Source organism: Devosia sp. P3_B2 (assembly GCF_056402875.1).
Genome location: NZ_JBFUGO010000001.1, coordinates 1 through 55,053, shown reverse-complemented (window position 1 = coordinate 55,053; position 55,053 = coordinate 1). Strand labels below are relative to the sequence as shown.

Here is a 55,053-nt window from a genome sequence, read left to right as displayed (position 1 = left end):
CCGGCACCGATGCCAATGGCGCCATGTGCTACATCTCGGCCTCGCCCGATGACTGGACCCCCAAGGAAGTGAACGGCAGCCCGGTGCGGCGCAGCCCGATCCATTTCCTGGTGATCAACCGCAAGGGCCTTGGCACCAAGAACGAAGTGCAGACCCAGGTCGGCTACCCGTTCCACCCCACCAATGCCACCGTCACTGCGACGGTCGACGGCAAGACCTTCCCCATGGTCACCGAAGGCGAAGCCGCCTGGCTCGCCGTCGAGGCGGACGAAGCGACCTTCGTCGAAGCGCTGAAGGCGGGCACCAAGCTCACCGTCAACGGCACCTCGCAGAAGGGCAACAAGATGTCCGACAGCTACAGCCTGTCAGGCGTCACCGCCGCCCTGGGTGAAATCAACAAGGCCTGCAGCTGAGCGGCGTGAAACCCCGCGCCCTTCTGGAACGTTCGGCGATTGAACCCATCAGGCTTTGCCTGCTACCAACCGCCGAACTGTTGAGGCCCTGCTCATGAAACTCCGCGCTCTCGCTGCCCTCGCCACGCTGACCGTGCCCTTGCTGGCCAGCTCAGCCATGGCGCAGTCGGTGAAGCTGCTCGGCGAGTATCGCGACTGGACCGCTTACACCGCCACCGAGTCGACCGGCCCGGTGTGCTTCGCACTGTCGCGGCCCACCGAAGTCACTCCCAGCCCCGACGATTTCACCGAGGCCTGGCTCTACCTTACCAATCGCCCCTCGGAGAGCGTCAGCAACGAGCTCAACCTGGTTGCCGGCTTCATGTTCGCCCCCGACACCACGGCCACTGCCACGGTCAGCGGCCAGAGCTTCGAGCTGTTCACCGAAAAAGACGCCGCCTGGCTGCAGAACCCGAGCGAGAACGAGAACCTCGCTGGTGCGCTCCGCGCCGGCTCCTCGGTCGTCATCGAAGGCACCAGCGACAAGGGCATCCGGATCACCGAAACCTTCTCGCTGAGCGGCGCCACCTCCGCCAGCCGCGCCATCGAAGACTGCACCGGCTAATCCCTTGATCCTCCCCCGCGTGGCGGGGGGGACCAGCGAAGCTGGTGGAGGGGGCCACCACCCACTCGGTGCAAGCCAGCCTCCCACCGCCGTGTTTTGCGCGATCCGTGCTACTATGTTATGTGCCGCGCCCTGAAACGCTCGGAAGCCGCCGCCCGCACATGTCCATCGCCCTCGACCTTGACCATCATGCCCACGTCGACCGCCCGAAATCCGGGCGGACGTCGCTCGTCGGCCTGATGAAGCCCGAGCTGCGCGAGACGCTGATGGGCATCGGCCTCGACGAGCGCGAGGCCAAGATGCGTGCCTCTCAGCTGTGGAACTGGATCTACCACAACGGCGTCACCGACTTCGACCGGATGACCAACATCCAGAAGGGCTTCCGCCAGAAGCTCGCCGACACGTTCTTGCTCGATCGCCCCGAGATCGTCACCGAGCAGGTCTCGATCGACGGCACCCGCAAGTGGCTGTTCCGCTTCCGCGATCCCAAGAATCCTCTGCTGCCGCCTGTCGAAGTCGAGACCGTCTACATCCCCGAGGAAGACCGCGGCACGCTCTGCGTCTCCTCGCAGGTCGGCTGCACCCTCACCTGTTCGTTCTGCCACACCGGCACGCAGAAGCTGGTTCGCAACCTCACCGCGGGCGAGATCCTCGGCCAAATCCTGATGGCGCGCGAACGCCTCGGCGATTTCCCCGGCGGCGTCCGCCCTGACGACGGCGGCCTCGTCCCCGCCCCGCGTGGTTCGGGCGGCTCCGAAGGCGACAGCCGCGCCATCACCAATGTGGTGATGATGGGCATGGGCGAGCCGCTCTACAATTACGACAACGTCAAGCAGGCCCTGCTGATCGCTTCGGACGAGGCCGGTATCTCGCTGTCGAAGCGCCGCATCACCCTCTCCACTTCCGGCGTCGTGCCGTTCATCGAGCCCACCGGCCGCGAGATCGGCGTCATGCTGGCGATTTCGCTCCACGCGGTGCGTGATGAACTCCGCGACATGCTGGTGCCGATCAACAAGAAGTATCCGCTGAAAGAGCTGATCCAGGCCTGCCGCGACTATCCCGGCCTGTCGAACGCCCGCCGCATCACCTTCGAGTACGTGATGCTCAAGGACATCAACGATTCCGACGCCGACGCCCGCGAGCTGGTGCGCCTGCTCGCCGGCATCCCGGCCAAGATCAACCTGATCCCGTTCAATCCCTGGCCCGGCACCAACTACGACTGCTCGTCGTCCTCGCGCATCGAGCGCTTCGCCGACATCGTCAACAATGCCGGCTACGCCAGCCCGGTCCGCACCCCGCGGGGCCGCGACATCTTCGCCGCCTGCGGGCAGCTGAAGAGTGAGACCGAGCGGCTGACCAAGAAAGAGCGCGACGCGCTCACCGCCTGACATCTTGGCGAGCCGCTAAACCCCGTCTAGGATCGTCTAGCCGCGTTCAGAGCGCGGCACCCACGGCGCGGTGCCCGTCGGCACGTCTGATCCGATCCCCAATCGGTGACGCCTCCCAGCAAGGAGTCCAGCCGATGCCCATCGACATCAAACGCATGCACCCCGGCGACGAACTCGATTTCACCGAGATCGCCCCCGACGTCTTCGACGAGCCCATCCATCCCGAGCGCCTCGAAGCCTACCTGCTCGAGCCCGGCCACCTGATGCTCCTCGCCTTCGAAAACGGCGTCGTCGTCGGCCAGTGCGCCGCCGTCATCCACCATCATCCCGACAAGGCGACCGAGCTCTACATTGACGAGGTCGGCACCGCCTCGACCCACCGGCGCCAGGGCATCGCCACGCGCCTGGTGTCGGCCATGTTCAGCTGGGGCAGCGAACTGGGCTGTCGCGAAGCCTGGCTCGGCACCGAGCTCGACAACCTCGAAGCCAACGGCCTCTACCGCAAGATCGGCGGCACCGGCGATGCGATGATCTACTACGAGTTCGAGCTCTAGCCGCGCCATTGCGCTACGACTGAGGGTGATAACAGGGAGAACGAAATGTATGTGTTGCACATCGAGCATTCGGTTCCCGACTACGACACCTGGCGCCGCCAGGGCTTCGACAGCGATCCGCTAGGGCGCCGCCAGATGGGCGTACTGCGCCATCGTGTCGGCCGACATGCCGACAATCCCAACCACGTCATGATTGAGCTGGAGTTCGCAACGCGCGAAGCCGCCGAACGAATGACGGCAGCGCTCCGGCAGATGTGGGTAGGGGCCGAAGCGCGCGGCCTGATCCATACGCCGCAGCTGACGAGCTTCGTTCTGGTCGACACCGTCGACTATTAGCCCGTCACTCCTCGCCGCGGATCCACTCGAGCTTGTGACGCCCGGCACCCGGATCGCCCAGCAACTGCGCCAGCGCCGGCAGCAGGATCCGCAGTTCCGCTTCCATCGTGAACGGCGGGTTGACCAGGATCATGCCCGAACCGTGCAGCCGCGGCGGGTTCGATGCCGGCCGGATGCTGACCTCGGCGCGCAGCATCTTCGGAATGCCCGTATCGCGCAGCGCCGAGATGAAATCGTGCACCGCCCGCGTGTCCTTCAGCGGATACCACAGCGCGTAGACCCCGGTGGCGAACTTGCCATGCGCCTTCACCAGCCCGTCGACGATGCGCTCGAACTCGCCGCGCTCCTCGAACGGCGGATCGACCAGCACCAGCCCGCGCTTCTCCTTGGGCGGCACATGCGCGTTGAGCGACAGCCACCCATCGAGATGGATCACCCGCACCTGCACGTCACCCTCGAAGAGCTTGCCCAGCCGCTCCGCATATTCGGGGTGCAGTTCCAGCGCCGACAGCCGGTCCTGCGGCCGGAACAGTTTGCGCACCAGCAGCGGCGAACCCGGATAGGTCTCGAGCTTGTCACCCGGGTTCAGCTCGGCCAGCACCTTGAGATACGGCTCCGCCAGCGCCTGCGCCTTCTGCGGCAGGCCGCCCTTCAGCACCTTGCCGATGCCGTCGATCCATTCCGGCGAGCGCTTGGCAATCGCCCCGGTCAGGTCGTACTGCCCGATCCCCGCATGCGTATCGATCACCCGAAACGCCGCGTCCTTCTTCTTCAGGTACTCGACCAGCCGCGTGACGATGATGTGCTTCATCACATCAGCGAAGTTCCCGGCGTGGAAGGCGTGGGAATAGTTCATCAGTGGCGCGCCTGCGCCGTGAGGATGGTCGCGGCGAACGCCGTGAAGATGCCCGCAAAACTCCAGTTCAGTGCCTTCTCGACCCACTTGGTGCGCTTGAACGCCGCCGCGATCCATTCGGCCGCATAGACGGTCAGCACCGCGAGCGGGATCGAGATGACGATGAACTCGGCACCGAGGAAGAACAGCTTGCCGCTCGCAGCCGGGTCATGCGCATCGACGAACTGCGGCAGGAACGTCACGAAGAACAGCACCACCTTGGGGTTGAGCAGATTGATCCCCACGCCGGTCATGTAGCTCTGGCGCAGCGTCGGTGCCTTCTTGGCCGCCGCGGCAAGCCGCAGGCCGCCGCCATGGACGATCGCCTGCCAGGCGAGCCAGATGAGGTACACGGCCCCGACGATCTTCAGCGCCAGGAACAGCGCCGGCGCCGCAACGATCAGCACCGAGATGCCGAGCGCCGCGAGTGTCGTATGCACCAGCACCCCGGTCATCGCGCCAGCAGCGCAAGCCAGCCCATGCGCCCGGCCGTAGTTGATGGCCCGGCTCAGCTGCAGCGCCATATCCGGGCCGGGAGTGATCGCAAGGATCACGCCCGCAAGCGCGAAGGCGAGGATTACGGCAAGGTCGGGAATGAAGGCGGGCATGGGGACTTTCCAGAATGGCCAGTTGCTGCCTATCATCTCCCGGCATCGTGGCCAATGGGCGGGGACCAGGCATGGCGTTCTGGGAATCGCACTCCAACGCGCTGACGGTTCGCCGCATCCTCAAGGTCAATCACGCCGGCGAGTTCGGGGCCATCCGCATCTACAATGCCCAGTTGGCGTTCGCCCGCCGCTTCTACCCCGACATCGTTCCGACGCTTACGGAGATGCGCGACGACGAGATCGAACACTGCCGCCTGTTCTTAGGGGCGATGCCGGATAGAAACGCGAGGCCGTGTCGAGTGATGGCGTTCTGGAGCCTCGGCGGCTACGTCCTCGGTTTCGCGACGGCGCTCATGGGCCGCAACATGATCTGGGTCTGCACTGAGGCGGTCGAGGCAACCGTGCATCGACACCTCGAGCATCAAAAGGCCTTCCTCAGGCAGCGGGATCTTGAGTTGCACGATCTGATCGGCTCGATTCAGGAACAGGAACTCGCCCACCTGCAGCACGCCGTGGGACAGCAACCGCGGCAGGGTTTGGTCCGTGCCGTGACCCTGCCCGTGATCGGGTTGGTGACAGAGAGCCTGATCTGGCTCTCCACCTGGGGAGACTCGAGCGCCATGCGCGGCGAGATCGCCTGCTGAGCCTCACCCCAGCGGCAGTTCGTGGCTGCGCTTGATCGTTTCCATTGGCACGTCGGTCTTGACGCTCTGCACGCTCGGGATGCGCGCCAGATGGTCGGACTGAAAGCGCCAGTAGGCGTGGAGGTCCGCCGTCACCACCCGCATGATCGCATCGCACTCGCCGGTGGTGAGATAGCACTCGACCACCTCGGGGAACTGCCGCACCGTCTCGGCGAATTTCTCGGTCACGGTCGAATCTTGGGTCTTGAACCAGACCCGCACGAACACCGTCAGCCCCAAGCCCACTTTCGGTCCATTGAGAACCGCGACATACTTGTCGATAACCCCGGATTCCTCGAGCAGCTTCACCCGGCGCAGGCAGGGCGAAGGCGACAGCCCCACCTCGTTGGCGAGCTCGACATTCGAGATCCGGCCGTTGCGCTGCAGGGCATTCAGGATCCGGCGGTCAATGGCATCAAGCACTTCTGGCACTTTGCGCTGCTCCTGCACCAGCTATTGGCATTATCTGCCACAAACTGCGCCAGTAGTGACGTTTTCGCAAGGACGTTGCGCTCGCGCCGGTGTAGCGTCGCCGCCAAATCATGCCGAGAGATAAAATGAGCAAAGACATCAAGAAGATCGTCCTGTCCTATTCGGGCGGCCTCGACACGTCGATCATGCTGAAGTGGCTGCAGGAGCACTATCAGGCCGAGATCGTCACCTTCACCGCCGACCTGGGCCAGGGCGAGGAACTGGAACCGGCCCGCAAGAAGGCCGAGATGTTCGGCATCAAGGACATCCGCATCGTCGACGTGCGCGAGGAATTCGTCCGCGATTTCGTCTTCCCGATGTTCCGCGCCAATGCCCTCTATGAAGGCCAGTACCTGCTCGGCACCTCGATCGCCCGTCCGGTGATCGCCCGTCATCTCGTCGAGATCGCCGAGGAAACCGGTGCCGATGCCATCGCCCACGGCGCGACCGGCAAGGGCAACGACCAGGTCCGCTTCGAGCTCACCGCAAATGCGCTGAAGCCGGACCTCAAGGTCATCGCCCCCTGGCGCGAGTGGGACCTGCGCTCGCGCACCGCACTCCTCAACTACGCCGAAAAGCACCAGATCCCGATCGCCAAGGACAAGCGCGGCGAAGCGCCGTTCTCGGTCGACGCCAACCTCCTCCACACCTCGTCCGAGGGCATGGTGCTGGAAGATCCTGCAGTGCCGGCGCCCGACTATGTCGCCCAGCGCACCGTCGACCCCGAGAAGGCCCCGAACGAAGCCGAGATCATCACTATCGGCTACGAGAAGGGCGACCCGGTCTCGGTCAATGGCATCAAGCTCAGCCCGGCCGAGTTGCTCACCAAGCTCAATGAACTCGGTGGCAAGCACGGCATCGGCCGGCTCGACCTGGTCGAGAACCGCTTCGTCGGCATGAAGTCGCGCGGCCTCTACGAGACCCCGGGCGGCACCATCATGCTGGTGGCGCACCGCGGCATCGAGTCGATCACCCTCGACCGCGGCGAGGCCCATCTCAAGGATGAGCTGATGCCGAAATATGCCGAGCTCATCTACAACGGCTTCTGGTACTCGCCCGAGCGCGAGATGCTGCAGGCGCTGATCGACAAGTCCCAGCAGTTCGTCACCGGCGACGTCACCGTGAAACTCTACAAGGGCTCGGCCAGCGTCATCGCGCGGTCCTCGCCCTACTCGCTCTACAACATGGACCTCGTGACCTTCGAGGAAGGCGCCGTGGCCTACGACCACCACGACGCCGAGGGCTTCATCCGCCTCAACGGCCTGCGCCTCAAGACCTACGCCGCACGCCGGCTCAACCTCGGCAAGAAGTAGCCCGGCGGCCGCGGCGCGACCGCGGCTACCGCTGCCTTCAACGTACACATGTGCGTGTTACTGCGTGGCCGACCGGTAGGCATTTCTTGCCGGTCGGCGCGTTGGTGCGTTGTTGATTTGCGCACTAACGCCTAGTGCGATCAATATTTAGCACTCATTAACCATGAAATACTGACACTCCGGGCGAGTTTCATCGCGTACCCGGAGTAAAGTGATGCGTTTACTTGCTGCAACCACCCTCGCCCTGCTGGCCGGCGCCATGCCCGCGGCAGCGGCCAACGTCGATTTCACCGGCACCGTAACAGCTGGCTGCACAATCGTCGCCAGCACCAACGGTACGCTGGGGCTGAACCTCACCACAGGCACCACACTTGGTTCGGAGGAGGCCGGCGGCACGCCCGGTTCCGTTACCGTCCTGTCGATCGGCGGCTCGACGCTCACCATCGGCGCACCGACCCGTACCTCCAGCGCACCAGGCGGCTATTCCGTCGGCACCGAGATCGTCGAAGTCTCCTACACAGGCGCCTCCGGCCTCTCGGGCATCACCCAGGCTTACACGGCCAGCCAGACTACCCAGTCGCTCGGCACCATCGCCGCCTCGGTGCTGACGGTGAACAATCGGATCCGCAACTCCGCCGGCTTCCCCGCGGCCACCTACACGACGCGGACCGTGGTCACATGCGCGCAGCCCTGAGCTACACGGCCGCTGGTGCGCTCATCGGCGCGGTACTACTGGCGCCGCTGCCCGCTTTGGCCTGCACGCTTAACGTGCAGTCGCCCGGTACCCTGCGCGCATCGAACGACAACACCATGCTCGGCTCGGAGGTCAACGGAACCACCCCGGGGACCATGACCAGCGTCCTGACGTTGCTCGACGGCACGGCGACCATCGACGTCGCGCCCCCGACGCGTATCCAGACGGCGTCGGGCTACAATGCCAGTGCGGAGACGCTGCAGGTAGCCTACAGCGCCGCCTCCGTACTTGGTCTGTTTCCCGGCGCCAGCCAATCCTACACGAGCGCAACGACCAGCTTCCAGGCAACGGGCATTCTCTCCGGCCTGTCGATCACGATCACGATCAACAACCGCATCTTGAACCCCAACGGCTTTGCGCCCGGCACCTATGGAACGAGGACCGTCGTCACATGCCATCCCTGAAGCTTGCCATCCTGCCGATGGCGATTGCCGCCACACTCGCCCTCGCCGCCCCGGTCGCCGCGCAATCGCTGTCGCCGCTCGAGAAATCAGGCGTCACGCCCTCGGACAAGAAGGCTTTCAAGCTGACCGTCGGCAATCCCTACAACCGCCGGATGACATTCGTCCTCGTGCCCCTCGCCTCCGACTACCAGACGCCCATCGGCGGCGTCGTCATCAGGCCCGCCGAACTCACCATGGCGCCCGGCTTCGCCCGCCAGGTCATCGTGACCTTCGATATCGATCCCACCAAGAAGGAGCGGACAATTGCGCTCTGTGTCATGCCTAAAGCACTCGATGGTCCGATTCTGCCGCGCGTCTGTGGTCGCTACACTGGCCGCATGGCCGGCGTCGGCGGCTGACGGCTTGCTCCTCCCGCCACCTCCGGTAGGACCGGGCGGCGAAGACTCGATCACGACCTCCGAGGGGGTGCGCTGCAGCCAGTCGATCAACTCCTCCGGCGGCTATCTCGATCTCGGCGTCGCGGGCGGCGACCTGTCGAGTGCGTATTCCAGCGACGACTACGGCATCGACGATAGCGCGCCGCAGAGCGCCGTCGCCTACGCCCGCGTCATCATTCCGCTCGGCGAAGCTCCCACCCGGCTCAATTGCGCCCGGCTCTACGAGCTCGAAATCCAGAAGCTGAAAGCCGAAATCGAGATGCTGAAGGTCGGTCTCGAGTAACGGGCGAAGGGCTTTTGCTTAAAGCGTTCTTAACCACCCATCGCTAGCGTTCCCAGGCCCGAATAACGGGAATTGGGAGCCTGACCAGAAGTGAAGGCGCTGTCCGTCGATTCCGACCACAAGGCCGCAGATGCATTGCTGCTCGATGCGGCGCTGCAGTCGGTTCCCTACGGCTTCTGCGTCTGGTCGCCCAATTTCAAGCTGGTGATGTTCAACCAGCACTATCTCGACATCTACGGCTTTCCCACCCGCCGCGTCCGCAAGGGCATGACGCTGGAGGCAGTGGTCAAGCTTTCCTCCGAGATGGGCAACCACCCCGACCAATCCCCCGAAGAGTTCCTTGCCGCCTACAAGAAGGAACTGCTCGGCAACCGCGGCGGCGCCCGTTCCAAGGTGCGCGAGCGGGTTGCCGGCGATCGCTGGCTCGAAACCGCCCACGCCTTCTCCCCCGGCCTCGGCTGGGTGGTGACGCACGAGGATGTCACCGAGGAGATCGCGTCCTCCGAGATCATCCAGAAGCGCAAGCGCGAGCTCGAACGCCAGAACATCCGGCTCGATGCGGCGGTCAACAACATCTCCCAGGGCCTCTGCATGTACGACCCCAAGGGTCGCCTGGTGATCTGCAACCAGCCCTACCAGCGCATCTACAACCTGCCCGAGCACCTGCTGAAGCCCGGCACCCAGCTCGACGACATCCTCGGCCACCTGTTCGACGAGGGCATGCAGGCCGGCGCCAACCGCGAAGACTACATCCGCTGGCGCCGCGAGGTGATTTCGCGCGGCGAGTACGGCAAGAACATCCACGAGCTCAACGGCCGCACCATCATGATGCAGCACCATCCGATGAAGGATGGCGGCTGGGTCACCACCCACGAAGACATCACCGAGCAGCGCCAGCACGAAGAGCGCATCCGCCACCTCGCGCGCCACGACGCGCTGACCCAGCTGCCCAACCGCGTGCAGTTCCTCGAGGAGATGGCGGCGGCCGAGCCCGGCCTCGCCCGTGGCGAGCACATCGCAGTACTCTGCATCGATCTCGATCACTTCAAGTCGGTCAACGACACGCTCGGCCATTCGCTTGGCGACAAGCTGCTGCAGCAGGTCTCGGCGCGCCTGTGGGGCGCCACCCGGGAAAACGACCTGCTGGCCCGCCTCGGCGGCGACGAGTTCGCGCTCATGTTGCGTGGCGTCGACAACCCGGCGGAAGCCGCCACCATCGCCGAGCGCATCGTCACGGCGATGGCCAACCCCTTCACCATCGACGGCCACCAGCTGGTCATCGGCACCTCGGTCGGCATCGCCATGGCCCCACAGGACGGCGAGACCTCCGAGACCCTGATGAAGAACGCCGACCTGGCGCTCTACAAGGCCAAGAACGAGGGGCGCTCGACCTTCCATTTCTTCGAGTCCGGCATGGATGCCGCCATCCAGAAGCGCCGCACCATCGAGGCCGGCCTCCGCCTCGCCCTCGCCAAGGGCGAATTGCGCCTGGTGTTCCAGCCGCTGGTCGGCTTGAAGGAAAACCGCATCACCTGCCTCGAAGCGCTGCTGCGCTGGGATACCGCTGATCGCGGCACCATCTCGCCGACCGAGTTCATACCGATCGCCGAGGAAACCGGCCTCATCGTCCAGATCGGCGAATGGGTCCTGCGCGAAGCCTGCCGCACTGCCGCCAACTGGCCGCCCGGTGTGCGCGTCGCGGTCAACCTCTCGCCGGTGCAGTTCAAGAACAAGCGCCTGTTCGAGACCGTCGAAGCCGCGCTCCGCGATACCGGTCTCTCCCCCACCCGGCTCGAACTCGAGATCACCGAGTCGCTGCTGCTCTCCGACAACGAGCCGACGCTGAAGACCCTGCACAAGCTGCGGGCACTCGGCGTTCGCATCTCGATGGACGATTTCGGCACCGGTTACTCGTCGCTGAGCTACCTGCGCTCGTTCCCCTTCGACAAGATCAAGATCGACCGCACCTTCATGCGCGATCTCAAGTCGAAAGGCGACAGCCTCGCCATCATCAAGGCGGTGATCGGCCTCGGCCAGTCGCTCGGCATGTCCACCACCGCCGAAGGCATCGAGACCGAGGAACAGCTCGCCGCCGTCCGCGATCAGGGCTGCAACGAAGTCCAGGGTTTCCTGTTCTCGCCCCCAATCAGCGCCCAGGCGGTCACCGAGATGCTGGCCGAAGAAGCCGCCACCCGCCCCAAGCTGCGCCGGGTCTCCTGACATCTGATACCTGAGATCGAGGACCGGGGGGTCGCATGGACGTCCACGCCATCTTCGATGGGCTAGCGTGGTTGGCTGCGGCGCTGGTCGCCTTCGCCCTCCGCCGCTTCATGCCCGACGCCTTCCCTTCCGCTGGAAAAGTCGGCGCGGGCTATCTCGCCGCCCTGGTCATTGGCGCCGCCTTGGGAGCCTACACCCTCGGCAGCCTGAACCTCTGGCTTGCCGGTCTCCCCGGTTTCGCCCGCTCGATCGAGGGTGCCTTGGCCGGCGCCATTCTCGCGGTGGAGCTCTACAAGCTCCGCGTCGGCATGCGCGGCCGCACTGCTGCGCTCTACGCCGTGCCGGTCGCCATCGGCATCGCCGTCGGCCGGATCGGCTGCTACTTCGCGGGCCTCGACGATTTCACTTACGGCACCCCCACAACCCTGCCTTGGGCTCACGACTTCGGCGACGGCATCCCGCGCCACCCGGTCCAGCTCTACGAGTCCGCGGCGCTCGCCCTGTTTGCGCTGGCCTACGGTATCGCCCTGATCCGCCGCGACGCTTGGGTGCTCCGCAACGGCTTTGCCCTGTTGGTCCTGCTCTACGGCCTGCAGCGGTTCGCGCTGGAGTTCCTCAAACCCTATCCAGCACTATTCGCCGGGCTCACGATATTTCAGATTGTGTGTGTCGGTCTCGTGTTCTACGCCTTGACAATATTATTGAGGGATAATCAGGCCAGTGCTCGACGCGTTTGAAGAACCGGCCCCGGTTCGAAAGATTAAACCCTACATCTTTTACGGCGAAACCACCTCGCTCTGTGCCGAGTGCCTGGCGCTCGTGCCGGCCAAGATCCAGTTCAGCGATGGCGCCGTCTGGTACGAGAAGCGCTGCCGCACCCATGGCGTGCAGAAGGTGCTGGTCTCGACCGATATCGAGTTCTTCAAGTGGCAGAAGGACTTCCTCAAGCCCGGCGACCGTCCGCTCGAGGTGCAGACCCACACCGATTACGGTTGCCCCTATGATTGCGGCCTCTGCCCAGATCACGAGCAGCATTCCTGCCTCGCCATCATCGAGATCAACCAGCACTGCAACCTCACCTGCCCCGTCTGCTTTGCCGGCTCCTCGCCCCAACATACCGAGCACCTGCCCCTCGCCACCATCGAGCGCATGATGGACGCCCTGGTCCGCAGCGAGGGCGAGCCGGATCTGCTCCAGATCTCGGGCGGCGAGCCCACCATCCACCCCGACATCCTCGCCGTGATCGACGCCGCCCAGGCCCGCCCGATCCGCCACCTGATGATCAACACCAACGGCATCCGCATCGCCCAGGACCCGGCCTTCGTCGCGGCGCTGGCCGAACGCAAGACCGGGCTCGAGATCTACCTGCAGTTCGACAGTCTCGAGCGCGACGCCCTGATGGACCTGCGCGGCGCCGACCTCCGCCGCATCCGCCAGCAGGCGCTGGAAGCGCTCGAGCGCCATAACATCTCGACTACGCTGGTCGCGACGCTGAAGAAGGGCGTCAACGACCACGAAGTGCCAGGCATCATCGATCACGCGCTGGGCTGGCAATGCGTCCGCGGCGTCACCTTCCAGCCGATCCAGGATGCCGGCCGCAACGAGGGCTTCAGCCTCCGCGACAATCGCCTCACCCTCTCCGAGGTGCGCCGCCGCATCGTCGACGAGCACGGCCTGTTCGGCGAAGCCGACATGATCCCGCTGCCCTGCAATCCAGACGCCATCACCATCGGCTATGGCCTGCGCAACGGCCGCACCGTCGCCCCCGTCACCTCGATGATCCCGCGCGACATGCTGCTCGACTCCGTGCCCAACTCGGTCACCTTCGAGCGCTACCCCGAATTGAAGCGCCGCATCTTCGATCTCTTCTCGCTCTCGGTCGGCGAGGGCACCATTACCGAAAAGATGACGGCGCTGCTCTGCTGCCTGCCCGAAGTGCCAGTGCCACAGGGGCTCGACTACAGCTCCGTATTCCGCGTGGCCGTCATCAACTTCATGGATCGCCACAACTTCTCGGTGCCCGCTGCCAAGCGCAGCTGCATCCACTTCGTCACCCCGAACGGCCAGATCATCCCGTTCGAGACCTACAACCTGTTCTATCGCAACGGCGAAATCGGCCCGATCCGTGAGCGGCTGGATCGGCAACGGGCCATCGCATGATCGGGCGCATTCTCGCCGTCATCGCTGGATTGCTCCTGCTACTGCCGGGGCTGTGCACGCTCGGGTTCGGCCTGATGTTTGCTTCTAACGGCTTTTCCGCAATCGCCATGTGGATCTGGTGGTTCATCATAGGCGGGGCCTTCACCTGGGGCGGCATCGCAATACTGATGGCGACCTTCAGGCGCTAGTTGCGGCCCGCCGCTGAGCACCTGCCAGATATTTCGCGTCCGATGTCGATCGGCCCCTCGTCCATCCGTCATGTCGGTGCGGGGGCACGCTCGATGCGTCGCCGCTGCGTTGGGTGGGGCGTCCCCGCAGTTTTCGCGCTGGGGTAACGGGGGCGTCTCACCCCTCCCGCGAGATGCCGCAACCCTCCCATTCCGCGAATTGTCTTGAGAATGTGACCCTTGTCCGATATGGGGCGCGGCTAATCTCCGGAAAATCTGATCGGCCGCCCCTCATGTCTTTGCGTAACATCGCAATCATTGCTCACGTTGACCATGGCAAGACCACCATGATCGACGTTCTCCTCAAGCAGTCCGGCTCGTTCCGCGACAACCAGCGCGTCGAAGAGCGCGCCATGGATAGCAATGATCTCGAGCGCGAGCGCGGCATCACCATTCTGGCCAAGGTCACCTCGCTGGTCTGGAAAGACACACGCATCAACATCGTCGACACCCCCGGCCACGCCGACTTCGGTGGCGAGGTGGAGCGCATCCTGTCGATGGTGGATGGCGTGGTGATCCTCGTCGACGCCGCCGAAGGCCCGATGCCGCAGACCAAGTTCGTGCTCGGCAAGGCGCTGGCCCAGGGCCTCCGCCCCATCGTTGCGATCAACAAGATCGACCGCCCCGACGAGCGCCATCTCGAAGTGCTCGAAGAGATCTTCGACCTCTTCATCGCGCTCGACGCCACCCCCGAGCAGCTCGATTTCCCGGTCCTCTACGGCGCCGCCAAGCTCGGCTGGATGTCTGACAAGCCGGAAGGCCCCAAGGACTCGCTCGCCCCGCTGCTCGACAAGGTGCTCGAGTATGTACCCGAGCCCAAGGTCGAAACCGGTCCGTTCCGCATGCTGGTCACCACCATCGAGCGCAACCCGTTCCTCGGCCGCATCCTCACCGGCCGCATCACCTCCGGTACGGTCAAGGCCGGCGACGCCATCCACTCGCTCGGCCGTGACGGCAAGGAAGTGGAAAAGGGCCGCGTCAGTAAGGTTCTCGCTTTCCGCGGCCTCGAGCGCACCCCGATTGATCTCGCCGAAGCCGGCGATATCGTCGCCATTGCCGGCCTCGAGACCTCGACCGTCGCCGACACCCTGGCGGTCCCCTCTGTCAATGAGCCGCTACCGTCGAAGCCCATCGATCCGCCGACCCTGTCGGTCACCTTCCGCATCAATGACGGCCCGCTGGCCGGCCGCGAGGGCGACAAGGTACAGTCCCGCGTCATCCGCGAGCGCCTGATGCGCGAAGCCGAGGGCAACGTCGCCATCCGCGTCACCGAGGGCGAGGACAACGACTCGTTCGACGTCGCCGGCCGCGGCGAATTGCAGCTCGCCGTGCTGATCGAAAACATGCGCCGCGAGGGCTTCGAGCTCACCATCGGCCGCCCGCGCGTCGTTATCCGCGAGGAGAACGGCCAGAAGCTCGAGCCGATCGAGGAAGTCATCATCGACGTGGATGACGAGCACACCGGCGTCGTTGTGCAAAAGCTCACCGAGCGCAAGGGCGACCTCGTCGACATGCGTCCCTCGGGCGTCGGCCGCACGCGCCTCCGCTTCTACGTTCCGACCCGCTCGCTCATCGGCTACCAGCCCGAGCTGCTGTCGGATACCCGCGGCACCGCCATCTTCAACCGCCTGTTCCACGAGTACCAGCCGTTCAAGGGCGCCCTCCCGGGCCGCCGCACCGGCGTGCTGATCTCGAATGGCACCGGCCAGGCCGTGACCTATGCGCTGTGGAACCTCGAAGAGCGCGGCCCGATCATGATCGATGCCGGCGTCGACATCTACGAGGGCATGATCATCGGCGAGCACGCCCGTGAGAACGACCTCGAAGTCAACGCGCTCAAGGGCAAGCAGCTGACCAATATCCGTACCACGTCGAAGGACGAGGCGGTCCGCCTGACCCCGCCCAAGAAGCTCACCCTCGAGCAGTCGCTCGGCTACATCGCCGACGATGAGTACGTGGAAGTGACGCCCAAATCCATTCGCCTGCGCAAGATCTGGCTCGACCCGAACGACCGCAAGCGCATGATGCGCGCCGCCAAGGCGAGCTAATCACCGGCGTCGGTCTCCGGCACCAGACAGAACTGAAGATCCCCGCGACGAGCGGGGATTTTCGTTTTTGAGCCTCGAAACAGCGTTTCCGCTTTCGCGGCACTGACCCTGTGGGCTACTGAACGCCGGAAACGACGGAGCAGCGAACACGCATGGCCACCTGGATCACCCAGATCATCACCGACCTCGGCTATGTCGGGATCGCCTTGCTGATGCTGCTCGAGGCAGTGTTCCCGCCGATCCCCTCCGAGCTGATCGTGCCGTTCGCCGGTTTCGCCGCCGGTCAGGGCACACTCAACTTCTTCGGCGTGATCCTCGCCGCCACCATCGGTTCGCTGATCGGCATGCTGCCCTGGTACTTCGTCGGCCGCCTGTTCGGCCTCGAGCGCGTGAAATGGCTCGCCGACCACATCGGCCGCTGGTTCGCCTTCAATGCCGACGAGATCGACTACGCCGCCCGCATCTTCGACCGCTGGGGCCGACCCATCGTTCTCGTCGGGCGGCTGTTCCCGATCCTCCGTACTCTGATCTCGGTCCCCGCCGGCCTTGCGAAGATGAACTTCCCCACCTTCGCGTTGTTCTCGGCCATCGGCATGCTGATCTGGAACACCGTGCTGGTCAGCGCCGGCTACCTCCTCCACGAGCACTATCACCTGGTCGAAAGCTGGCTCGACCCGCTGACCTGGCTGGTCCTCATCGCCGTCGTCGGCCTCTACATTTTCCGCCTCTTTACCTGGCGTCCGAGCCGCGCCGGCGAAAAAAACTGAGCCCCATGTCACATCGGTAGGGCCCCCGGTCGTCTTGTTGTCGTGATCATCGAAATGACATGGAGACAATGATGACTAAGCGCACCAACCCCTATGCCCGGATGGACCTCATCCAGCCGCTGATCGACTACAGCCACGGCGTTCCCGATATCGGGCTCGAGCCGGCGATCGCCCATCTCGTCAAGATCCGCGCGAGCCAGATCAACGGCTGCGCCGTGTGCCTCGTGATGCACAGCCAGGAGGCCCGCCAGGACGGCGAGACCGAGATGCGCATCTACCTGCTCGACGCCTGGAGGGAAGCCCCCCACTTCACGCCCCGCGAGCGGGCCGCCCTCGCCTGGACCGAAGCGCTGACCAGGCTCGATCATACGTCCGAGGCGGCCTACGAGCTGCTGTCGGCCGAGTTCAGCGAGGCCGAACAGATCGTCCTCACCCTGATGATCGGCAACATCAATACCTGGAACCGCATCAATGCCGGTTTCCAGGTGAACCCGCCGCGTTCGGCGGTCATCAAGGTGGCTGCGTAACATGGATGCCGGGCGGGCCGATGCGGCCATCAGCTTCGAACCTCATCGGCCCCGCCTCACCCGCGTCGCCTACCGCATGCTCGGCTCGGTTGCCGATGCCGAGGATGTCGTGCAGGACGCGTTCCTGCGCTGGCACACCACCGATCGCTCCGAGGTCGACAACGCGGAAGCCTTCCTCGTCCGCGTCGTCACCCGGCTCTGCCTCGATGTGCTGAAGTCATCCCGCCGCAAGCGCGAAACCTATATCGGCCCCTGGCTCCCCGAGCCGGTGGTCGATACCGAGGCCGACCTCGCCGAAGACGTGACCCTGCCTTTGCTGCTGGCACTCGAACGGCTCTCCCCACTTGAGCGCGCCGCCTTCCTCCTCCACGACGTCTTCGGCATGGAGTTCGAGGAAGTCGCCGGTGCCATCGGCCGCGAACCCGCCGCCTGCAGGCAGCTCGCCGCCCGCGCCCGCCAGCACGTCCACGATGCCCGCCCGCGCTTCGCCGTCGACCAGCGCCGCGGCATGGAGATGGCCGAGGCCTTTTTTGCTGCCTCGCAGACCGGCGACATGGCAACGCTCAAATCCATGCTCGCAGCCGACATCACGGTCACCGCCGATGGCGGCGGCAAGCGGCCGGCCGGTCCGGTTCCGATCGTCGGCCTCGACGACGTGCTGCAGCTGATGGCGCGGATGGCTCGGCTGTTCGCCCGCGCTCCGTCCCAGCTTGTCCGCGTGGCGATGATCAACGGCCTGCCCGGCTACGTCACGCTCGAAGCCGATGGCGAACTGCAGACCACGGCGCTCGAGATCGTCGATGGCAAGATCGTCGGCCTCTACATCATGCGCAATCCGGACAAGCTCGGCCATATCGAGGGCGCGGCGCTCCACTAGGCGCCAACCCACCACACTCAAAGGCAAAATCGTCGCGCCCGCTTGCCGGGCGCGCCGTCGCCCCCTAAATAGGGCCGACACCTTGAGGGCCCGACGATGATCTTCGCCATTCTGCAGACGCTCAGCTTCATCCTGAACATCGTCTGGTGGATCTTCCTGATCATGATCATCATGAGCTGGCTGATCAGCTTCAACGTGATCAACACCCGCAACCAGTTCGTCAATTCCGTCTGGCGCGTGCTCAACCAGATCACCGAGCCGATCCTGAAGCCGATCCGCCGCATCATTCCGCCGGTCGGCGGGCTCGACCTGTCGCCGCTGATCGTCTTCGTCATCATCTTCTTCCTGCAGAACTGGATCGCGTCGATGGCGGTCGGCCGCTTCATCTAGCCAGATGCTGCCGCAGGGCTACGAAGTCTCCACCGATCCGGCCCGGATCGACCTCGACTACGTACACCGCTACCTGAGCGAGCAGAGCTACTGGGCCGGCGCCATCCCGCGTGATGTCGTCGCCCGCTCGGTGGCCAATGCCCTGAGTTTCGGCCTCTATGCCCCCAACGGTGCGCAGGTCGGCTTCGCCCGCGTCATTACCGACCGTGCCACCTTCGCCTGGCTCGCCGACGTCTTCATCGACCCAGGCCGCCAGGGCCTCGGCCTCGGCAAGGCGCTGATGGACGCGGTCGTCGCCCACCCCGACCTCCAAGGCCTCCGCCGCTTCATGCTGGTCACCGCCGACGCCCACGGCCTCTACGAGCGCTACGGCTTCGCGCCGATCGAGCGTCCGGAGCGGCTGATGGCCATCCTCCGCACCGACCTCTACCCCCGCTCGTGAGTTCCGCGATCGAGCAGTTGCCCGACGGCGTCCGCGTACACCTCCGCGTCACCCCCAATGCCGGCGTCGACCGCGTCGAAGGCACCGAAACCCGTGACGACGGCACCACCGTCCTGCGAGTCCGCGTCAAGGCCGTCCCCGACAGGGGCAAGGCCAACGCCGCCGTCATCGCCCTCCTCGGCAAGAGCCTCAGCATCCCGAAATCCGCGATCACCCTCGTCTCCGGCGATACCGCCCGCTTCAAGACCCTGCACATTGCCGGCGACCCCGCTGCCCTCGCCGCCGCCCTCGCAAAGCTCGGCTAGACATCTTACATTACGATCAGCATCAAACTGGAGCGTGCGATGAAGGTCACCCGCGAGCAGGCAGCGAAGAACCGTGCGCATGTGGTCGAGGTCGCCGGTACCGAATTCCGCAGGCACGGTTTTGACGGCATCGGCGTCGCCGACCTGATGAAGGTCGCCGGCCTGACCCATGGCGGCTTCTACAATAACTTCGCCAGCAAGGACGCCCTCGCCGCCGAAGCCGTCACCCGCGTCTTCGCCGAAACCACCGACCGGCTGCGCCAGGCCGCCGCATCCTCAGCCGATCCGCTTGCTGCCATCGTGCGGCTCTATCTCTCCCCCGCACATCGCGACGCGACCGAGGCCGGCTGCGCCATCGCCGCCCTGTCGCAGGATGCCGCCCGCGGCAGCCGAGAACTGCGTGCCGCCTTTCAAGCCGGCATCGCCGGCTACCTCGACCTGATGGTCGAAGCGACCGGCGTCTCCCGCGCCCGCGCCATGGCCATCTACGCCAGCATGGTCGGCGCCCTGACGCTGTCGCGCACCGTCACCGACCCCACCCTCGCCGACGAATTCCTGACCGCCGCTGCCGACAGCCTGCTCACAAAAGATTCCGCCACCGCGCCCTTGTCACGATAAATTACGATCATCATGTAAGTGGCCTGTCGCCATTCACAGGAGATCGATCATCATGGCCGCACGTCCCGGAACCGCCCTCATCACCGGAGCCTCCTCCGGCATCGGCGAAATCTACGCCGACCGCCTCGCCAAGCGCGGCTACGACCTGGTACTGGTCGGCCGCAACTCCGAAAAGCTGCAGGCGCTCGCCGCCAGCCTGTCCACTGCCAACGGTGTCGTCGTCGACCGCATCGTCGCCGACCTCGGAGATGCCGCCGGCCTCGCCCACGTCGAGCGCCGCCTCGACACCGACGCCTCAATCACCCTCCTCGTCAACTCCGCCGGCCTCATCGGCGGCGGCCCGCTCAGCGCCGGCAATCTCGACGATCTGACCAGCATGCTGACCGTCAACGTCGTCGCCCTCACTCGCCTCGCCTCAGTCGCGGCCAAGGCCTTCGCCACCCGTGGCAACGGCGCCATCGTCAATCTCGCCTCCGCCATGGCCTTCATCGACAATCCGGGGGCCGCCGCCTACGCCGCCTCCAAGGCTTATGTGCTCAACCTCTCGCTGTCGCTCGATCTCGATGTCAAAGCCAGGGGCGTTCAGGTCCAGGCCGTCCTCCCCGGCTACACCCGCACCCCGATGATATCAGGCGGAGCCGGCCTCCCCGACGAAGCCGTGATGGACGCCGACGCCATGGTCGACGCCGCCCTCGCTGGCCTCGACGCGGGCGAACTGGTCACCATCCCCTCGCTGGAATCCGTCGCCGCCTACGAGGCCTGGGCCGAAAAGCGCACCGCGCTCCAACCCCACCTGTCGCTCTCAAAGCCAGCCTCCCGCTACGCCGCCTAGCACCCCTTCCCTCTCCCCTTGAGGGAGAGGGTGCCTCGCAAAGCGAGGCGGGTGAGGCGCACTCGCGATATCCGTCCCCTCATCCGTCTCGCTGCGCTCGCCACCTTCTCCCTCAAGGGGAGAAGGCAGACCGCCCCGCATCCCCTTGTCGCAAAGCCGTTGCACACCCTGCGGCGATTTGGCACAAGTTTGGCACGCATCGTCGGGGGGCGAGGAGGAGCGGTTCGCCGCTGCAACTACGGAGCGTTCCCCGGTGATCAGAACCGAGGGAACATTTCTATGACTCTATTGCTCTGGGCGATCGTCATATGCGGTCTGCTCTCCATCGTTTACGGCGTCGTCACGACGCAGGGCCTGTTGAAGGCCGATGCGGGTTCCGCCCGCATGCAGGAGATTTCCGCCGCAGTGCGTGAAGGCGCCTCCGCCTATCTCCGCCGCCAGTACACCACCATCGGCATCGTCGGCGTGGTCATCTTCATCCTCGCCTTCTTCCTGCTCGGCGCCTACGCCGCCATCGGCTTCCTGATCGGCGCAGTGCTCTCGGGCGCCGCCGGCTTCATCGGCATGAACGTCTCGGTCCGCGCCAACGTCCGCGTTGCCCAGGCGGCCACCAAATCGCTCGCCGGCGGTCTCGACCTCGCCTTCAAGTCCGGCGCGGTCACGGGCCTGCTCGTCGCTGGCCTCGGCCTTCTCGGCGTGGCGCTCTACTTCATCGTCCTCACCCAGTTCCTCGGCAACGAGCCGACCAGCCGCGTCGTCATCGACTCCCTGGTGGCGCTCAGCTTCGGCGCTTCGCTGATCTCGATCTTCGCCCGTCTCGGCGGCGGTATCTTCACCAAGGGTGCGGATGTCGGCGGCGACATGGTGGGCAAGGTCGAAGCCGGCATCCCGGAAGATGATCCGCGCAACCCGGCCACCATTGCCGACAACGTGGGCGATAACGTCGGCGATTGCGCCGGCATGGCCGCCGACCTGTTCGAAACCTACGTGGTGACCATCGTCGCCACCATGGTGCTGGCGGCCATCGTCCTGCCCGACGCCTTCAAGCTCATGGGCATGGTGCTGCCGCTGGCCATCGGCGGCGCCTGCGTCATCACCTCGATCATCGGCACCTACTTCGTCAAGCTCGGCGCCTCCAACAACATCATGGGCGCCCTCTACAAGGGCATCATCGCCACCGGCGTCCTCTCGCTGATCGCGCTGCTCCCCGTGCTCTGGCTGGTGTTCGGCGATCTCAATGCCGCACTCGGCACCGCCGAAAAGGCCTTCACCCCGTGGCACCTGTTCTGGTGCGGTGTCGTCGGCCTCGCCATCACCGGCCTGATCATCGTCATCACCGAATACTACACCGGCACCGGCCGCCGCCCGGTCAACTCGATCGCCGAAGCCTCGGTCACCGGCCACGGCACCAACGTCATCCAGGGCCTCGCGGTCTCGCTCGAATCCACCGCGCTCCCGGCCATCGTCATCATCGCCGGCATCATCGTCACCTATAACCTGGCGGGCCTGTTCGGCATCGCCTTCGCCGTGGCAACCATGCTGGCGCTCGCCGGTATCGTCGTGGCCCTCGATGCCTTCGGTCCGGTCACCGACAATGCCGGCGGCATTGCCGAAATGGCCGGCCTCGACAAGGAAGTGCGTCACAACACCGACGCGCTCGACGCCGTCGGTAACACCACCAAGGCCGTCACCAAGGGCTACGCCATCGGTTCGGCCGGCCTCGGCGCCCTGGTGCTGTTCGCCGCCTATACGCAGGATCTGCAGTACTTCGTCGCCAACGCCGTCGAAGGCTCGTTCTTCTACGGCATGCAGGCGGTGAACTTCTCGCTCGCCAATCCCTATGTCGTGGTCGGCCTGCTGTTCGGCGGCCTGCTGCCGTTCCTCTTCGGCGGCATGGCGATGACCGCCGTGGGTCGCGCCGCGCAATCGGTGGTGGTGGAAGTCCGCCGCCAGTTCAAGGAAAAGCCGGGCATCATGGCCGGCACCGACAAGCCTGACTACGGCAAGGCCGTCGACATGCTCACCAAGGCCGCGATCAAGGAAATGATCGTTCCCTCGCTGCTGCCGGTGCTGTCGCCGATCGTCGTCTTCGTCGTCATCTTCTGGATCGCCGGCCGCGACCAGGGCTTCGCCGCGCTCGGCGCCATGCTGATGGGCGTCATCGTCACCGGCCTCTTCGTCGCCATCTCGATGACCGCCGGCGGCGGCGCCTGGGACAACGCCAAGAAGAGCTTCGAAGACGGCTTCACCGACAGCCACGGCGTCAAGCACTTCAAAGGCTCCGACGCCCACAAAGCCTCCGTCACCGGCGACACCGTCGGCGACCCCTACAAGGACACGGCTGGTCCCGCAGTGAACCCGATGATCAAGATCACCAACATCGTGGCGCTACTGCTGCTGGCCGTGCTGGCGCATATGGGTGGGGTGGCTTAGGCCTCACTGCAGATACAAAATGCAGAAGGCCCGGGGAGACCCGGGCCTTCTCCTTCAGTCGCTGCCTTTTGAGGCTGCCGTGATCGAAGAGTAAGGCGACTCTCCGTCTGGCCAGTCCGCCTCGCGATGCGCTTTCGCTTGCTCCGGAAGGTATCGATCCAGCACCGCGAGATACAACACCTCGTGCAGAGCGAGCGGGCCATGACAGCGGATGATCCTGCCGCCCTCGCTGTCCTGCGCGGATTGATAGTAGGCCACACCGATAAGAGTGCGGCTTAGCAAGTCAGCGCCCTCCCCCAATTGCCACAGTCCGCCGCCGCTCAGCCCCTCATATGACGAGGGCGCTGGGAACCTCTCGTGGTGGAAAATACGAAAGTCCAAACAGTCGCAGCCATGCTTAACCTCAAAGGCCTCGATCCGGCCGACACCGTTGATCGCGCCATGTTCCATTTTCGAGGAACTGCCGACGACGCCTAAGGATTTCGACATCTCGGAAATCGTGCCTGTGACAAACACGAGCTCGGCGGGAGACCTGCTGCGCCCTTGTTGTTGTAGTTCAGCGCGGACTCGTGAGTTGAAGAAGGCATTCGTGGCTGCGAACCTGTTTTCGATGTCTACTGGCAACCGAATGAATGCTAGGTCCGGTCCGTCAGCACCAAAGGGCGGTGAACCGACCGTAGTGATCTCAAGTTGATCGCCGCGGCAGCTAATTGCCTCATATGTACGACCCTGTTTGAATCGCATGATCCCAACCTCGGGAAGTATCTTCAGGGTCTCCGCGACATGTGCCGCCGTCGCCACGCCTCGAATTCCATGAAAATCTACTAAGGTGCCAGACCCAGCCGACCGCGACGACGGGCCTGAACCCGACCTATCAAGGGCGACGAATCCGACGGCGTGGGCATGAACCACAGAGTGAATGTCTGCACGGCGATCCATGTGTGCCCCTCGAAAGCCTCAGGTGTTACTTCTACATAGTCGGCACCAGACACTCACTGGGCCTGCTCATCGCTACTCCACCCCCGGCCGCCCCTGCCCCGTCACACTATCCACCTGCTCCAGCACCGGCCGCACCTCGACGCTCGCGACCCGCATGATCGGGCTCGTCTTCGCCAGCGCGATCGCCTCGTCGATATCATCAGCCTCGATCATGAAGAACCCGCCCAGGTGCTCCTTGGCCTCGACGAACGGCCCGTCGGTGCGCGAGAACTTCCCCGCCCGCTGCCGCACCGTCACCGCCGTCCCCGGCGCCTCCAGCGGCTGCGCGAGGATCAGCTTGCCGCTGTTCCTCAGGCCCCAGTCGAACGCGATCGAGTCGTCGGCCAGCTGCCGGCCCTCGGCCTCACTCAGCGCCCCGATCGCCACACTGTCGATATAGACGAGACAAACGAACTTCATTTTTCGATCCCTCCGGATTTACGAGGCTAGTCGAACCCGCGCCCGCTAATTCGACATCGCGAATCCGCATCGAAGAAAATCGATCTACCGGCCCCGCATCTGCTCGCGGAACCCGCGCATCCCCACCAGCTCCAGCCCGAGCTCGGCATACATCGGCTCCACCGCGCCCGAACGGAACAGCTCGTACTCGGCGAGCCGCAGCGGCGCGTCGTCCGAGATCATCGCGATGTCGCCCGGCTTGGTGAAGTGGAACGCGCCCCAGTTGAGCCCCGGCCGCGTGCCATCGAGTATCTCGCGATAGTCCGCCGCCGTCGGGCTGAGATTGCCGAACGGCGTCGACACCACCCCGTCAAACACCGGGTTGCCCCGGCCTTGAGCCCGCTCCGTCGCGCGGTTCAGCGCCGCCGAAGGCTCCACCCAGCTATCCGTTGGTCCCGGCAGGAAAACCGGCAACCGGTAGTCCGCCCCCAACCGCTCGTAGATCTCGACGAACTCCGGCAGCCACACCGTTCCCATATGCGCATCGAGATGCGTCACATCGATGCCCGCGTCGAGCGCCGCATCGATCTGCGCCCGGAGCTCGCGCTCCACCGCCGCGGGATCAGCGCCCCGAGTGTCCGCCACCCGGCGCGGCATGAAACCCTCGGCGTCGCACATGCCGTTATCGGCCGTGCCCGTCATCGGCCGCCAGCGAAAGCGGTCGAACTCGGCGGTCAGCGTCAGGTGCACCCCGATATCGAGCTCGGGGTTCTCCCGCGCGAGCTGCGCCATATGCGGAAACCACGGGCAAGGCACCATCACCGAGCCGCAAGTGACCACGCCCTGCTCGCAAAGCTCGACGAACGCCATGTTGGCGCTCCAGCTCGCCCCCAGATCGTCGTGGTGCACCACCACCTGCCGTCCAGTCATCGAATCATCTCCCTTACTCCTAGCGAGCTTGCCCTATCGCCTCACCTGCGGCACCCTTTCCGGAACTGAGGTATCCCAATGCGCATCATCGTCATCGGCGGCCACGGCCGCACCGGCATCCTGATCGTTGAAAAGCTCATCGCGGCCAGGCACGCCGTCGTCGCCACTATTCGCAACCCCCGGCACATGGCCGATATGGTGAAGCTCGGCGCCGAAACCGTGCTGCTCGATCTCGATAAATCGCCCTTCGACGATATCGTCTTTGCCATGAAGGATGCCGATGCCGTGGTGTTTGCGGCCGGCTCCGCCGCCGGCGAAAGCAGCGCCCTCGATCGCACGGGCACGCTGCGCACCGTCCGCGCTGCCGAAAAGGCCGGCGTGAAGCGCTACGTCTCGATCTCTTCCATCGGCGCCAGCACCGGGCTTTCCACCCGTTCGATGAACGATGAGATGAAGGACTATTACAAGCAGAAGCGCGCCGCGGCCAAGCACATCACCAGCTCCAGCCTCGATTGGACCATCCTCGAGCCGGGCGAGCTCACCGATGGCGGCGGCACCGGCAAGGTGGTGCTGAGCCAGGAGGCGATCAACGAGGAGTCGGTCCCACGCGAGGACGTCGCCGCGGTGGTGGTCGCCCTGCTCGAAGAGCCCAAGTCGATCGGCAAGGTCTTCCAGCTCACCCGCGGGAAGGACACGATTGCCACCGCCCTTAAGGCCGCGCTCAGCTGATGACCCGCCCCGAAATCGGCCACCTGCTCGGCTCCGGCAAGGTGGCCGAAGCCTTCCACTACGGCGAGCACGTGCTGAAGCTCTATCGTGACCCTGCCGCCCGCGCCGTCGCCTTCAGCGAGGCTGCCATCCTCGCCGTCGTCGCCGATCACGGCCTGCCCACCCCGCAGGTTTTCGAAGCCGGCAAGTTCGCCGGCCGCTGGGGTCTCGTCATGTCCCGCGCCACCGGCGAGCCGCTGGCCAGGCTCGCCGAGGCCGATCCCACGCAGATCCCCGCCGCGCTCGAAGCCATGGTGCAGCTACACCTAGCCATGCACGCCCGCGAGGAAACGCGCCTGACGCCGCTGAAGCCTCGCCTGGCGCACCGCATCGCCCACGTGCCCCAGCTCGACGAAGCGCTGCGCACAAAACTGCTCGCCGACCTGGCCTGCTTGCCCGATGGCAACCGCCTCTGCCACGGCGATTTCCACCCGTTCAACATCATCGGCACGCCCGGCGCCGCCATCATCGTCGATTGGCCCGACGCCACCTCCGGCCCACCCGCCGCCGACGTCGCCCGCTCCTACGTGCTGATGCTGCACGGCGCCGGCCCCGACCTCGCCAACGCCTACCTCGAACGCTACCTCGCCCTCAGCCCCCTCACCGACCCCGAAATCCGCGCCTGGCTCCCCATCGTCGCCGCAGCCCGGCTTTCGGAGAACGTCCCGGAAGAAACCGACCGCCTGCTGGCCCTGGCGGGGGGCTGACAGCTACGGCGCCACCACCAGCTTCCCCAGCGCCCGCCCGTCGCCGATCCGCTGAAACGCCTCTGCAGCCTGTTCCAGCGGATACACCCGCTCCACCGCCGGCACGATCGTCCCCGCTGCCACCAGCGCCCCAAGCTCCGCCAGTTGCCCCACATCCGGCCGGTGCAGCAGCAGCCCCATCTGTTGCCCCTCCGGCTTCGATGTCATCGCCCCGGCCAGCGCCACCGTGAGGATCGTCGACGTCTTCCCGCCCACCATCACGAACCGGCTCCGCGGGCTCAGCGCTCGCCGGTAATGCGCCAGCGGCCGCGCCGCGACCATGTCGAGGATCAGGTCGTATCGCTCCCCCTCAGCCGTGTAGTCCGTCACCGCATAGTCGATCACCCGGTCCGCCCCGACCGATCGCATCAGCTCCGCCTTCTCGGCCCGGTCCACCCCCGTCACCTCGGCCCCGGCCCGCTTGGCCAGCTGGATCGCGAACGTCCCCGCCCCGCCTCCGCCGCCATTGATCAGCACCTTGTCGCCCGGCTGCACCTCGCCCTTCCAGCGCAACCCCTGCCACGCCAAGAGTCCCGCCTGCGGCGTTGCCGCCGCGGCCTCAAAACTCACTCCCGCGGGGATCGCCGCTAGTGCAGCTTCAGGCGCCGCGACATACTCCGCGAACCCGCCCCAGCTCGCCCCGCTGAGATCGCCGAACACCGCATCGCCCACCGCGAACCGCGTTACCCCCTCGCCTGCCGCCTCGACCACACCCGCCACATCCGCCCCAAGGATCGGGTACGGCGGCCGCAGCAGCCCGCCGAGCCGCACCAGGAACGGCTGGCCCCGCAGCAGGTCCCAATCCCAAGAATTGAGCGACGCCGCCTTCACCCGGATCAGCACCTCGCCCGCCTTCGGCACCGGCCGTGCCACCTTCGTCAGCCGCAACTGCTCCGGCATCCCGTAAGCCGAATAGACCACTGCCCGCATCGCACCCTCCAGATCCCCAGCAGCAGACCTAGGCGGCACACCTGTCGATAGCAAGACAAGCCCCCGGCAGCCGCAACTCAGCTTGACAAGCCCCACTCTTCGTTCACTTTATGTTCTCAACGCCGCCACGGAGAACCCGGATGGAGCCCGCCACCATCCTGCATGCCGATCTCGATGCCTTCTACGCCTCGGTCGAGCAGCTGCTGAACCCCGAGCTGCGCGGCAAACCGATCGCCGTCGGCGGTGGCGTAGTGCTCGCTGCCTCGTACGAGGCCAAGGCCTTCGGCGTCCACGGCGGCATGTCCGGCTGGGCCGCGAAGGAACTCTGCCCCGAACTGATCTTCACCGGCGGCCATTTCGAGGAATACCAGCAGCTCGGTGACGCCGCCATCGCCGTGCTCTCCGATTACACCCCGCTGGTCGAACGTATCTCCATCGACGAAGCCTTCGCCGATGTCGCCGGCTGCGAACACCTGTTCGGCTCGCCCGAAACCATCGCCCAGACCATCCGCTCCCGCGTCCGCGCCGAGCTCGGCCTCCCCATCTCCGTCGGCGTCGCGCGGACCAAGCATCTCGCCAAGATCGCCTCGCAGGTCGCCAAGCCCGATGGCCTCGTCGTCGTCGACCCGGTCCGCGAACTCGAATTCCTCCACCATCTGCCGGTCGGGCTGATGTGGGGCGTCGGCCCGGTCACCGAAGGCAAGCTCGAAGACGAGGGCATCCTCACCATCGGCCAGCTCGCCGAAAAGCACGTCGAATGGGTGCAGGCTCTGCTCGGCCGCGCCACCGGCGAAAAGCTCAGCGCCCTGAGCTGGAACCGCGACCCGCGCGCCATCGTCACCAATCAGCGCGCCCGCTCGGCCGGCGCTCAATCCGCCCTCGGCAAAAAACCCTTCATCGAGCGTATCTACCGCCCGACGCTGCACCACCTGGCCGATCGCATCGCCTCGCGGTTGCGGGTCAAATCCTGGCACGGCCACACCATCACCCTGCGCGTCCGCTTCCGCGACATGCGCGCCGTGACCCGATCGGTCACCATCGACAGCCCCATCGCCGCGACGGTCAGCCTCGCTGAGATCGCCGAAGACCTGGTGCGCGTCGTGCAGGCCGATCACCCCGACGAGCGCACCATCACGCTCCTCGCCATCTCGGTCTCGCACCTCGAGCGCAACCCGCTGGTCCAGCTCGAACTGCCGCTCGGCCTCGCCGACGAAGCCCGCCGGCCCGGCACCCGTCGCGGCGCCTCCCGCCTCGTCGCCGATCGCGCCATGGATGCCGTCCGCACTCGCTTCGGCCGCGAAGCCATCGGCTACGGCTCCGCCACGCTCGAACTCGAGCGCTCCATCCCCGACGCCTTCCGCGGCCTCGCCGAAAAGCCGCTGTGACCGGTTAGGCCTGCCTGAGCTTCGCGATCACCCGATCCGCCATGTTGGCGCAGCGCGCGCCGTCGAACGGATAGAGTTCGGCGAACGAGCCGCGCATCTGCTCTTCCAGCACCGCCCGCAACATGCGCCGCGCCCGGTGCAGCCGGGTCTTCACCGTTTCCGGCTTCAGCGTCAGCTGCTCCGCCGTCTCCTCGGTGCTCAGCCCCTCGACATCGCGCAGCACGAACACCGTGCGAAATCCCTCCGGCAAGCCATCGATGGCTGTCTCCAGTATCTGGCGCATTTCTGACCGTGCGGCCTCCGTATCGGCGGGGAGCGGAACCAGCGACAGCGGGAACAGCGACACCAGCCCGGCATCGGCGCTCACCGCCTGGTCCAGCGCTTCTAGATCGCTGTTCCTGCGCCGCCGTCGCAACCGGGACACCGCCTCGTTCAGCGCAATGCGGGTCAGCCAGGTGGAAAAGCTCGCCTCGCCGCGAAAGCTCGCCAGCGCCGTGAACGCCTTCACATAGGTTTCCTGCACCACGTCCTCGGCCTCGCCGTCATTGCGCAGCACGCTGCGCGCGGCCCGGAACAGCCGCTGGTTGTTGCGCTCGATCAGCGTGCGGATCGCGTTCTCGCCACCTTGCCGCGCCAGCTCGACCAGTTCTGCCTCGCTCAGCCCAGCCACGTCGCTCCGCTGCTTCAGCACTGTCAGCATCTCATCCTCCATGCGGCATTGGAGTGTCCGCCTGCGCAAAAGGTTCCCGAACCCTACACCTGAAACGCAAAAGGCCGGAGCATCGCCCCGGCCTCCAACTCAACTGCGGCGCCGCCTCAAGCCCGCGCGTCGATCCAGCCGGTGATGTCGCCCATCACCTCTTCCTTGCCCAGGTCGTTGAGCAGGTCGTGGAAGTGGCCCTCATACAGCTTCAGGGTTTTGTCCTTCGAGCCAGCCGTGTCGTAGAAGAACTGGCTGCCGCTCGGCTTGGTTGCCTTGTCGAGCGTGCCGTGGAGGATCAGCACCGGCAGGGTGATCTGCGGGAACTCCGCCTTCAGCCGCTCGTCGGCCCGCACCATCTCCGCCACGGTCTTGGTCGGCTGCGTCTCATGCGCAATCAGTGGGTCGGCGTTCATCGTCGCCACCACCGCGGGGTCCCGCGAAAAGTCCTCGTTGTTGAGCTTCAGCACCTGGGCATGCGGCGCAATGTGGCTCAGCCCCTTCAGCACGGCGAGGGCAAAGTCCGGCGCCGGCACCTGGTGGGCAAAGCTCTCGCAGATCAGCCCAGCCAGTTCCGACTGATGCTCGAGCGCATAGATGCAAGAGACCACGCCACCGGCGCTGTGCCCGAGCAGGAACACCTTCTGCCCCGGCTCGCGCGCCTTGGCGATCTTCATCAACCCGTCTACATCGCCGGTGTAGTCGGCGAACTTGTCGACATAGAACCGCTCGCCATCCGACTTGCCGCGGCCACGGAGGTCAACCGCATAGACCGCGAGCCCGCTCGCCACCAGTTGCTCCGCCACCCAGCCATATTGGCCGCCGTGCGAGTTGAACCCGGGGACGATCACCACCACCGCCCGCGGAGCACCATCCGGACGCCACGAGCGATAAAAAATGCTCAGTCCGCCCCGACCTTCAAATTTCTCTTCCTTATAATGCATGTGCAATCTCCAGAAGTTGACGCTACCCGCCGGTCCCACCCTGCGGGCGGAACTGTATCAGGCTTTCACGCCACTGCGACGCGCTCGTAACGGAGCGCATCCATGACGGGCCGGTGGGCTTCGGGAGTGATTTGGAGCTGGGCTGCCGCGGCAGACAGCAAAAAGGAGGGTGGGCACTGCCCCCCTCCGTTACTGATATGTAGCGCACAAGGGGCTTGCTTCAAGACCCCCACCCTGCGCTAGGACAGCCGCGGTGCGAGCGGATCATCGGTTCCCACGGACGTCTTGCGTTGACTCTCGCTCCAACAACGCTTAAGTCACCGCTTAACTGATTTCGATACGGCCGCTGTCGATTCCACCGCACGTCACTCGTCGATCTGGTGAAAGCCAAGGAGATTTCCTCATGACCGCACCAGTAATTGCCGCCCCAATGCATCCGCGTTATGCGCCTTGGCGGCTGGCTCCAGCCGCCCCATCTGTGCCATTCACCCTCCCGTACTTTGATTCATTTTCTCGCAAGGCAGGCCGCAAATGACCTCCGACACCATCACCGATGTCCCGTCCGATGCCGCCGGGTTCGCGCCCGCCTCGGCTCCGATTGATTCCTCCACCGCCGCCCGCAACCGGCTGGTGATCGCGCTGCTGCTCGTCTCCACCTTTGTGGTGTTCCTCAACGAGACCATCATGAGCGTCGCCATCCAGCCGCTGATGACCGATCTCGGCGTCACCGCCAGCGCCGCCCAGTGGCTCACCGCCGCGTTCCTCCTCACCATGGCGGTGGTGATTCCCATCACCGGCTTCCTGCTGCAGCGCATCAACACCCGGCCGATCTACATGCTCGCCATGTCAATCTTCTCGGCCGGTACGCTGATCTGCGCCCTCTCGCCCGGCCTTGAGCTCCTGGTCTTCGGCCGCGTCATCCAGGCAACCGGCACCGCCATCATGATGCCGCTGCTGATGACCACGGTGATGACGCTGGTGCCTCCCGAATCCCGCGGCAAGACCATGGGCAACATCTCGATCGTCATGTCGGTGGCTCCGGCCATCGGCCCGACCATCGGCGGCTTCATCCTCACTCACTTCGAGTGGCGCTTCATGTTCATCCTGGTGCTGCCGATCGCGCTCGCCGCCCTGGCACTGGGCGCGTGGCGGATGAAGAACGTCTCGACCCCGCGTTCGACCCCGCTCGATTTCATCTCGGTGGTCCTTTCGGCGCTGGCCTTCGGCGGCATCGTCTATGGCCTCTCGAGCTTCGGCGAGGCGTCGGCTGCCACTGGCGAGGGCAGCATGTCGCCGTGGATTCCGCTCGGCGTCGGTCTCGTCACCATGGTGCTGTTCGTGTGGCGCCAGCTCAGCCTGCAGGATAAGGCGCTGCTCGATCTCCGCGCCTTCGCCATCCGCAACTACACGTTGTCGGTGGTGATGATGGCCATCGCCATGATGGCGCTGTTCGGCGTCATCATCCTCCTGCCGCTGTTCCTGCAGAACGTCATCAAGCTCGATCCGCTGCAGATCGGCATGATGCTGCTGCCAGGCAGCTTGACGATGGGTCTGCTCGGCCCGGTGGTCGGCCGGCTCTACGACAAGTGGGGCACGACACGCCTACTGGTTCCCGGCTCGATCCTTGTCAGCGCCGTGCTCTGGGGCCTCACGCTGGTCGATCAGAACACCTCGATCTGGGTGATCCTCGCCGGCCACATCACGCTCTGCATCGGCCTCGCCATCATGTTCACACCGCTGTTCACCGCGTCGCTGAGCTCGCTCCCCATGCAGCTCTATTCGCATGGCTCGGCCATTCTCGGCTCGGTCCAGCAGGTCGCGGGTGCGGCGGGCGTCGCCCTGTTCGTGGCACTGATGACCATCCAGACCGCCGCGCTGACGGCCGCCGGCACCGAGCCGGTGACCGCGCTCGCCGCCGGCATCCGCACCGGGTTCCTCTGCGGCGCCATCATCTCGACGTTCGCCATCGTTGCGGCCTTCTTCGTCAAGAAGCCGCCGGCGAACCCCGAAATGGCGGGCATGGGCGGCCACTAAGCCGCTCCTGCTTCACGTGAATCACTAATCCCTTCGGGCGCCGGACACCCTCCGGCGCCCGATTTCTTTCCCGCCCCTGTCGAAATGGCCGCGCGTCGCCCGACATTGTCCTGAGAGCGATGAGGGAGTGCGACGATGACTGAGATAACCCAGCTGATGGATGGCATCCTGCTCGGCGAGTGCCCGCGCTGGCATGATGGCAAGCTCTGGTTCGCCGACTGGGTCGGCCAGAAACTCTACACCATCGACAGCGAAGGCCGGTCAACCGTCGAGGCGGAGGTCGCCTCGTTGCCCTTTTCTTTCGACTGGCTGTCCGATGGGCGGATGCTGCTGGTCCACGCCGCAGATAACGATCTGAAGGTGCGGCAGCCCGACGGCAGCTTCACGCGTTTCGCCGACCTGTCGAGCCTGTCGGACCGCGGCTGCAACGAAATTACCGTGCACCCCAGCGGCCACATCTACGTCAACAATGTCGATTTCGACTTCCCCGGCGGCGAATTCCGCCCCGGCTTCATCGCACTGGTCTCGCCCGACGGCACCAGTCGCAAGGTGGCCGAGGGCCTCGCCTTCCCCAACGGTATGGCCATTCTCGCCGACGGCAGGACGTTGGTCTGCGCCGAGTCGTTCAACGGCAACCTCAGCGCCTTCGACATCGCCGAGGACGGCAGCCTCAGCAATCGCAGGCTATGGGCCAATATCGGCGAGTACGGCAATGACGGCATCTGCGCCGATGCCGAAGGCGCCATCTGGACCTCGACCGGACCCACCGTGCTGCGCGTCCGCGATGGCGGCGAGATCGTCGAGAAGTTCGAGCTCGACCGCATGTGCTTTGCCGTCATGCTCGGTGGCCCCGATGGCCGGACGCTCTACATGGTCGCCAATGAATGGACCGGCACTGTCGATGTCACCAAGCCCACCGGCCGCGTCTTCAGCGCCCGCGTCGACGTCCCGCATGCGGGTTATCCGTAGTCCTTAGCTGGTTTTGGGGGTCAGCCCGCACTGACGCTAGAGTGTTGCGAGCCGCTCGAAGGCACTCGGCTGCGGCGGCGCCAGAAGTGCCGAGGCGATCGCCGCCGCACACTGCTCCGGCGTCATCACCCCGGTATCGACCTCAAGATCGTAGATCCCCGGCACATGCACCGCACCCTGCCAGCGCCGCACCGCCTCCGGCACGCCTTCGCCCGCCACATAGAGGCCGAACCCGTGCTGCGGATGGGCATTCCGCCGTGCCATGATCATTTCGATCGGACAGCGCACCCCGACGAACAGCACCGGCAGCCCGGCAAGCCGCCGCGCCGATGCGGCCAGTATGCCAAGCGGCCGCGAATAGCCGTCATGGTGCCCGACATCGACCACCACATCGCCACCAGCCAGTGCCCGCTCCGCGATCTCGTCGTAGAGCTCGGCATAGAGCCGCACCACCATCGGCTCCAGCTCCGCCCGCTCCCCGCCCGGCCGCAAGCCGATCCCAGGCAGCATGTCCTTGGGCAGCGCATCGTTCATCGCATCGACGCCGAGGTTCACCCACCGCCCCGGCACCAGCGCCATCACCGCCCGCGCGATCGAGGATTTTCCCGCCCTCGGCACCCCGTTGAGAATGACGATCCGTCCGCTCATCGCTCACCCTTCGACACGCTGAAAAGAGAAAGGCGCTCAACCCGTTAGGGGAGCGCCTTTCGTAGGCTGGGATCATGTCGCCGGGAGGGACAGCGCCCCGATCCAACCGTTGACCGATATATGTGAACCCGGTTTCACAGTTTCAAGGGGCGGCCCAATCGGGCCTACCAGCGCACCCGCCGGCACTACTTCGCCGCCTTGGCCCGCTCGATCGATTCGAGAATCACCCGCCGCGCATCATCGACGCCGCCGAGCTTTTCGATCTTGGCCCACTTGCCGGGCTCGAGATCCTTGTAGTGGGTGAAAAAGTGCTTCACCCGCTCCAGCTGGATCGGCTGCATGTCGGTGATGTCGTTGATCCCGTCATACATCTTGGTCAGCTTCGACACCGGCACGGCGAGGATCTTCTCGTCGGTGCCGCCATCGTCTTCCATGAACAGGATGCCGAACGGCCGGCAGCGCACCACCGCACCCGGCACCAGCGGCCGCGAGTTCATCACGATCACGTCGAGCGGATCGCCGTCGCCGCAAAGCGTATGCGGCACGAAGCCGTAATTCCCCGGATAGCGCATCGGCGTATAGAGGAACCGGTCGACGAACAGCGCCCCCGAGGCCTTGTCGATCTCGTACTTGATCGGCTCGCCGCCCAGCGGCACCTCGATGATCACGTTGAGGTCGTCGGGGGGATTCTTGCCGATCGGGATCGCGTCGATGTTCATTGGGTCTGCCTTAGGTCTATTTCGGCGGGTTGTGGCCTATCCGAGGCCATGATTGCAAGGCATACGAATGCGCGGGTGGCATGCGAAGCCCAGCGGTGTTCAAGACGTATTGAGGAGGTATTGCCGTGATCGGACGCATTTTCGCCAGTGCGCTTTATGTCGCTTGCATCGGCTGGGCCGGCTCGGCCAGCGCCCAGCAGATCGAATCGAGCTACACCGACCTCAACCTCAACATCGACTGCACGGTGATCGAGTCCGATGACTTCGGCACCATGTGGGCTTGCCTCGGCCTCAAGGGCATCCCGGTCATGGTCACCGAGGGCGACCTGCGGATGTTCGTCTCCTACGGCCTCACCTCCACCACCGAGAAGGCCGCCGAGCAGACCCTCAACCCATTCAACCACCTGGGCGACAAGATCGAGTGGCGCGTCTCCAACGCCGAGGGCTACTTCAAGCCCTTCGCCACCATCCTCCGCTTCTTCACCCAGGGTGAAGAGGGCAAACCCGAGGGCCAGGTGCTGGTCGTCACCAAAGTCACCCCGGGCGCCACCTGCCACATCGCCTATATCGACGCCCTCGCCAACCCCGACGCCAACGCCCTCGCCCGCAAAACCGCCGACGAGAAGGCAAAGGATTTCGACTGCGAGAAGAGCGAGCCCGAATATGTCGGCAAGTTCGAAGCCTGGAAGCGCTAAGCGCCCCGCACCAACGCGTCTGCCCGGCAACGTCCTTTGAGCTGGTTCAAGCCCGCGCCATCTGGTTGCGCAGCACCGTGCGGTCGCGCGACGACACCCCGATCAGTTCGGCGATGCGCCATACCATGTTGTCCTCGAGCTCGTGGTTGCGCTTGTCGGCGAACACCACCTGCCACATCATCCGGATGATCTCGATCTTCTCGCTATCGTCCAGTGAACTCAGCGCCGAAGTGAAGCGGTAGAAATCCACCGATTCCTGGTCCCGCTTGGTCGCCTCGACGATCAGCTTGCGCACCTCGTCCTCGCCGAGCCCGTAGTAATCCATCAGCGTACCCTCGAGCGCCTGCCGCTCGGCCTCGCTGACACTGCCGTCGATCGCCGCCAGATGCACCAGCAACGCCGCCACCGCCAGTTTCGGCTCCATGCTGAGCACAGTGGCATCGGGTCTCTGGAAGATGGAGCGCAGCGCATCGAACATGGGAGGAGTCCTTGGGTGGGTCGACGGAAGATAGGCACTCCCGCCCAATCGCGAAAGTGCCCGCATGCCGCAGCGCGAGGATGTGAGCACGGCGTGTGCTGACTCTTCTGCTTGACTCTCGACCGGACTCTGGTGTTCCCTATTTGTTCTAATTACTGACAACAGGGAGGCTCAGATGCCGGGCCTCGCACGCCACGATCTCGACGCCCTACGACTGAAAATCGCCGCCCTGGAAAAGCGCCCGCTGCTGGCGAAAGGCGCAGCGATGGTGGCGGAGGGGCTGGGAAAGGCTGCCAATGACGAGCAGGAGCTTGCCGATCCACTGGAGGTGCTCGTCGCACCCAATGGACTGCTGCACGAGGTGTTTGCCGACGAGCAGCGCCAGAGCGGCGCCGCGCTGGGCTTCGCCTTCGGGCTCGCCCGGCAGCTGCTGACCACCGAACGGCAGGCGATCCTCTACCTGCAGCTGGTAGGTGAAGGCCAGGAACTGGGGCTGCCTTATGGCGCGGGGCTGCAGCAGTTCGGCATCGATCCGGCGCGGTTGGTGATCGGCCGGATCGAGAGCGTAACCGAGCTGCTCTGGGCAATGGAGGAAGCAATTGCCTGCCGTGCGGTCGCCGGGGTCATCGCCGATCTCGCAAGTCACCCCAAGGCACTCGATTTCACCGTGTCGCGCCGATTGAGCCTCCGTGCAGCTGCGGCCGGTACCTCGGCGTTCCTCATCCGCTACGGCCGGGGACGCGAGGCGAGCGCAGCAAAACTGCGCTGGCGGGTTTCGCCGGCAATGAGCGGTGAGGTGGCGTTCGATCCGCGCGCACCCGGCCCGCCCCGCTTCCAGATCGAGATCGAAAAAGGCCGGCTCGGCGACAAGACGCAACGAGCCGAAGGCAAGAACATGCTTGTGGACTGGACAGAAAATGGTTTCGTTTCAGTCGAACCCGAATACCGCACCGGAGCTGCTGTTCACCGAACGGCGCCGCCATCTCGCCCTGTCGTTGCCACGCTGGGCGACCGACTGTCTCAGGCGGGCTGATCCGGCACTCGCCCGCTCGACCCGCCCGCTGGCCCTGTGGGAGAAGCAGAAGGGCGCCATGCGTCTCGCCGCGGTGGATGCCGCGGCGGCGAAGGCAAACCTGACATCCGGACAGAACCTGTCGGACGCTCGCGCGCTGGTGCCGGAACTCGAGGTCCGCGAGATCGACCGGGCCTATATCGAGCAGGTCTTCGCCGATTTTGCCGATTGGCACTCCAACGCCAGCCCAATTGTCGCCGTTCACTCGGCGGCGGCGCCCTACGGTGACCTGGTCCTCGACATCACCGGGGTCGCCCACCTGTTTGGCGGCGAGGCAAAAATGCTGGAAGTGCTGGTCAACCGGCTGCGCACCCTGGGTTTCACCGTCTCTGGCGCCATCGCCGATACGGTTGGGGCGGCCTGGGCCTTGGCGCATTTCTCACCCGGCAGCGTCATTCCCAAGGGTGAGACCGAAGCGGCGCTCGCCACCCTGCCGATCGTCGGCTTGCGGCTCGAAGAGGCGCAGGTCTCGGGACTCAACCAGATGGGCCTCAAGACCATCGGGCAGCTCTATGGCCGGGATCGGCGGGCACTGCAGGCCCGGTTCGGGGAATCGCTGATCCTCAGGCTCGACCAGGCGCTGGGCCGGATCGAAGAACGGATCACTCCGCGTCTGCCAATCGCCGAATATTATGCCGAGCGCCGCTTCGCCGAACCCATTGGCTACATGGACGACGTGCTGATGACGGCGCGCGATCTCGCCATCCAGCTCGGCCTGCGCCTCGAGTCCGAGGGGCTGGGGGCGCAGACCTTCCACCTGCTGCTCTACCGGGTCGACCACAAGGTGATGAACCTCACCATCAATGCCGGCCGGGCGACGCGAGATCCCAACCACATTGCCCAGCTGTTCGTGCACCGGTCGGAGCGGCTTGAGGGCGAGTATGATGCCGGCTTCGGCATCGACATGATCCGGCTGGCGGCCAGTTCGTTGTCGGAAGTGCAGAGCATCCAGCTCGGGGCGTTCGAAGTGCGCGACGGGGCGCAAGACCTCGACCGACTATACGATCGCATGACGAGCCGGCTCGGCCCCCTGGCACTCACTCGCTCGAAGTTCGTCAACACTCACATCCCCGAGCGGGCAGCGAAGCTGGAGCCTGTAATCGCTCAAACCGAGGAAGATCCGGAAGCTCTTCCTGATCCCGAACTGCGAAGACCGCTCCGGCTACTGCCCAATCCAGAGCCGATCAACGTGATAGCGGAGGTGCCGCATGGCCCGCCGATGCGGATCATCTGGCGGCGCATCGCCTACCGCATCCTCAAGGCATCGGGGCCGGAGCGGATCGAGGCCGAGTGGTGGCGTTCGGGCAAGAATCTTGAGGTGCTGGAACCGCCAGAGCGGGGCAGCAAGAAGCGCGACCCGCGCGACGACCCCAAGTCGGACAAACAGAAGCCAAAGGAGCCGGAACACGTTTCCGCGCTCGCGGCGTTCGACCCGCTGACCACCGTCCGCGACTACTACGTCATCGAGGATGACGGCGGCCGGCGGTTCTGGATCTTCCGCATCGGGCTCTATGGCGCCGCCGAAGCGCCGCGCTGGTTCATGCACGGGTTCTTCGCATGACCCGCCCCAGCTATGCCGAACTGATGGTGACGTCCAACTTCTCGTTCCTGAGAAGCGGCTCGCATCCGGAGGAGCTGGTCTCGGCCGCCATCGCGCTGGGTCTGAGTGGCGTCGGGATCTGCGATCGCAACAGCTTTGCCGGCGTGGTGCGCGGCTACGTGGCCCACCGCGACCTCAAGGACAAGGCACCCGACTTCCGCTACGTCGTCGGTGTCCGGCTCTGCTTTGCCGATGATACTCCCGATATCGTCGCCTATCCCTCTGACCGTGAGGCCTATGGCCGGCTTTGCCGCCTGCTGAGCCGCGGCAACCTCGGGAAGGAGAGCGAGAAGGGCAAGTGCGTCATCCGCTTCTCCGACCTCGAAGACTTCATCGAAGGCCAGTTGCTGATCCTCCATTGCGACGAGACGCGCTGGGAGCATTCCGGCGTCGTGCTCGAGCGGCTGGCAAAGCTCAGCCCGGGCAATATCTGGCTGGCTGCAGCGGCAACCTTCAAGGGCACCGACCGGGCCAGACTCAACCGGCTGGCCGCGATGGCAGCAGACGCCAGCGTACCGATGCTGGCCGTCAATGATGTGCTCTACCACGAGCCCAACCGCAAGATCGTGCAGGACGTGGTGACCTGCATCCGCGAGCACCTGACGCTCGAGACCGCCGGGCGCCGGCTGCAGCAGAATGCCGAGCGACACCTGAAGCCGCCGACCGAAATGACCCGGCTGTTCTCTGAGCATCCCGATGCCATCGCGCAAACGCAGCTGCTGCTGAACCGCATCGGCTTCAGCCTCGACCAGCTGAAGTACAACTATCCGACTGAAACCATCGGCAACGGCGAGACGGCACAGGAGACACTGGAGCGCCTGACCTGGGAAGGCGCGCGCGATCGCTATCCCGAAGGGGTTCCCGATACGGTCAAACGCAGTCTTTGGAGCGAACTTTGCCTTATCGCCTACAAAGGCTACGCATCCTACTTCCTCACTGTCGAAGACGTTGTCCGCTACGCCCGGCATAAGCTGAAAATCCTCTGCCAGGGGCGCGGCTCGGCCGCCAATTCAGCAGTCTGCTATTGCCTGGGAGTGACCGAAGTCGACCCCACCAAGGTCAAGCTGGTGTTCGGCCGCTTCCTCTCAACCGAACGCGACGAACCACCGGATATCGACGTCGATTTCGAGCACGAGCGGCGCGAAGAGGTGATGCAGTATGTCTACAGCAAGTACGGTGGTGAGCGGACCGGGCTGACGGCGACCGTCATCTCCTATCGCTCCAAGAGCGCCATCCGCGAGACCGCCAAGGTATTCGGGATTTCCGACGATACCATCGGCGCGCTCAACCAGCTGCATTGGGGCTGGGGCAACGCCGCCGACCTCAAGGGCATCAAGATGCTTGGGCTCGATCCCGACGATCCGACCCTGACGCAGATGTTCAACGTGGTCCCGGTACTGAAATCGTTCCCCCGCCACCTCAGCCAGCATGTCGGCGGCTTCGTCATCACCCGCGATTCCCTAGAGAGCCTGGTGCCGATTTCGAAAACGGCGATGGAGAGCCGCACCATCGTCGAGTGGGACAAGGACGATATCGACGCGCTCGGCATCCTCAAGGTCGATATCCTGGCGCTGGGCATGCTCACCTGCCTGCGCCGCTCGTTCGAGTTGCTGCACCAGCACTACGATCGCGATGTCACGCTGCCGCTGCTGATGGCCGAGGAAGTCGACGATGTGGTCAAGGCGCCGGTCTACCGGATGACCCACCGCGCCGACACCATCGGCGTGTTCCAGATCGAAAGCCGGGCGCAGATGTCGATGCTGCCACGGCTGAAGCCGGTAGAGTTCTACGACCTCGTCATCGAGGTGGCGATCGTCCGACCCGGGCCGATCCAGGGCGGTATGGTGCATCCCTACCTGAAACGCCGGCAGGGGCTCGAGAAGGTGGAGCCCATGCCACCCGACCTCTACGAGGTGATGAAGCGAACCTACGGCGTTCCGCTGTTCCAGGAACAGGCGATGCAGATCGCCATCGTCGCCGCCGGATTCACCCCGGGCGAAGCCGATCGGCTGCGTCGCGCCATGGCGACGTTCCGGCGCAACGGCACCATCCATACGCTCAAGGACCGGTTCCTCAATGGTATGAAGGACAACGGCTATGCCGAAGATTTCGCCCGGCGCTGCTTCGCGCAGATCGAGGGTTTTGGCGATTATGGCTTCCCCGAAAGCCACGCCGCCTCGTTCGCCCTCTTGGTCTATGCCTCGTGCTGGATGAAGTGCCACTACCCCGATGTGTTCGCATGTGCGCTGCTCAACAGCCAGCCGATGGGCTTTTACTCGCCGGCGCAGATCGTCCGCGATGCCATCGAGCACGGGGTTGAGATGCGGCAAGCCGACATCAACCGCTCGGATTGGCTGCACGTGCTGGAGGACGGCACCCCGGCGAGCGAGCGGATCATGAAGCAGCACGCCGAGATGCGCGACGACATCTGGTCGACCAAGGCGATCCGGCTGGGCCTGAGGCAGGTGCTCGGCCTGAAGCAGGACCATGCCAACCTGATCATAGCCCGCCGCGGTGACGGCTATGCCTCGATCCGCGACCTCTGGGTGCGGACGGGGGTCCCGGTGGCAACGCTGGAGAAGCTCGCCGAGGCTGATGCCTTCGGCTCACTTGGGATAAACCGCCGCGAGGCGCTGTGGATCGTCCGCGGGCTGAACGGCGTCGCCGGCGCCGAACAGCTACCACTTTTCTCGATCGCCAAGCGGGTCTCGAAACCCGATGACGCCGAGATCGACCTGCCGGTCATGGCCCCAGGTGAATCGGTGGTGCACGACTACCGGACGCTGTCGCTGTCGCTAAAGGGACACCCCGTGGGCTTCCTGCGCCCCGAACTCGACCGGCGCGGCACGCTGCGCTGCGCTGACCTGATCGACAAGCCGAACGGCGCCATCGTCGAAACTGCCGGCCTCGTGCTGGTGCGTCAGCAGCCGGGGACGGCGAGCGGCGTGATCTTCATGACGCTCGAGGACGAGACGGGGATCGCCAACATCATCGTGTGGAACAAGACCTTCGACAACAACCGCCGCGTCGTACTCGGTTCGCGCCTGCTGGCGGTGCGTGGTCAATTGCAGCGCGAGGGCCTCGTCACCCACCTCGTCTCCCGCAGCTTCACCGATTTTACCCCCAGCCTGCTCGACCTGGCGCAGGGCCTCGATCTCGGCAACGGCATATTGGCGCACGGCGACGAAGGCCGCTCCGGCCCGCAACCCGGGCGCGACGAAGGCGAGCGCCGCCGCCGCGAACAGCTCGACCGCGAGACCTATGCCGCCCTTCCCTCAGGCCGCAACTTCCACTGACCCAAAAACAAAAAGGCCGCCCTCGCGGACGGCCTTGAGCCTTCAGTGACAGCCCGGCCTCAGCCGTCCATCTTTGCCCCGGACACCACGGCGTGCAGGTCGATCAGCCCGACCATGCGGCTCTCGTGCGTCACGATGCCGTTCAACAGTTCGGTGTCGATCGAGTTGCCCTCGGGCACGTTGTGGATGTCCGACTTGGCTACCGTCAGGATGTCCGACACCGCGTCCACCAGGATCCCCACCCACTTCTCGCCCACCGACATCACCACCACCACGTGGTTCTTGGTCGGCGAGGTCACGCCTTCGCCGAAGCGGGCGCGCAGGTCGAAGATCGGCACGATCGTACCGCGCAGGTTAATCACCCCGCGCACGAACTCGCGCGTATTGGGCAGCGGCGTCGCGCCGTTCCAGGCGCGGATCTCGCGCACCGTGGTGATTTCCACCCCGTAGGTCTGCTCGCCGATCGAGAACGCGATCAGCTGCAGCGAGTTGGCGGCAGCCGCGACGCTGCCGGAGATATCGTCCTTGAATGCGAGGGATTCCATGGTCTTCTGCCTTTCCTGCCGGCCTCCTGGCCGGCGTCAATTGTCCGGTCGCGCCGCGTCAGGCGGCGGTCTTGTGAGCCGCGGTTGCGGATTTCAAACCCTGCACGTCGACGATCAGCGCCACGTTGCCGTCGCCGAGGATAGTGCCGCCGGCGATGCCCTCGATCGACTGGAAGTTCTCCTCCAGCGATTTGATCACCACCTGCTGCTGGCCAATGATGTCGTCGACGATCACCGCCACCTTCACCCCGCCCTCGGCCTCGCAGAGCACGACGAAGCGGTTGTCGCGCTCGACGTCCGTGGTCATCTCGAAGCGGGACGCGAGGTCCACCACCTGCACATATTCGCCGCGTACCTGCAGCACTTGCCCACCGGTCGGCATGCGGGAGAAATTGGCCCGCGCGCACTGGATCGTCTCGACGATCGACGACAGCGGGATCACATACGGACTGCCCGCCACTTTCACCAGCATCACGTCGAGCACCGCGAGCGTCAGCGGCAGGCGCAGCGTCATCCGCGTGCCCTTGCCGGTCCAGCTCTTCACGTGCACCGAGCCGCCGATCTTCTTGATGTTCGAAAGCACCACGTCCATGCCGACGCCGCGGCCGGAAATGTCGGAGACCTCCGAAGCGGTCGAGAACCCCGGCGCGAAGATCAGCTGGTCGATCTGCTCGTCGCTCAGCGTCTGCTCCGGCCCCACCACGCCACGGTCGCGCGCCACCTGCAGCACCCGCTCGCGGTTGATGCCGCCGCCATCGTCTTCCACCGCGATCAAAATATTGCCGCCCGCCTGTTCGGCCGACAGCCGGATCGCCCCGCTCTCGTTCTTGCCCGCCGCCAGCCGCTTTTCCGGGCTCTCGATGCCGTGGTCGGCCGAGTTGCGGATCATGTGGGTCAGGGGATCGGAAAGCTGCTCGATGATCGTCTTGTCGATCTCGGTATTCTCGCCGATCGTCTCGAGCCGGATCTTCTTGCCGGTCTTCGACGCCAACTCGCGCACCAGCCGCGGCATGCGCGAAAACACCGTCTTCACTGGCTGGGCGCGGATCGCCATCACCGAGTCCTGCAGCCCGCGCGTCGTCTGCGCCAGCACCTCGAGGCCGCGCACCAGCTCCTGGTAGCGCGCCCGGAGCGTCTCATCCATCTGCTGGGTGAGCATCGACTGGGTGATCACCAGCTCGCCCACCATGTTGACCACGCGGTCGATCTTGTCGAGGTCGACACGAATCGATTGCACCCCGTTGCGCCGGTCCTCGGCGCCCGAGCGGCGATCGTTGTCGCCGTCAAAATCCTCTGATGGTGCCGCCTGCTTCAGCGGCGGCGGCATCTTCGGCGGCGCCGCCTTCAGTGCCGGCTTCATGCTCTCGGCCAGCTCGGCAAAGCTCAGCAGCTCCGCGGTCGGCGCCTCTGCCGCAATCTCGGCTTCCGGCTCGTCCGCAGCCACGTCGATCAGCTCGGCAAACGACGGCATCGCCTCGATCTCGGCGTCGAGCGCTTCCTCGGCCACGACCGGTGCCGTGCCGCGTGTGATCGTCAGGTCGCAATTGCCCTCGACGAACTCGAACACCTCGGCGATCGACGCCTCGGTCGCGCTCTCCGAGCTGAGCGAAATCTCCCAGCTGCAATAGACCCCGAACGGCTCGAAATCGGCGAGCGCCGGAATCTCGTCGAGCACCGCCCGCACCTGCATGTCGCCGAGCGTCCCCAGTTCGCGCAGCAGCAGCAGCGGATCGTTGGCCCGCGCATAAAGCTCGGAATGCGGCGTGAAGCGGATCGTCCAGTGCCCGGTTTCCGGCGCCAGCGGCGGCGCCTCGAACGCATCGTCGAGCCCTTCGAGGCTCAGCGGCTCGGCCACCGCCTCTTCCTCGATCTCGTCTTCCGCCCCTGCAATGGTCACCATGACAGGCACGAAGTCGATGTCGAACTCCTCCATCGGCTCACCGGCCATGTCCGGATCGCCCGAGGTCAGCGTGTCGAACTGCAGCTTTTCCTCGGCCCCGTAGCCCGCTTCGAGCTCGGTCCCGTCCTTGGCCGCGGCGACGAAGTCGGCGACGATATCGTTGGCCCGGATGCAGAGCGCCGTCACCGTCTCGCTGAGCTCGACGCGCCCATCACGCACATGGTCGAGCAGCGTCTCGTAGGCGTGGGCAAACCCCACCAGTCCCTGGAACCCGAACGCCCCGCCGCCGCCCTTGATCGAGTGGATGGCGCGGAACACCGCGTTCAGCCGGTCGCTCGAACGGTCGCCCTCTTCGATGGCGGCGAACTGCTCTTCAAGTTCGAGCAGCAGCTCCGAGCACTCGTCGAAATAGGTGGCCTTGAAGTCGTCGAGGTCGCTCATGGGCTAGTCACGAACCCTTCTGGGTTGCCGGGAAGGCGGTTAGGCTCTTGCAGAACTCAGTGCACCACGCGGTGGATCACCGAGATCAGCTTCTCCGGGTCGAACGGCTTGACGATCCAGCCAGTACCACCGGCGGCGCGGCCCTGGTCGCGCTTGTCCTGGCTGGTTTCGGTGGTGAGGATCAGGATCGGCAGCGAGTTGTGCATGCCCGAGGCGCGGACGTTCTTGATGAACTCGATTCCGTCCATGACCGGCATGTTGATGTCGGTGATCACCACATCGACGCTCTCGTTCTTGAGCACGTCGAGGCCCTTCTGGCCGTCCTCGGCCTGCAGCACCTCGAAGCCCGCATTGCTGAGCGTATGGTGCAGCATCGCAAGGATGGTTCTAGAGTCGTCGACCGTCAGTACACGCATGATTACCCTTCCATGATCGCGGCGAATGGGCCAGTGAGCCCCAGCCGCGAAACGGCCAGCCGGAACGCCTCGCTGGGCGCGGTGACCGAAAATGCGAAATTGTTGCGGCGGGCGGTTTCGGCGGCACTCAGCAGCAGGAACAGCGCATTGGTCGCCACCCGCTCGATCGCTGCCCCGGAGACCGCAACCGGCCCGGAATCGATGGCATCGACCAATTCATCGCGAATCGGATCGAGCGCGTCGAGATCGACGATCGCCGGCAAGGCGATGGTTTTGCTGCGTGCCTGAGCCATCTACTTGGCTGCCCCCATGGACTTCTGCCCGGCGCCAGCATCCGATGGAACGGTTTAGGAAGTGCTAAGTTCGGGCGCTTTCAGGACTTACCCGACGCCGATTACCGCCCGGATCGAAGCCCGGTCGACGCCGTCCAGCGACTTGGGGCGCCACTCGGGTTTTTGGTCCTTGTCCACCAGCACCGCGCGGACCCCTTCGGCGAAGTCCGGCAGCCGCGCCAGCAGCCGTGCCAGCCGCAGGTCTGCCGCAAGCACCGCGACGACGTCGACCATCCGCCGCGCCGCATGGTGGCTCTCGAGAATGGCCACAAGACTGGTCGGCGAGCGCAACGTCAACTGCGCCAGCAGCGGCTCCCGCCCTGCCTTCCCGACGATCGCCTCGGCATCCGTCCAGTCGAGCCCCTCATGCCGGTCGGCCGCAGCGCACAGCACAGCCTCGCCCACCGGCGCCATCTCCGCCTGCATCAACGCCCCGAGCGCCGCCTCGACCCGCGCCACACCGGCCGCCGCAACAATCCCTGCCCGCACTGCATCGAACCGCGCGGGATCGATCGCGCAATCGGTCAGCCCAAGCGCCAGCGCATCCCCCGCCCCCACCGGCACCCCGGTCATCGCGAAAGCCAGCGCCCGGTGCGCCGGTGCCTTGCCGAGAATGAAGTTCACCCCCACGTCGCAGACAAAGCCGATTGCCGCCTCGGGCATGGCGAACCGCGCCTCGCTGGTGGTGAACCGGAACGCGCAGTGCCCGGCAATCCCGATCCCACCGCCCATCACCACGCCATGCGTCAGCGCCACGAGCGGCTTCGGATAACGTGCGATCACGCCGTTCATCCGGTACTCGGCGGCAAAGAACGCATCCGCCACCTCCGGCTGCCCGTCGAGCACCGCCTGCCGCACCGCCCGCACATCGCCGCCCGAGCAGAAACCGCGCGGCCCCCGCCCCTCGAACAGCACCAGCCGGATCCCGTCGTCGTCGGCCCACTGCTCCAGCGCCCGGGTGATCCCGTCGATCATCTCGAGGCTGAGCGCGTTGATCGCTTCCGGGCGGTTGAGCGCAATGATCCCCAGGTGCCCTTCGCGGATCACATCGAGCTGGCCGGTCATACGTGTGTTCCCATGTTTCCGAGTGAGTGATAGAGCAGCCCGTCATGAAGGCCAACATCCCCACCTCGCTCACCAATGTGCATCTGACCGGTATCGCGCGCGATCTCAAGGCGCGCGCCGACTCTGGAAAACCCATCCGCATCGGCGTCATCGGCTCGGGCGAAATGGGCACCGATCTCGTCACCCAGGGCGGGCTGATGCAGGGCATCGAAGTGGCGGCGATCGCCACTCGCCGGCCGCACACCGCCCGCGCCGCCATGGCCATCGCCTATGGCGACGACGCCCACGCCGTCGAAGCCGATACCGACTCCAAGGTCACCGCCGCCATCGAGGCTGGCAAGATGGCCGTCACCTCCGCCGAGACGCTGGTCAAAAACCCGCTGATCGACGTCGTGATCGATGCCACCGGCAAGCCCGGCGTCGCCGCCGACTACTGTCTGACCGCGATGGAGCACGGCAAGCACCTCGTGATGATGAACGTCGAGGCCGACGTCACCATCGGCCCCTATCTGAAGCACGAGGCCGACCGCCTCGGCGTTATCTACTCCGTCGGCGCCGGCGACGAGCCCTCAAGCTGCATGGAGCTGATCGAGTTCGCCTCGGCGCTCGGCTACCGCGTCGTCTCCGCCGGCAAGGGCAAGAACAACCCGCTCAATCACGACGCGGTTCCCGACGACTATCGCGAGGAAGCGATCCGCCGGAACATGAACCCGCGGATGCTGGTCGAGTTCGTCGATGGCTCAAAGACCATGGTCGAGATGGCCTGTATCGCCAACGCCACCGGCCTCGTCCCCGATGTCCCGGGCATGCACGGCCCCAAGGCCGACCGCGACGAGATGGTGAAGGTACTGATCCCCAAGGCCGATGGCGGCATCCTCAACAAGAAGGGCGTCGTCGATTTCACCATCGGCAAGGGCGTCGCCCCCGGCGTCTTCGTCATCGTCGAGGCCGAGCACCCTCGCATCATCGAGCGCATGGACGATCTGCATGTCGGCAAGGGCCCCTACTACGCCTTCTTCCGCCCCTACCACCTGACCTCGCTCGAGGTGCCGCTGACGGCCGCCCGCATCATGCTCTACGGTCGCCCCGACATGGTGCCGATGCCTAACCCCGTCGCCGAAGTCTGCGCCGTCGCCAAGCGCGACCTGGCCGTCGGCGAAACCTTCGATGCCATCGGCGAAACCTGCTACCGCAGCTTCATTTTGACCGTCGAAGACGCCCGCCGCCAGCACGCTGTACCGGTCGGCCTCCTCGAAGGCGGCAAGGTCACCGCCCCGGTAAAGAAGGGCCAGCTCCTCACCCGCGCCAACGCCCTCCCCGACCAATCCACCCGCCTCTACGCCCTGCGCCAGCGCCAGGACCAGATGTTCGGCCTCAGTGCATGAGAGCCGTGATCATCGGCTCCGAGGGTAATGTCGGCCGGCGCCTCCGCCGCCTGTTCCCCAGCGCCATCGGCATCGACCGCGTCGCCGGTGCCGAGATCGTCGCCGACCTCGCGACCATCGACTACGACGCGCCGTCCGTCCGCGATGCCCTCGCCAATGCCGAGGCCGTCATCCACGTCGCCACCTCGCCCGACGTCGATGCCCCGGACGCGGTGCACTACCAGGCGGTCATCGACGCCGCCCGCCTGCTCGCCGCCTGTGAGGCGTACCCGGTCCCGCGCGTCCTGCTGCCCTCATCCGATTGGGCCGAACCCAAGGTCGGCTGGGCCAAACTCAACACCTATGGCCACTCGAAGCGCGTCTTCGAGACCATGGCCGCGATGTACCGCCACTCCACCGGCAAGATCTGCACCGCACTGCGCATCGGCTGGGTCGCCCGCAATCTCGAAGAGGTCCGCAACTCGGAGCAATGGCTGCAGGACAATTACTGGCCCGACGAACGCCTGTTCGCCGAAGTAAACCGCGCCCTCGGCCTGTAAGCCGTCCCGAGCAGCGCCATCGCCGCGGCATTGTCGCGGCGCGACCAGAACAGCTCATGCAGATGCTCTGGCATCTCGTCACGATGTGAGCCGACAACGCCCCGCCGAAAGAACCGCCCGTCCGCGGCACGCAGCTCGGCGAAATCCGGCGCCTCGGCCCCGGTTGGCCTCACCCCTGGCACCACCGCCACCATCGCCGCCGTCACCGCGTCGACCGGATCGGCAATCAGCGCCTCATATCGCAGCACCACCCGGTTCCTCGCCTCGGGCTGCAGCCAGCTCAGCACATTGGCGCCCCAGCTCCCCGTGCCGGTCGGTGTGTCCCGCTCGATCATCTTGCGCAACTCAACCTCGAACCGCGAGGGCTCGCCCTCGCTGTTCATCCGTGCCCACGAAACGAGGCTATCCCGCCCGTCCCGAACCAGGCAGATCGCCCGATCCTTATCGAGAATGCTTTCGTCCCGCTGCCGGTGCGTCTTGACGAAATGCACCTCGCGCGAAGCGCGCATCTCGTCATAGCCCATCGGACGCTGCTCGAAGCCCACCAGGCTCTCGCCCAGCCGCTCCGCCACCCCGTCGACGTCGTAGACGACAGAGCTGCGCACGCCGTAGAGCCGATTGAGCAGGATGCGCAGGAACGTATTGCCCGAGCGCGGAAACGACGCGATCCAGACGATCACCTCAGCTCCCCCGGATCGCGATCTTCCCCTGCCGGCCCTTCTCGTTGCTGGCCTCTGCCGCTTCCGCCGCCTGCTCGAGCGAGAACACCTCGGCGATCGGCAGCTTCAGCTCGCCCCGCGCCGCCTTGCCGACGAACTCGACGATCGCCCCGCGGATCTGCTCCGGCGTGTGAAAGGTCGAGGGTTTTGCGGCCCAGAACCCCTTCACCACCGCGCGCTTGAACAGCAGGTTATCCGGGTTGAGCTGCACCGGCCGGCCGCTCAGCGCCCCGAACGAGATCAGCCAGCCCTCCTCGGCAACGAGGTCCATCAGCTCGTCCGAAGCCCGGCCCGCCACCGAATCCAGCGCCCGCTTGATCGGCGCCCCGCCGGTGATCGCCCGCGCCCGGTCCTGCCAGTCCGCGTGCTCGCTCGACACGGCATCGCCGATCCCCTCGGCGGCGAGCTCGGCCACCGCCTCCTCGCGCCGCACGATATTCAGCACCCGCACGCCCCGCTCCGCCGCGAGCTTGGCGATGATCTTGCCCACCGCGCCATTCGCCGCGTTCTGCACGATCCAGTCGCCCGCTTCGACCTCGAGTTCACCCAGCAGCCGCCATGCGCTCAGCGGCATCGACACCAGTTGGCACGCGGTCGCCTCGTCTACCCCATCCGGTACCGGCACCAGCGACTGCGCATTGGCGAGATAATACTCGGCCCAAGCCGCACTCGCCCCGCCGGTGACCCGCTGTCCAACCTTGAGGTTGGTCACGCCATCGCCCAGCTTGTCGACCACGCCCAGCGCCTCGGTCCCCGGCACGTGCGGCAACTGCGGCTTGTACCCATAATGCCCGGTGACGATCATCAGGTCGTGGTTATGGATCGGCGACAGCACCAGCTTCACTCGGACCTGCCCGGGGCCGGGTTCCGGCATCGGCCGCTCCTCGAGCCTCAGCCCTTTCCTCGGGCTGCCGAATTCCTCGAACACCACGGCCTTCATCGCATCACTCCATTGTTCGCCCAGTCAGATAGGCGAGCCGTGATGATACGGCTAGTCCAGCGTCTGCCGATACCTGAGCATCGCGATCCCCGAGATCACCACGAGGATCACCACCAGCGCCCAGAGCTCGCCCGTCACATCCGCCACCTCGCCGCCCTTCAGCATGACCTTCCGCACCACCCGCAGGAAATGCGTCGCCGGCACCGCCTGCCCGATGAACTGCGCCCAGCCGGGCATGCCGGCGAACGGGAACATGAATCCCGAGAGCAGGATCGACGGCAAAATCGTGAAAAAGCTCAGCTGCATCGCCTGCATCTGGCTCCGCGCCGCCGTCGAGATCAAAAATCCCAGCGCCAGGTTCACCACGATGAACAGGTTGAACCCCAAAAAGAACGCCCACACGCTCCCCTCGAACGGCACCCCGAAGATCAGGCTCGCCGCCGCAAGGAACACCGCCGTCTGCACATAGCCGACGAACACATAGGGCAGGATCTTGCCCAGCATCACCTCGAGCGGCTTCACCGGCGTCGCGATCAGCATTTCCATCGTGCCGCGCTCGCTCTCCTTGACGATCGCCACCGCCGTGATCATCACCATCGTCATCGACAGGATGATCGCCAAGAGCCCCGGCACGATATTGGTCGAGGTCTTGCCCTCAGGGTTGTACTCGCGGTGGACCACCATCGCGAACGGCGCCGAGCCCGCCTGCTGCGCCAGCGGCCCCGTCAGCGTCTCCGCAATCGCCACATTGACGATCCCCGACAACGCCGCCATCGCCCCGCCGGTCGCCGATGGGTCCGACGCATCGGCCGCCACCAGGATCTCCGGCTTGTTCCCCCGCACCACGTCGCGCTCGAAATCCTCGGGGATCACCACCACGAAGTTCGCCTCGCCCCGCCGCAGCGCCTCCTCGCCCTCGCCGATCCCGGCCACGGCACCCTTGAAAGCGAAATACGACGAGTTCTGCATCCCGGCGATCACCGCCCGGCTCAGCGGCCCATTGTCGCCCATCTCCACCAGCGTCGGCAGGTTGCGCGGGTCGGAGTTGATGGCAAACCCGAACAGGAACAGCTGGATGATCGGCAGCCCGATCATCATCCCGAAAGTGATGCGGTCGCGCCGCATCTGGATGAACTCCTTGTAGAGCACCGCGCCGAAGCGCCTGAACGAGAACACCGCGTTCATGCCGCGACCTGTCCGGCGTCGCCGGCAAAGTTATCCCGTGCCCCCGTCATCAGGTAGATGAACGCCTCCTCGAGCCCCGCCACCTGCAGGCTCCAGCGATGCGTCCCCTCCGCCTTCAGCCGCTCGACGGTGGCTTCGAGCGCCGCCTTGTCGGTCCCCGACACGTGCAGCACCGTGCCGAAGCGCGCCACCTGCACCACGCCCGGCTCAGCCTTCAGTCGATCCTCCAGCGCCGGCAGGTCCGGCCCCTCCACCCGCCAGGTCTCGAGCCCCACCATCTCGGGAATCTTCGCCGACGGTCCGTCGATCAGCTTCTTGCCGTAGGCGATGTAGGTGATGAAGTCGCACTGTACCGCCTCGTCCATGTAATGGGTCGAAACCAGCACCGTGACACCCATCGCCGAGAGCCGCCGGATCTCGTCCCAGAAATCCCGCCGCGCCTTGGGGTCGACGCCCGCCGTCGGCTCGTCGAGCAGCAACAGCCGCGGTTCATGCAGCAGGCACGCCGCCAGCGCCAGCCGCTGCTTCCAGCCCCCCGACAGCGACCCGGCCAGTTGCTTCGCCCGGTCCGCCAGCCCGAGATCGGCCAACGCCTGGTCCACCCGTTGTTTCCGCCGGTCGAGCCGATACATCCGCGCCACGAAATCGAGGTTCTCGCGGATACTGAGGTCCTCGTAATACGAGAACTTTTGCGTCATGTAGCCGACCTGCTCCTTGATCTGCTCGGCCTGCTTGCGCACATCGAACCCGAGGCAAGTCCCCTCGCCCTCGTCCGGCGTCAAAAGCCCGCAGAGCATCCGGATGGTCGTGGTCTTGCCCGAGCCATTCGGCCCCAAAAACCCGTAGATCGCTCCCTTCGGCACCTGGATATCGAAATGATCGACCACCCGCTTCGGCCCGAAACTCTTGGTCAGCCCATGCACATCGATAACCAGCGGCTCGGTCATTCCGCCCGCTCCACCGTCACCGGCTGCCCCGGATGCAACGACGAATCATCCAGCGTCGCCTCGATCAAGAAGCTCAGCCGCTGCCGCTCGGTCCGCGAATAGATCACCGGCGGCGTGAACTGCGGATCCGACGCGAAATAGCTCAGCGTCGCCGTCAGCCCATCCGGGCACCCGTCGCAGCTCACCGCTACCTTGTCGCCCAGCGCGAACCCGGACCGTACCGTCTCCGGCACATAGAACTTCACCTTCAGCGCCCCCTCCGGCAGGATCGAGATCACCGGCGTTCCCGCCGAAACGATCTCTCCCGCGTCGAAGTACACCCGCTCGATCCGCCCCGCCGCCGGCGAGGTGATCGTCCGGTCGGCGAGGTCGGCATTGGCCTTCTCGGCATCCGCCTGTGTCGCGCTGAGGTTCGCCTCCGCCTGCAGCTGCTGTTCATCGCGCGCTGGTAGTTCCGCCACCTTCAGCTGCGCCGCGAGCTGCTTCACCGCCGCCTCGGCGCTCGCCAGCGTCGCGCGGTCCTGGTCGTACTTGCTCTGCGCGATCAGCCCCTGGGCAAACAGCTTGCCGCTGCGCGCCGACGTATCGCGTGCCAGGCTGAGATCGGCCTCGGCCTTCTGCAGACTCGCCCGCACCACGTCGACCTCGTCCTCGCGCCCGCCCGTGGTGAGGTTTTTGAGGCCTGCCTCCGCCGCCGCCACCCGGGCCTCCGCTGCCTGCAGCAGCGCAATCTGCTGCTCCGCCCTGAGCCGGAACAGCAGGTCGCCCTCCAGCACCCTGTCGCCTTCTCGCACCGAGATTGTCTCGATCGGCCCGGCCGTCGTCGACGCCGCGTAGACATAGCGCGCCTCGACATAACCGTTGAATTGCGGCGCCTGCTCGGTCCCGAACCCGGGGATGACGATGGCGATGAGCCCGAACAGCCACGCCAGAAAACCGTCCATCATCGCCTCCTTACGAGCTCGACCACTGCCTGGCGCTCGGCGGGGCGCTGAGCCCGTCGAACAGGATGGTCAGGTGGTTCTCGACGAGCTTCTCCATATGCAGGCCCCCCTCCGGCATGATCCCGAAGATCTCGGCCATCGCCACATGCAGCATCAGCGGCCCGATGATCGACCGGATGGTGAGGCTCGGATCAACCTGCCGCAGGTAGCCCTGCCCGATGCCGCGGCGAACCAGCCCCTCCACTGCCGGAATGACCCGGTCCAGCACTTCCCGCCGGTACATTTCCGCCAGCCCCGGAAAGCCCATCGCCTCGCGGAAGATCAGCTTCGGCATGGCGATGATCTTGGGGTCGCTGATCCGCCCGGCCAGCATCGTCAGCACCAGGCTGAGCACGATCCGCGGATCACCCTCATAGTCGTGCAGCGTCGCCAGCGCCGAATCGGCAATCGGCAGGATCGCCCGCCGCACCAGCCCTTCCAGCAGCGCTTCCTTGGACGGAAAGTAGAGATACACCGTCCCCTTGCTCAGCCCCGCCCGCTTGGCGATGTCCTCGACCCGCGTCGAGGCGAACCCCTTCTCGATGAACAGTTCCAGCGCCGCATCCAGCACCTCGTCCGGCCGCGCCTCGGCGCGTCGCCTGAACTTCGGTCCGCGTTGTGAATCGGTCTCGTTCATCTTCCGTCAACCTTGATGACTGTTCGGTCAGTACCTTAATAACTGACTGGTCAGTCATTTGCAAGAGGATAGTCGGACGGTGTGTCGCGTGCGGTGGCTGAATGAGCCGAATGGAGCCCACGGGCGTGTCGCGGCGCAGCGCTCACCCATGCGACTTTCGGCTACACCGCCATGCTCACGTTGACATCACGCAGCGGCAACGATCCGCCTACGGGGGGCTCAAACCTCCTCAGCCCSGGYCGCGGCTGGTCCCTCCCCAACCCCCTGGCGGGGAGGGCCCTTCTTGGCAGCACGATCACCTTGCCCCACACCACCCGCCCCTGCGCTTGATGCCCGTTTTCCCCTTGCCGGAGGGAGAATTCCAAGAGGTGTGCGGAGAGCACCTCGGCTCACCCACCCACCAGCCGTCATCCCCGCGAAAGCCGGGACCCATTGCTCGAACGGTGGTGCGGCACGAACCGCGCCGGTCCATCACAGATGGGTCGGAGAGGTTTGCGCCGTGGATCAGCCGGAGCACTGGGTCCCGGCTTTCGCCGGGATGACGGCCGGTGGGGTGGAGCTCGATGGTCCTCCAAACTCGATGCGGCACCCCCCCTCTGACGGGGGAGGATGGGAGGGGGTGAGCGGAGCCACAATCACGAGGCCGGGCAAGGCGTTGCGAGAATCTTGCACGATTCTATCCCCCTCACTCCCACCCATGCGATTCTCCCCCCATCCGCTGCACCGAAGCGAGATCATG

Annotated in this window: 59 protein-coding genes (1 of these 59 only partly in view); 36 read left to right on the top strand and 23 right to left on the bottom strand. The window is 65.4% G+C overall.

Annotated elements, in window-relative coordinates:
• From AC1DV8_RS00295 to AC1DV8_RS00275, 5 genes are all read left to right on the top strand, one after another.
• Positions 1-413, top strand: partial view of an invasion associated locus B family protein gene (locus AC1DV8_RS00295; protein WP_477148437.1) — the 3' portion only. 127 nt of this gene lie to the left of the window's left edge; 413 of the gene's 540 nt are visible here — the last part of the coding sequence; its start codon lies beyond the left edge, outside the window; the stop codon is at positions 411-413.
• A 94-nt stretch (positions 414-507) separates the two neighbouring features.
• On the top strand, positions 508-1,017 hold the full coding sequence (locus tag AC1DV8_RS00290) for an invasion associated locus B family protein (RefSeq protein ID WP_477156053.1): 510 nt from the start codon (positions 508-510) through the stop codon (positions 1,015-1,017).
• A gap of 161 nt (positions 1,018-1,178) precedes the next feature.
• Positions 1,179-2,405 (top strand): dual-specificity RNA methyltransferase RlmN, encoded by a 1,227-nt coding sequence (gene rlmN / locus AC1DV8_RS00285; protein WP_477148439.1) that lies wholly within the window; start codon positions 1,179-1,181, stop codon positions 2,403-2,405.
• A complete protein-coding gene (locus AC1DV8_RS00280) occupies positions 2,402-2,959 on the top strand; it encodes a GNAT family N-acetyltransferase (protein WP_477156376.1) in 558 nt (185 codons plus the stop codon). The genes rlmN and AC1DV8_RS00280 overlap by 4 nt, the downstream gene beginning before the upstream one ends.
• Before the next feature lie 45 nt (positions 2,960-3,004).
• Positions 3,005-3,295: a hypothetical protein gene (locus AC1DV8_RS00275; RefSeq protein ID WP_477156052.1), complete on the top strand. Its 291-nt coding sequence runs from the start codon at positions 3,005-3,007 to the stop codon at positions 3,293-3,295.
• Between the two features lie 4 nt (positions 3,296-3,299).
• Here AC1DV8_RS00275 and AC1DV8_RS00270 read toward each other — a convergent pair whose 3' ends face one another.
• Positions 3,300-4,151, bottom strand: coding sequence for a 23S rRNA (adenine(2030)-N(6))-methyltransferase RlmJ (locus AC1DV8_RS00270; RefSeq protein ID WP_477156051.1), 852 nt, complete (start codon positions 4,149-4,151; stop codon positions 3,300-3,302).
• Positions 4,151-4,798, bottom strand: coding sequence for a LysE family translocator (locus AC1DV8_RS00265; RefSeq protein ID WP_477156050.1), 648 nt, complete (start codon positions 4,796-4,798; stop codon positions 4,151-4,153). Before AC1DV8_RS00265 ends, AC1DV8_RS00270 begins: the two co-directional genes overlap by 1 nt.
• Before the next feature lie 71 nt (positions 4,799-4,869).
• Here AC1DV8_RS00265 and AC1DV8_RS00260 point away from each other — a divergent pair, with 71 nt between their 5' ends.
• A complete protein-coding gene (locus AC1DV8_RS00260; protein WP_477156049.1) occupies positions 4,870-5,442 on the top strand; it encodes a demethoxyubiquinone hydroxylase family protein in 573 nt (190 codons plus the stop codon).
• A 3-nt stretch (positions 5,443-5,445) separates the two neighbouring features.
• On the opposite strand, the gene AC1DV8_RS00255 is transcribed toward AC1DV8_RS00260, so the two are convergent.
• The gene (locus AC1DV8_RS00255; RefSeq protein ID WP_477156048.1) at positions 5,446-5,913 is read right to left on the bottom strand and encodes an Lrp/AsnC family transcriptional regulator; all 468 of its coding nucleotides are present in this window, start codon (positions 5,911-5,913) and stop codon (positions 5,446-5,448) included.
• Positions 5,914-6,038: 125 nt separating this feature from the next.
• Between AC1DV8_RS00255 and AC1DV8_RS00250 the strand changes: the two genes are divergently transcribed.
• The 19 genes from AC1DV8_RS00250 (at position 6,039) to AC1DV8_RS00160 (ending at position 22,989) form a co-directional block, all read left to right on the top strand.
• On the top strand, positions 6,039-7,265 hold the full coding sequence (locus tag AC1DV8_RS00250) for an argininosuccinate synthase (protein WP_477156047.1): 1,227 nt from the start codon (positions 6,039-6,041) through the stop codon (positions 7,263-7,265).
• A gap of 214 nt (positions 7,266-7,479) precedes the next feature.
• On the top strand, positions 7,480-7,959 hold the full coding sequence (locus AC1DV8_RS00245) for a hypothetical protein (protein WP_477148446.1): 480 nt from the start codon (positions 7,480-7,482) through the stop codon (positions 7,957-7,959).
• A complete protein-coding gene (locus tag AC1DV8_RS00240; protein ID WP_477148447.1) occupies positions 7,944-8,423 on the top strand; it encodes a hypothetical protein in 480 nt (159 codons plus the stop codon). Before AC1DV8_RS00245 ends, AC1DV8_RS00240 begins: the two co-directional genes overlap by 16 nt.
• Entirely contained in the window at positions 8,411-8,821 is a 411-nt protein-coding gene (locus AC1DV8_RS00235) for a hypothetical protein (protein WP_477148448.1), read from the top strand. Before AC1DV8_RS00240 ends, AC1DV8_RS00235 begins: the two co-directional genes overlap by 13 nt.
• A gap of 4 nt (positions 8,822-8,825) precedes the next feature.
• The gene (locus AC1DV8_RS00230) at positions 8,826-9,143 is read left to right on the top strand and encodes a hypothetical protein (protein WP_477148449.1); all 318 of its coding nucleotides are present in this window, start codon (positions 8,826-8,828) and stop codon (positions 9,141-9,143) included.
• Between the two features lie 90 nt (positions 9,144-9,233).
• The gene (locus AC1DV8_RS00225; RefSeq protein WP_477148450.1) at positions 9,234-11,363 is read left to right on the top strand and encodes an EAL domain-containing protein; all 2,130 of its coding nucleotides are present in this window, start codon (positions 9,234-9,236) and stop codon (positions 11,361-11,363) included.
• A 35-nt stretch (positions 11,364-11,398) separates the two neighbouring features.
• Positions 11,399-12,100, top strand: coding sequence for a prolipoprotein diacylglyceryl transferase (locus AC1DV8_RS00220; RefSeq protein WP_477156046.1), 702 nt, complete (start codon positions 11,399-11,401; stop codon positions 12,098-12,100).
• On the top strand, positions 12,084-13,523 hold the full coding sequence (locus AC1DV8_RS00215) for a radical SAM protein (protein ID WP_477156045.1): 1,440 nt from the start codon (positions 12,084-12,086) through the stop codon (positions 13,521-13,523). The genes AC1DV8_RS00220 and AC1DV8_RS00215 overlap by 17 nt, the downstream gene beginning before the upstream one ends.
• Positions 13,520-13,711, top strand: coding sequence for a hypothetical protein (locus tag AC1DV8_RS00210; RefSeq protein WP_477148453.1), 192 nt, complete (start codon positions 13,520-13,522; stop codon positions 13,709-13,711). Before AC1DV8_RS00215 ends, AC1DV8_RS00210 begins: the two co-directional genes overlap by 4 nt.
• 272 nt (positions 13,712-13,983) lie before the next feature.
• Positions 13,984-15,798: a translational GTPase TypA gene (typA, locus tag AC1DV8_RS00205; protein WP_477148454.1), complete on the top strand. Its 1,815-nt coding sequence runs from the start codon at positions 13,984-13,986 to the stop codon at positions 15,796-15,798.
• Positions 15,799-15,950: 152 nt separating this feature from the next.
• Positions 15,951-16,565 (top strand): DedA family protein, encoded by a 615-nt coding sequence (locus AC1DV8_RS00200; RefSeq protein WP_477148455.1) that lies wholly within the window; start codon positions 15,951-15,953, stop codon positions 16,563-16,565.
• A gap of 71 nt (positions 16,566-16,636) precedes the next feature.
• Positions 16,637-17,092 (top strand): carboxymuconolactone decarboxylase family protein, encoded by a 456-nt coding sequence (locus AC1DV8_RS00195; RefSeq protein WP_477156044.1) that lies wholly within the window; start codon positions 16,637-16,639, stop codon positions 17,090-17,092.
• A gap of 1 nt (position 17,093) precedes the next feature.
• Entirely contained in the window at positions 17,094-17,969 is an 876-nt protein-coding gene (locus tag AC1DV8_RS00190; protein WP_477148457.1) for a sigma-70 family RNA polymerase sigma factor, read from the top strand.
• Between the two features lie 96 nt (positions 17,970-18,065).
• Positions 18,066-18,359 (top strand): YggT family protein, encoded by a 294-nt coding sequence (locus tag AC1DV8_RS00185; protein WP_477148458.1) that lies wholly within the window; start codon positions 18,066-18,068, stop codon positions 18,357-18,359.
• Between the two features lie 4 nt (positions 18,360-18,363).
• Positions 18,364-18,801 carry a GNAT family N-acetyltransferase gene (locus AC1DV8_RS00180; protein WP_477156043.1) on the top strand — a complete coding sequence of 146 codons (438 nt, stop codon included), beginning with the start codon at positions 18,364-18,366 and terminating at the stop codon, positions 18,799-18,801.
• Positions 18,802-18,818: 17 nt separating this feature from the next.
• The gene (locus tag AC1DV8_RS00175) at positions 18,819-19,106 is read left to right on the top strand and encodes a DUF167 family protein (RefSeq protein WP_477156042.1); all 288 of its coding nucleotides are present in this window, start codon (positions 18,819-18,821) and stop codon (positions 19,104-19,106) included.
• Positions 19,107-19,145: 39 nt separating this feature from the next.
• Positions 19,146-19,724 carry a TetR/AcrR family transcriptional regulator gene (locus AC1DV8_RS00170; protein WP_477156041.1) on the top strand — a complete coding sequence of 193 codons (579 nt, stop codon included), beginning with the start codon at positions 19,146-19,148 and terminating at the stop codon, positions 19,722-19,724.
• Between the two features lie 52 nt (positions 19,725-19,776).
• Positions 19,777-20,556 carry an SDR family NAD(P)-dependent oxidoreductase gene (locus tag AC1DV8_RS00165; protein WP_477156040.1) on the top strand — a complete coding sequence of 260 codons (780 nt, stop codon included), beginning with the start codon at positions 19,777-19,779 and terminating at the stop codon, positions 20,554-20,556.
• 279 nt (positions 20,557-20,835) lie between these two features.
• Complete coding sequence (locus AC1DV8_RS00160; protein WP_477156039.1) at positions 20,836-22,989, top strand: sodium-translocating pyrophosphatase; 2,154 nt, start codon at positions 20,836-20,838, stop codon at positions 22,987-22,989.
• Positions 22,990-23,043: 54 nt separating this feature from the next.
• On the opposite strand, the gene AC1DV8_RS00155 is transcribed toward AC1DV8_RS00160, so the two are convergent.
• The 3 genes from AC1DV8_RS00155 to AC1DV8_RS00145 form a co-directional block, all read right to left on the bottom strand.
• Entirely contained in the window at positions 23,044-23,790 is a 747-nt protein-coding gene (locus AC1DV8_RS00155; protein ID WP_477156038.1) for a hypothetical protein, read from the bottom strand.
• A 210-nt stretch (positions 23,791-24,000) separates the two neighbouring features.
• Positions 24,001-24,387, bottom strand: coding sequence for a YciI family protein (locus AC1DV8_RS00150; protein ID WP_477156037.1), 387 nt, complete (start codon positions 24,385-24,387; stop codon positions 24,001-24,003).
• Between the two features lie 84 nt (positions 24,388-24,471).
• The gene (locus tag AC1DV8_RS00145; protein ID WP_477156036.1) at positions 24,472-25,296 is read right to left on the bottom strand and encodes a polysaccharide deacetylase family protein; all 825 of its coding nucleotides are present in this window, start codon (positions 25,294-25,296) and stop codon (positions 24,472-24,474) included.
• Positions 25,297-25,374: 78 nt separating this feature from the next.
• Between AC1DV8_RS00145 and AC1DV8_RS00140 the strand changes: the two genes are divergently transcribed.
• Both AC1DV8_RS00140 and AC1DV8_RS00135 read left to right on the top strand, forming a co-directional pair.
• Positions 25,375-26,025, top strand: coding sequence for an NAD(P)-binding oxidoreductase (locus tag AC1DV8_RS00140; protein ID WP_477156035.1), 651 nt, complete (start codon positions 25,375-25,377; stop codon positions 26,023-26,025).
• Complete coding sequence (locus tag AC1DV8_RS00135; RefSeq protein ID WP_477156034.1) at positions 26,025-26,771, top strand: phosphotransferase family protein; 747 nt, start codon at positions 26,025-26,027, stop codon at positions 26,769-26,771. The genes AC1DV8_RS00140 and AC1DV8_RS00135 overlap by 1 nt, the downstream gene beginning before the upstream one ends.
• 3 nt (positions 26,772-26,774) lie before the next feature.
• Here AC1DV8_RS00135 and AC1DV8_RS00130 read toward each other — a convergent pair whose 3' ends face one another.
• The gene (locus AC1DV8_RS00130; RefSeq protein WP_477156033.1) at positions 26,775-27,740 is read right to left on the bottom strand and encodes an NAD(P)-dependent alcohol dehydrogenase; all 966 of its coding nucleotides are present in this window, start codon (positions 27,738-27,740) and stop codon (positions 26,775-26,777) included.
• Between the two features lie 140 nt (positions 27,741-27,880).
• On the opposite strand from AC1DV8_RS00130, the gene dinB reads away from it, so the two are divergent.
• The gene (gene dinB / locus AC1DV8_RS00125; protein ID WP_477156032.1) at positions 27,881-29,125 is read left to right on the top strand and encodes a DNA polymerase IV; all 1,245 of its coding nucleotides are present in this window, start codon (positions 27,881-27,883) and stop codon (positions 29,123-29,125) included.
• 4 nt (positions 29,126-29,129) lie between these two features.
• Here dinB and AC1DV8_RS00120 read toward each other — a convergent pair whose 3' ends face one another.
• Both AC1DV8_RS00120 and AC1DV8_RS00115 read right to left on the bottom strand, forming a co-directional pair.
• Entirely contained in the window at positions 29,130-29,825 is a 696-nt protein-coding gene (locus AC1DV8_RS00120) for an RNA polymerase sigma factor (protein ID WP_477156031.1), read from the bottom strand.
• Between the two features lie 116 nt (positions 29,826-29,941).
• Positions 29,942-30,769, bottom strand: a complete 828-nt coding sequence (locus AC1DV8_RS00115) for a lysophospholipase (protein WP_477156030.1) — start codon at positions 30,767-30,769, stop codon at positions 29,942-29,944.
• Between the two features lie 531 nt (positions 30,770-31,300).
• Here AC1DV8_RS00115 and AC1DV8_RS00110 point away from each other — a divergent pair.
• On the top strand, positions 31,301-32,803 hold the full coding sequence (locus AC1DV8_RS00110; RefSeq protein ID WP_477156029.1) for an MDR family MFS transporter: 1,503 nt from the start codon (positions 31,301-31,303) through the stop codon (positions 32,801-32,803).
• Between the two features lie 135 nt (positions 32,804-32,938).
• Complete coding sequence (locus AC1DV8_RS00105) at positions 32,939-33,772, top strand: SMP-30/gluconolactonase/LRE family protein (RefSeq protein WP_477156028.1); 834 nt, start codon at positions 32,939-32,941, stop codon at positions 33,770-33,772.
• Between the two features lie 36 nt (positions 33,773-33,808).
• Here the strand turns inward: AC1DV8_RS00105 and AC1DV8_RS00100 are convergent, their stop codons facing one another.
• Positions 33,809-34,420 (bottom strand): chloramphenicol phosphotransferase CPT family protein, encoded by a 612-nt coding sequence (locus AC1DV8_RS00100; RefSeq protein ID WP_477156027.1) that lies wholly within the window; start codon positions 34,418-34,420, stop codon positions 33,809-33,811.
• A 185-nt stretch (positions 34,421-34,605) separates the two neighbouring features.
• The gene (gene ppa / locus AC1DV8_RS00095) at positions 34,606-35,139 is read right to left on the bottom strand and encodes an inorganic diphosphatase (protein WP_477148476.1); all 534 of its coding nucleotides are present in this window, start codon (positions 35,137-35,139) and stop codon (positions 34,606-34,608) included.
• A gap of 125 nt (positions 35,140-35,264) precedes the next feature.
• Here ppa and AC1DV8_RS00090 point away from each other — a divergent pair, with 125 nt between their 5' ends.
• On the top strand, positions 35,265-35,834 hold the full coding sequence (locus AC1DV8_RS00090; protein ID WP_477156026.1) for a hypothetical protein: 570 nt from the start codon (positions 35,265-35,267) through the stop codon (positions 35,832-35,834).
• A 46-nt stretch (positions 35,835-35,880) separates the two neighbouring features.
• Here AC1DV8_RS00090 and AC1DV8_RS00085 read toward each other — a convergent pair whose 3' ends face one another.
• Positions 35,881-36,312, bottom strand: a complete 432-nt coding sequence (locus AC1DV8_RS00085; protein ID WP_477148478.1) for a tellurite resistance TerB family protein — start codon at positions 36,310-36,312, stop codon at positions 35,881-35,883.
• 175 nt (positions 36,313-36,487) lie between these two features.
• Between AC1DV8_RS00085 and AC1DV8_RS00080 the strand changes: the two genes are divergently transcribed.
• The 3 genes from AC1DV8_RS00080 to AC1DV8_RS00070 are packed head-to-tail and all read left to right on the top strand — an operon-like array spanning position 36,488 to position 42,280.
• Positions 36,488-37,345 (top strand): ImuA family protein, encoded by an 858-nt coding sequence (locus tag AC1DV8_RS00080; RefSeq protein ID WP_477156025.1) that lies wholly within the window; start codon positions 36,488-36,490, stop codon positions 37,343-37,345.
• Positions 37,230-38,945 carry a Y-family DNA polymerase gene (locus tag AC1DV8_RS00075; protein ID WP_477156024.1) on the top strand — a complete coding sequence of 572 codons (1,716 nt, stop codon included), beginning with the start codon at positions 37,230-37,232 and terminating at the stop codon, positions 38,943-38,945. The genes AC1DV8_RS00080 and AC1DV8_RS00075 overlap by 116 nt, the downstream gene beginning before the upstream one ends.
• The gene (locus tag AC1DV8_RS00070) at positions 38,942-42,280 is read left to right on the top strand and encodes an error-prone DNA polymerase (protein WP_477156023.1); all 3,339 of its coding nucleotides are present in this window, start codon (positions 38,942-38,944) and stop codon (positions 42,278-42,280) included. Before AC1DV8_RS00075 ends, AC1DV8_RS00070 begins: the two co-directional genes overlap by 4 nt.
• A gap of 59 nt (positions 42,281-42,339) precedes the next feature.
• Here AC1DV8_RS00070 and AC1DV8_RS00065 read toward each other — a convergent pair whose 3' ends face one another.
• From AC1DV8_RS00065 to AC1DV8_RS00045, 5 genes are all read right to left on the bottom strand, one after another.
• Positions 42,340-42,825 (bottom strand): chemotaxis protein CheW, encoded by a 486-nt coding sequence (locus AC1DV8_RS00065; protein WP_477148482.1) that lies wholly within the window; start codon positions 42,823-42,825, stop codon positions 42,340-42,342.
• Positions 42,826-42,883: 58 nt separating this feature from the next.
• Positions 42,884-45,166 (bottom strand): chemotaxis protein CheW, encoded by a 2,283-nt coding sequence (locus AC1DV8_RS00060; RefSeq protein ID WP_477156022.1) that lies wholly within the window; start codon positions 45,164-45,166, stop codon positions 42,884-42,886.
• A 56-nt stretch (positions 45,167-45,222) separates the two neighbouring features.
• Positions 45,223-45,582 carry a response regulator gene (locus AC1DV8_RS00055; RefSeq protein WP_055874686.1) on the bottom strand — a complete coding sequence of 120 codons (360 nt, stop codon included), beginning with the start codon at positions 45,580-45,582 and terminating at the stop codon, positions 45,223-45,225.
• A 2-nt stretch (positions 45,583-45,584) separates the two neighbouring features.
• A complete protein-coding gene (locus AC1DV8_RS00050; RefSeq protein WP_477148484.1) occupies positions 45,585-45,875 on the bottom strand; it encodes an STAS domain-containing protein in 291 nt (96 codons plus the stop codon).
• Between the two features lie 87 nt (positions 45,876-45,962).
• On the bottom strand, positions 45,963-46,979 hold the full coding sequence (locus AC1DV8_RS00045) for an enoyl-CoA hydratase/isomerase family protein (protein WP_477148485.1): 1,017 nt from the start codon (positions 46,977-46,979) through the stop codon (positions 45,963-45,965).
• Positions 46,980-47,023: 44 nt separating this feature from the next.
• Here AC1DV8_RS00045 and AC1DV8_RS00040 point away from each other — a divergent pair, with 44 nt between their 5' ends.
• Positions 47,024-48,364, top strand: a complete 1,341-nt coding sequence (locus AC1DV8_RS00040; protein WP_477156021.1) for an NAD(P)H-dependent oxidoreductase — start codon at positions 47,024-47,026, stop codon at positions 48,362-48,364.
• Positions 48,361-48,903, top strand: coding sequence for an NAD-dependent epimerase/dehydratase family protein (locus AC1DV8_RS00035; RefSeq protein WP_477156020.1), 543 nt, complete (start codon positions 48,361-48,363; stop codon positions 48,901-48,903). The genes AC1DV8_RS00040 and AC1DV8_RS00035 overlap by 4 nt, the downstream gene beginning before the upstream one ends.
• Here the strand turns inward: AC1DV8_RS00035 and AC1DV8_RS00030 are convergent.
• From AC1DV8_RS00030 to AC1DV8_RS00005, 6 genes are read right to left on the bottom strand one after another with little or no spacing between them, the layout of a single operon-like run.
• Positions 48,849-49,583 (bottom strand): sulfotransferase domain-containing protein, encoded by a 735-nt coding sequence (locus tag AC1DV8_RS00030; protein ID WP_477156019.1) that lies wholly within the window; start codon positions 49,581-49,583, stop codon positions 48,849-48,851. The genes AC1DV8_RS00035 and AC1DV8_RS00030 overlap by 55 nt on opposite strands.
• Before the next feature lies 1 nt (position 49,584).
• On the bottom strand, positions 49,585-50,562 hold the full coding sequence (locus AC1DV8_RS00025; RefSeq protein WP_477156018.1) for an alcohol dehydrogenase catalytic domain-containing protein: 978 nt from the start codon (positions 50,560-50,562) through the stop codon (positions 49,585-49,587).
• Between the two features lie 51 nt (positions 50,563-50,613).
• Entirely contained in the window at positions 50,614-51,747 is a 1,134-nt protein-coding gene (locus AC1DV8_RS00020) for an ABC transporter permease (RefSeq protein ID WP_477156017.1), read from the bottom strand.
• Positions 51,744-52,694, bottom strand: a complete 951-nt coding sequence (locus AC1DV8_RS00015) for an ABC transporter ATP-binding protein (protein WP_477156016.1) — start codon at positions 52,692-52,694, stop codon at positions 51,744-51,746. Before AC1DV8_RS00015 ends, AC1DV8_RS00020 begins: the two co-directional genes overlap by 4 nt.
• Positions 52,691-53,638: an HlyD family secretion protein gene (locus AC1DV8_RS00010; RefSeq protein WP_477156015.1), complete on the bottom strand. Its 948-nt coding sequence runs from the start codon at positions 53,636-53,638 to the stop codon at positions 52,691-52,693. Before AC1DV8_RS00010 ends, AC1DV8_RS00015 begins: the two co-directional genes overlap by 4 nt.
• A gap of 10 nt (positions 53,639-53,648) precedes the next feature.
• Complete coding sequence (locus tag AC1DV8_RS00005; protein WP_477156014.1) at positions 53,649-54,314, bottom strand: TetR/AcrR family transcriptional regulator; 666 nt, start codon at positions 54,312-54,314, stop codon at positions 53,649-53,651.
• Between the last annotated feature and the right edge of the window lie 739 nt (positions 54,315-55,053).

Bases quoted from the DNA above. Each gene is read 5' to 3' on its own strand.
- AC1DV8_RS00290 (WP_477156053.1), top strand. From the start codon at position 508: ATGAAACTCCGCGCTCTCGCTGCCCTCGCCACGCTGACCGTGCCCTTG.
- rlmN (WP_477148439.1), top strand. From the start codon at position 1,179: ATGTCCATCGCCCTCGACCTTGACCATCATGCCCACGTCGACCGCCCG.
- AC1DV8_RS00275 (WP_477156052.1), top strand. From the start codon at position 3,005: ATGTATGTGTTGCACATCGAGCATTCGGTTCCCGACTACGACACCTGG.
- AC1DV8_RS00270 (WP_477156051.1), bottom strand. From the start codon at position 4,151: ATGAACTATTCCCACGCCTTCCACGCCGGGAACTTCGCTGATGTGATG.
- AC1DV8_RS00265 (WP_477156050.1), bottom strand. From the start codon at position 4,798: ATGCCCGCCTTCATTCCCGACCTTGCCGTAATCCTCGCCTTCGCGCTT.
- AC1DV8_RS00260 (WP_477156049.1), top strand. From the start codon at position 4,870: ATGGCGTTCTGGGAATCGCACTCCAACGCGCTGACGGTTCGCCGCATC.
- AC1DV8_RS00250 (WP_477156047.1), top strand. From the start codon at position 6,039: ATGAGCAAAGACATCAAGAAGATCGTCCTGTCCTATTCGGGCGGCCTC.
- AC1DV8_RS00245 (WP_477148446.1), top strand. From the start codon at position 7,480: ATGCGTTTACTTGCTGCAACCACCCTCGCCCTGCTGGCCGGCGCCATG.
- AC1DV8_RS00240 (WP_477148447.1), top strand. From the start codon at position 7,944: ATGCGCGCAGCCCTGAGCTACACGGCCGCTGGTGCGCTCATCGGCGCG.
- AC1DV8_RS00235 (WP_477148448.1), top strand. From the start codon at position 8,411: ATGCCATCCCTGAAGCTTGCCATCCTGCCGATGGCGATTGCCGCCACA.
- AC1DV8_RS00220 (WP_477156046.1), top strand. From the start codon at position 11,399: ATGGACGTCCACGCCATCTTCGATGGGCTAGCGTGGTTGGCTGCGGCG.
- AC1DV8_RS00210 (WP_477148453.1), top strand. From the start codon at position 13,520: ATGATCGGGCGCATTCTCGCCGTCATCGCTGGATTGCTCCTGCTACTG.
- typA (WP_477148454.1), top strand. From the start codon at position 13,984: ATGTCTTTGCGTAACATCGCAATCATTGCTCACGTTGACCATGGCAAG.
- AC1DV8_RS00200 (WP_477148455.1), top strand. From the start codon at position 15,951: ATGGCCACCTGGATCACCCAGATCATCACCGACCTCGGCTATGTCGGG.
- AC1DV8_RS00195 (WP_477156044.1), top strand. From the start codon at position 16,637: ATGACTAAGCGCACCAACCCCTATGCCCGGATGGACCTCATCCAGCCG.
- AC1DV8_RS00190 (WP_477148457.1), top strand. From the start codon at position 17,094: ATGGATGCCGGGCGGGCCGATGCGGCCATCAGCTTCGAACCTCATCGG.
- AC1DV8_RS00185 (WP_477148458.1), top strand. From the start codon at position 18,066: ATGATCTTCGCCATTCTGCAGACGCTCAGCTTCATCCTGAACATCGTC.
- AC1DV8_RS00180 (WP_477156043.1), top strand. From the start codon at position 18,364: ATGCTGCCGCAGGGCTACGAAGTCTCCACCGATCCGGCCCGGATCGAC.
- AC1DV8_RS00170 (WP_477156041.1), top strand. From the start codon at position 19,146: ATGAAGGTCACCCGCGAGCAGGCAGCGAAGAACCGTGCGCATGTGGTC.
- AC1DV8_RS00165 (WP_477156040.1), top strand. From the start codon at position 19,777: ATGGCCGCACGTCCCGGAACCGCCCTCATCACCGGAGCCTCCTCCGGC.
- AC1DV8_RS00160 (WP_477156039.1), top strand. From the start codon at position 20,836: ATGACTCTATTGCTCTGGGCGATCGTCATATGCGGTCTGCTCTCCATC.
- AC1DV8_RS00150 (WP_477156037.1), bottom strand. From the start codon at position 24,387: ATGAAGTTCGTTTGTCTCGTCTATATCGACAGTGTGGCGATCGGGGCG.
- AC1DV8_RS00145 (WP_477156036.1), bottom strand. From the start codon at position 25,296: ATGACTGGACGGCAGGTGGTGGTGCACCACGACGATCTGGGGGCGAGC.
- AC1DV8_RS00140 (WP_477156035.1), top strand. From the start codon at position 25,375: ATGCGCATCATCGTCATCGGCGGCCACGGCCGCACCGGCATCCTGATC.
- AC1DV8_RS00135 (WP_477156034.1), top strand. From the start codon at position 26,025: ATGACCCGCCCCGAAATCGGCCACCTGCTCGGCTCCGGCAAGGTGGCC.
- AC1DV8_RS00130 (WP_477156033.1), bottom strand. From the start codon at position 27,740: ATGCGGGCAGTGGTCTATTCGGCTTACGGGATGCCGGAGCAGTTGCGG.
- dinB (WP_477156032.1), top strand. From the start codon at position 27,881: ATGGAGCCCGCCACCATCCTGCATGCCGATCTCGATGCCTTCTACGCC.
- AC1DV8_RS00120 (WP_477156031.1), bottom strand. From the start codon at position 29,825: ATGCTGACAGTGCTGAAGCAGCGGAGCGACGTGGCTGGGCTGAGCGAG.
- AC1DV8_RS00115 (WP_477156030.1), bottom strand. From the start codon at position 30,769: ATGCATTATAAGGAAGAGAAATTTGAAGGTCGGGGCGGACTGAGCATT.
- AC1DV8_RS00110 (WP_477156029.1), top strand. From the start codon at position 31,301: ATGACCTCCGACACCATCACCGATGTCCCGTCCGATGCCGCCGGGTTC.
- AC1DV8_RS00105 (WP_477156028.1), top strand. From the start codon at position 32,939: ATGACTGAGATAACCCAGCTGATGGATGGCATCCTGCTCGGCGAGTGC.
- AC1DV8_RS00100 (WP_477156027.1), bottom strand. From the start codon at position 34,420: ATGAGCGGACGGATCGTCATTCTCAACGGGGTGCCGAGGGCGGGAAAA.
- ppa (WP_477148476.1), bottom strand. From the start codon at position 35,139: ATGAACATCGACGCGATCCCGATCGGCAAGAATCCCCCCGACGACCTC.
- AC1DV8_RS00085 (WP_477148478.1), bottom strand. From the start codon at position 36,312: ATGTTCGATGCGCTGCGCTCCATCTTCCAGAGACCCGATGCCACTGTG.
- AC1DV8_RS00080 (WP_477156025.1), top strand. From the start codon at position 36,488: ATGCCGGGCCTCGCACGCCACGATCTCGACGCCCTACGACTGAAAATC.
- AC1DV8_RS00075 (WP_477156024.1), top strand. From the start codon at position 37,230: ATGGTTTCGTTTCAGTCGAACCCGAATACCGCACCGGAGCTGCTGTTC.
- AC1DV8_RS00070 (WP_477156023.1), top strand. From the start codon at position 38,942: ATGACCCGCCCCAGCTATGCCGAACTGATGGTGACGTCCAACTTCTCG.
- AC1DV8_RS00065 (WP_477148482.1), bottom strand. From the start codon at position 42,825: ATGGAATCCCTCGCATTCAAGGACGATATCTCCGGCAGCGTCGCGGCT.
- AC1DV8_RS00060 (WP_477156022.1), bottom strand. From the start codon at position 45,166: ATGAGCGACCTCGACGACTTCAAGGCCACCTATTTCGACGAGTGCTCG.
- AC1DV8_RS00055 (WP_055874686.1), bottom strand. From the start codon at position 45,582: ATGCGTGTACTGACGGTCGACGACTCTAGAACCATCCTTGCGATGCTG.
- AC1DV8_RS00050 (WP_477148484.1), bottom strand. From the start codon at position 45,875: ATGGCTCAGGCACGCAGCAAAACCATCGCCTTGCCGGCGATCGTCGAT.
- AC1DV8_RS00045 (WP_477148485.1), bottom strand. From the start codon at position 46,979: ATGACCGGCCAGCTCGATGTGATCCGCGAAGGGCACCTGGGGATCATT.
- AC1DV8_RS00040 (WP_477156021.1), top strand. From the start codon at position 47,024: ATGAAGGCCAACATCCCCACCTCGCTCACCAATGTGCATCTGACCGGT.
- AC1DV8_RS00035 (WP_477156020.1), top strand. From the start codon at position 48,361: ATGAGAGCCGTGATCATCGGCTCCGAGGGTAATGTCGGCCGGCGCCTC.
- AC1DV8_RS00025 (WP_477156018.1), bottom strand. From the start codon at position 50,562: ATGAAGGCCGTGGTGTTCGAGGAATTCGGCAGCCCGAGGAAAGGGCTG.
- AC1DV8_RS00020 (WP_477156017.1), bottom strand. From the start codon at position 51,747: ATGAACGCGGTGTTCTCGTTCAGGCGCTTCGGCGCGGTGCTCTACAAG.
- AC1DV8_RS00015 (WP_477156016.1), bottom strand. From the start codon at position 52,694: ATGACCGAGCCGCTGGTTATCGATGTGCATGGGCTGACCAAGAGTTTC.
- AC1DV8_RS00010 (WP_477156015.1), bottom strand. From the start codon at position 53,638: ATGGACGGTTTTCTGGCGTGGCTGTTCGGGCTCATCGCCATCGTCATC.
- AC1DV8_RS00005 (WP_477156014.1), bottom strand. From the start codon at position 54,314: ATGAACGAGACCGATTCACAACGCGGACCGAAGTTCAGGCGACGCGCC.